Below are 57,671 nucleotides of genomic sequence, written 5' to 3'. Positions count from 1 at the left end.
GGCACCGGCAGCTGGGTCGGCGTCGCCACGGCGGCGGGCGACACGTCGATCGTCAAGCCCGCGATGAACTGCGCGCCGGCACTCTCGAACGATGGCGCCACCGTCTATATCGCGGTCAACCGAGGATCGACCACCGCGACCCAGACCGGCTTCCTGCTCGCGCTCGACAGCACCACGCTCGCCACCCGGGGCAAGGCCGCGCTGATCGATCCCAGCGCGCTCACGCCCGCGCGGATCAGCGATGACGGCACCGCTTCGCCCGTGGTCGGGCCGGACGGCCGGGTGTTCTACGGCGTGCTCGAGGCCCAGTTCGGCACGCACAATGCGCGCGGCTGGCTGCTCCAGTTCGACGCCTTGCTCAATCCGGTGGGCGTGCCGGGCAGTTTCGGCTGGGACGTGTCGCCCAGCGTGATTCCGGCGACGATGGTGCCGTCCTACACCGGGGTCTCCACCTATCTGCTCGTCCAGAAGTACAACAACTATGCCGGGGTAGGGACCGGCGACGGGCTCAACCGGATCGCCGTGCTCGATCCCAGGACAAGCCAGGCCGATACGATCCTGCCCGCGATCCAGGTGATGCGCGAGGTGATCACCATCGTCGGCCCGACGCGGGACGGCACCACGGCCAATTCGCGGCGCGAATGGTGCATCAACACGATGCTCGCCGATCCGCTGCGCGGCTCGATCCTCGCCAATAACGAGGACGGCATCCTCTATCGCTGGGACCTGGCGACCAACACGCTGTCGCAGAACATCCGCCTCAATACCGGGCTCGGTCAGGCCTATACGCCGACCCTGGCGGGCGCGGACGGCGCAGTCTACGCGATCAGCAACGCCACGCTATACGCGATCCGCGCCTAGGGCCGGATTTCCCGCTTCGAAGGGGATTGCTGCATCGCCCCACCTTCTTGTCCCCCGGCGAAGGCCGGGGCCCAGTTTCGGCGCAGCTGGTTGGGGTGGTCTAACCTCTCGGGCGACATTGCAACTGGGCCCCGGCCTTCGCCGGGGATCAGGGGGAAGGCGGCTATGCCCAGCGTTCCGCCCTCACCGCCGGAACGGATCGCTGAACTTCGGATCGGTCGTCAGCTTCGGGTCGCTCAGCGTCATCAGGAAGGCGACCAGCGCCGCGCGGTCCTGCGCGCTCAGGTTCAGCCGTTGCGGTGTCTTGCCCCGGCGCAGGCGAGGGTCGAGCGCGGGCCCGTCCTGTATGCCATGGTCGTAGAAGTCGATCACCTCCGCCAGCGTGGCGAAGCGGCCGTCATGCATATAGGGGCCGGCCAGGGCGACATTGCGCAGCGACGGCGCCTTGAACAGCCGCGTCTCGCCGGCGTCGAGCCCGTTGCTGTGCGCGTCCGCCGACAGCGCGAAGGTCGGCGGCAGATGGCAGGCGGAACAACCCGCGCCGCCCCGGCTCGCATCGGCCATGAACAGATGCCGCCCGCGATTCTCCTGTGGCGTGAAGCCCGGCAGGTCGACATCGAGCGCGCGATCGGGCGCAGCGGCCGAGAAGACCCGGGCATAGCCCGCGTCCCACCGGCTGCTGCTCGAGATCATCGCGCGGGTGAACCGGGCGAGCGCCAGCTGGATTCGCGCCTCGCTGATCGCGGGATCGCCGAATGCCCAGGCGAAAAGCTCGGGATAGTATCCGATCCCGGCCATCTTCCGGGTGAGTGCGCCGAAGCCGCCCATATTCTCGCCCCAGCCCATCTCGACCAGGCTGTGGAACGGGTGGCTGGCCTGTGCCTCCACGCTTGCCGCGCGACGGTCCCAGAAGGTGGTGCCGGGCTGCCAGTAGCGCAGATTGCCCAGCCGCATCGCGTGGAAATCGGTGGTGCCGGCGGTGCTGATCCCGTTGCTGAACCGCATCGCATCGGTGAAGCCGATCGCCTGCTGGTGGCAGGAAGCGCAGGAAGCGCGGTCGTTGGTGCTCAGCCGCAGGTCGTAGAACAGCACTCGGCCCAGCGCCGCCACCCGGTCGTCGTTCGCGTTGGCAGCCGGGCTGTTGTCCAGTGATCGCACCGTGCCATCGAAATAGGCGGGCAGCTTCGGCCTGGAGTAATTGGCGACCCTGGAGAAATCGATGGTGGTCCGCTCGGCAACGGCTTTCGGCGTGATGGCGTCCGGCGCCTTGCCGAGCCCCCCGCACGCCGCCAATGCCAGCGTCAACGCGCTCGCAACCAGTCCCGCAGTTCCCCAGCGCATCGCACCTCCTTCGCCCGACGCGACATCGTATCGCGCTTTTCCGAAGGGGGCGACGGCTTTCCCCGCCCGCGGAGCGTGTCGCTCACCGCACCGCCGCCGCGACCGGCGCCTTGCCCGTGGCGGCGGCCACTTCGCGCTCGGCCTGGGTGAAGCCATAGGCGGGAACGATCTCGCCGGTCCGGTCGGTCACCTCGGCCCAGCCGGCCGCCACCTGCTCGCCGGCATCGGCGGCGCGGCCCACCTGGATGCCGTCGGTCAGCGTTACATGCGCGGCGGCGAAATGCCCGGCGCCGGCGCACAGGATCGCGCGGGTGGGGGCGCCTTCGCCGACCAGCGCGAGCAGGCCGGGGCTGACCAGATCGGGCGCCAGCATCTCGAGGCTCTCCGCCGAGAGCACGCCCTCGGTCATGCCCGTCGCTGCGGTGGGGGCCAGGCTGTTGACCCGGATGCCGTATTTCTCGCCTTCGATCGCCAGCGTCTGCATCAGGCCCACAAGCGCGAGCTTGGCGGCGCCGTAATTCGCCTGGCCGAAATTGCCGTACAGGCCGGAGGAGGAAGTGGTCATCACGATCCGCCCGTAATTCTGCGCGCGCATCGTTTCCCAAACTGCCTTGCAGCAGATCGCCGCGCCGATCAGGTGGACGTCGACCACCAGGCGGAAATCGTCGACGCTCATCTTGGCGAAGCTCTTGTCGCGCAGGATGCCGGCATTGTTTACCAGGATGTCGACCCTGCCGAACCGCTCGACGGTCTCGGCGACCATCGTCGCGACGCGCAGCTCGTCGGTCACCGATGCTGCGAAGGCGATTGCCTCGCCCCCGGCGGCGCGAATCTCGGCGGCAACCGCGTCGGCGGCGGGCTGGGACAGGTCGTTGACGACCAGCTTCGCGCCCTTGCTCGCCAGGTACAGCGCATGCGCGCGCCCCAGTCCTCCGCCCGAACCCGTCACGATTGCTACACGACCCGCCAGCGACATCCCGCTCTCCCTTTGGTTTTTCGGAGGGCTTCGTAGCGTCGCAATCATTCACTCGCAAGAGAGCGAATTGTTCGGACTATTTCCCGCGCTTGCAGATCTCGAGGAAGCCGGCGGCCATGAACGATGCCATCCGCTCCTTCACCGCGGCGAAATCGTCCGAATGGCACAGGCCGTGGGAGAGCTTGTCGATGCGGCCGGTGCGGGCGAGGGTGAGCATCAGCGCGCCGGTGACGAAGTGATAGCCCCAGAAGATGTCCTCCTCGGCGCAGTCGGGCAGGGCCTGTTTGAGCAGCCCGATCAGGCGCAGCACCACCGGGTCGAAATGCGCGTCCATCAGGTCGGCGCCCCAGGCCGGGGTGTTGGCCACCTGCGCGCCGAGCTTGGCGTAGTTCTTCCAGCCCTCGCCGCCCTCGATATAGGTGTCGAGATCGGTATCGAGGAACGCCCGCAGCGCACCCTCGACGGTCGGCTTGCCCTTCACCTCGGCCTCATAGGCATCGAGTGCCTGCATCCGCCGCTCGCTGGTCACCACCGCGCGCCGGGCGAAGACGGCATCGAACAGCGCCTTCTTGTCGTCGAAATAGTAATTGAGCAGCGTGTGGTGGACGCCGACCTTCTTGGCGACGTCCTTCAGCGTGACGCCATAGAGCCCGTGCTGCGAGAACAGCTCCTCGGCAGCGTCGTAGATCTGCTCCATCGTCTCGGCGCGCTGCTCGGCCTTGCGCGAGCGGCGAACGGGCTTGGCTGTCTCGGTCACCTCCCGTCCATCCGGTCTGGCGCGGCCATCGTCAAGCCCATGCGCAGATATTCACACGCGTGATAGTGTGTGTTGACAGCGCCGCGGCCTTGCCCGCATGATGCGGGAAAGGCGGAGAAAACCGCCACGGGAGAGAGACGCGTGGAAACTCAGGCAGGTGGCAGCCGCCGCTGGATCGTGCTCGTCACGCTCACTTTCGTCTATGTCCTCAATTTCCTCGACCGCCAGCTGCTCGGCATCCTCGCCAAGCCGATCCAGGACTCGCTCCACTTGAGCGACCGCCAGCTCGGGCTGATCGGCGGGCTCTATTTCGCGATGTTCTACTGCTTCATCGCGATCCCCGTCGGCTGGCTCGCCGACCGCACCAGCCGCGTAACCATCCTTTCGCTCGCCTGCGCGATCTGGAGCGGCGCGACGATCGCCTGCGGGCTCGCCACCAGCTACACCCAGCTTGTCATCGCCCGGATGACCGTCGGCTTCGGCGAGGCGGGCGGGGTGCCCCCGTCCTACGCGATCATCACCGACACCTTCCGGCCCGGCGAGCGCGGCACCGCCTTCGGCATCTTCAACCTGGGCCCGCCGATCGGCGCGGCGCTCGGCATCGCGTTCGGCGCCTCGATCGCGGCTTTGCTCGACTGGCGGATCGCCTTCATCGCGATCGGCGCGGTCGGCGTGGTCACCGCGATCCTCGTGCCGCTCATCGTCCGAGAGCCGCGCCGCGGCGCCACCGACGTCAATCCCGTCGCCACGCCCACTGCCGCCAAGGCGCCCTTCTGGGGCACCTGCGCCATGTTCTTCACCCACCCGGTGCTCATGCTCGCCGCGCTCGGCAGCGGCGCCACCCAGTTCGTCACCTATGGCCTCGGCCAATTCGCGGTGCTGTTCCTGATCCGCGAAAAGGGCATGACCCTGCCCGAGATCGCGATCTGGTACGCGCTGGTCGTCGGTATCGGCATTAGCGCCGCGATGCTGATCTCGGGCCGCATCATCGACCGGCTGAGCCGCCGCGGCCGCACCGTCTATGCGCTCGGCCCGGCGATCTCGCTCGCCATCGCCATGCCCTTCTACGTGGCGTTCGTCTGGGCCCCCGCCTGGCCGCTCGCGCTGCTGCTGCTCACCGTCGTCAACTGCTTCAACTATTTCTACCTCTCCGCCTCGGTCGCGCTGGTGCAGGAGGAGGTCCGCCCCGACCAGCGCGTGCTCTCGGGCGCCTTGCTGCTGCTGGTGATGAACTTCATCGGCCTCGGCCTCGGCCCGACCTGGGTCGGCGCCGCCAGCGACTGGTTCAAGGCGCATGGCTGGGACCACGGCCTCCAGCTCGCCCTCTACACCCTCTCGCCCTTCTACCTGATCGCGATCGCGCTCTTCCTCACGCTCGCCCGCGTTCTCCGCGCCGAGCAAGCCGCAAAGGTGCCCGCATGAAGCCGTTCCGCCACGCCGCCATCGCCACCGCGCTGCTGCTCTCGGGCACCGCACGCGCGCAGGAGCCGGTCGTCAACGCGCCCTCGGGTTCGGTGAGCGGCACGCTCGAAGGCCAGATCCGCGCGTTCAAGGGCATTCCCTACGCCGTGCCCCCGGTCGGCGGCTTGCGCTGGCGCCCGCCCGCGCCGATGCAGCCCTGGGCCGGCACCCGCGCCGCGAAGGATTTCGGCCCCGCCTGCGTCCAGCCCCAGGCCAAGACACCGACCAACGTCTACGCCCCAGCCCAGCCGATGCCGGTCAGCGAGGATTGCCTGACGCTCAACATCTGGGCGCCCGCCAATGCGAAGAAGGCCCCGGTCTTCTTATGGATCCATGGCGGTGCGCTCTCGGGCGGGTCGAGCCGCGAGCCGATGTATGACGGTAGGAAGCTCGCCGAGCAGGGTGTCATCGTCGTCTCGATCAACTACCGTCTCGGCGTGCTCGGCTGGCTCGCCCATCCGGCGCTCTCGGCCGAATCCCCGCAAAAGGTGTCGGGCAATTACGGCCTGCTCGATCAGATGGCCGCGCTCGCCTGGGTGAAGCACAATATCGCCGCGTTCGGCGGCGACCCCGCCAGGGTGACGATCGCAGGCGAATCCGCCGGCGGCCTAAGCGTGATGTACCTGATGGAATCGCCGCTCGCTCGCGGCACCTTCTCCCAGGCCATCGCCCAGAGCGCCTATATGGTCGCGATGCCCGCGCTGAAGAAGCAGGCGTACGGCGCGCCCTCGGCCGAAGCAGTCGGCACGATGGTCGCGGCCGGCCTGCAGGCGCCCGACCTCGCGTCGCTGCGCGGCATGGACGCCCAGACGCTCACCGACAGCGCGGCGAAGCTCGGCTTCTTCCCGTTCGGCGTGGTCGACGGCCTCGTCCTGCCCAGCCAGATGGTCGACGCCTTCGACCAGGGCAAGCAGGCCCCGGTGCCGATCCTCACCGGCTTCAACCAGGGCGAGATCCGCTCGCTCCGCATGCTCGCCCCCAAGGCGCCGGCCACTGCGGAAGACTATGAGAAGGCCATCCGCGAGAAGTACGGCGAATTCGCCGACGCCTTCCTCAAGCTCTATCCGGCCGCGACCTACAAGGAGAGCATCCTCGCGACCACCCGCGACGCGCTCTATGGCTGGACCAGCGAGCGCCTCGCCCGCAAGCAGGCGGCGCTCGGCAAGCCGGCGTATGTCTATCTCTGGGATCACGGCTATCCGGCGATGGACGACAAGGACCTCCACGCCTTCCACGCCAGCGAGTTGCCCTATGTCTTCGGCAACCTGACCCCGCTGCCCCCGCTCTGGCCGACGATCCCCGCGAGCGACCGGCCCTTGTCCGACGCGATGCTCGGCTATTGGGCCAGCTTCGTGAAGACCGGCACCCCGGGTACCGCCTGGCCGGCGTTCGGCAAGGACCGCGCCTATCTCCACATTACCAACACGCCCAAGGCGGAGGCGGACCTGATGCCGGGCATGTACGACCAGTACGAAGCCGTGGTCTGCCGCCGCCGCGCCGCCGGGGTCGCGTGGAACTGGAACGCCGGCCTGGCCTCGCCCAAGCTGCCTGCGAAGGCAAAGGGCTGTCAGTAAAATTCCCCTCCCTGCAAGGGAGGGGCTAGGGGTGGGTTAGAAAAGGCCGGGCTCGATGCCCGGTCTTTTCTTTATCTCCGCCGTCTCGCTGGGCTCGCTGCGCTCGCAACCCATCCCCAACCCCTCCCTTGCAGGGAGGGGAGCAGAAACGGCGACGGTTACCGCCCAACCCTGGCCGCAGCGATCCGCCCCTCGGCATAGTCATCGCGCAGCCTTTTCTTGTCGATCTTCCCCGAGGCCGCCAGCGGCATCGCAGGCACCTCGGCGACCTCGCCCGGGATCCACCAGTCCGCAACCTTGCCGCGCAGCATCTCGAGCAGCGCGCGCGGGTCCTCGCCCTGGCTGTCGACGATCAGCACCGGCCGCTCGCCCCATTTCGCATCCGCCCGCGCGATCACCGCGACATGGCGCACCGCCGGGTGCGTGCCAATGATCGCTTCTATTTCGTTCGGGTTGATCCACTCGCCGCCCGACTTGATCAGGTCCTTGGCCCGCCCGCAGATCGTCAGATTGCCCTCGGTGTCGAGCATCGCCAGGTCGCCGGTGTCGAAATAGCCCTCTTCGTCCAGCGCGCTTTCCCGGCTGCGGAAATAGCGCTCGATCACGCTATGCCCCTTCACCTTGAGATGCCCGAGCACATTGCGCTGCGGCACCAGCGTGTTGCCGTCCGCATCGGTGAGCTTGAGGTCGAGCCCCATGACCGGCCGCCCCGAAGCCGGCGCCGCATCCCCGGGCAAGTCCCTCGGTGCGATCGCGCCGACCGGCGACAGCTCGGTCATCCCCCAGCTCGTCTGCACCCGCGCGCCGAGCTTCTCCTCCAGCCGCCGGAGCAGCGCGTCGGGGCAGCTCGATCCGCCGATCAGCACCCGCTCCAGCGTCGGGAAGGCTTCGCCGCTCGCCTCGGCCTGGTCGGCCAGCGTCAACCAGACGGTCTGTACGCCAACAGCCACAGTCACGCCTTCGTCGCGGATCAGCCGTGCCAGGCTCGCCCCGTCGAGCGTCCGCCCGGGCAGCACCAGCCTCGCGCCAACCGCCGGCGCTGCGAACGGCATGCCCCAGCCATTGGCGTGGAACATCGGCACGCCGAGCAGCAACGTGTCACGCGCGGTGATCGCCACCGCGTCCGCCTGCAGCGCGCGCAGCGTGTGGAGGTAGTTGGAGCGGTGGGTATAGACGACGCCCTTGGGGCTGCCCGTCGTCCCGCTGGTATAGCAGAGCCCGGCGGGGGCGTTCTCGTCGAACGCCCCCCAGGCCATCGGGGCGCCATGCGCCGCCAGCAAGGCGTCATGGCGCCAGACCTGCACCCGGTGCGACCCGAGGGTGCCAAGTTCCGCGTCCGAAGCGTCCAGAAGGATCACATGCTCGATGCTCGGGCAGTGCGGGATGAGCTCGGCGGCAAGCGGCACCAGGTCCGCCGCGACCGCGAGCACCCGGTTCTCCGCCTCGTTGATCATCGCGGCGAGGTGCGCCGCGGTCAGCCGCGGGTTGAGCGTATGGCACACCAGCCCCATGCCCATCGCTGCGTAATAGATCTCGAAATGGTGGATCGTGTTCCAGCCGAGCGTGCTGACCACCTCGCCCTGGCGCAGCCCGAGCGCGGCGAGCGCGCCCGACAGGCGGTTGCTGCGTTCGCGCAGTGCCGCATAGGTCGAGCGCTTGACGATCGTGCCCGCCTCGGCCTCGACCACCTCGCAGTCCTGGAACCACTTGGCGGCATGATCGAGGAATTTGTCGATGGTCAGACCGTAGGGCTGCATGAAACCTTGGCGCTTTGAGAAAGGAAAGGCCGCCGGAGAGGGAGCACCGGCGGCCAGGCAGGAAATCAGAACGTCTTCAGCAGCTTGATGCCGTACTGGCGGGGCGGGCCCGCGAAGTAGAGGCCCGAGTTCAGCGCTGCCGGGTAATGCTGGTCGGTCAGGTTGGTGCCGTACAAGGTCACCGTCCAGGTCTTGTGCTGGAAGGCGAGCTGCGCGTTCAGGATGTTGCGCGCCTCCAGGTGATCGCCGCGCGCCGGGTTCTCGAACAACGTCGCCCACTGGTCGCCGACATGGCCGAAATTCACCCGCGGGGTGATCTTGTCGCCGCTCTTCAGTTCCAGCTCATATTGCGCGCCCAGGTTGAAGGTCAGGTTGGGCGCATAGGTCTGGCGGCGGCCTTTCAGCGCGATGCAGCTGGTGCTGGCGGGACCCGTATTCGGGTTGCAGGCCACCGTGCTGGCGCCGCGCGGGTCGGTCGCGAAGAAGGTGCCCAGCTCGCTGTGCAGCACGTTGATGCCGGCATCCAGCGTCAGCCCGCCGCTGCGGAACTCCGCCTCGGCCTCGAACCCGTAGATCTTGGTCTTGTCGGGCACGTTCAGCTCGATCCCGAAGGTCGGGAAGGTCGGATAGCCGATGATGACCTGGAAGTTCTTGTAGTCGTTGTAGAAGCCGGTGATCGTCGTGCGCAGCTTGCCGCCGGCCCAATTGCCCTTCCAGCCTGCTTCGTACGAAGTCACTTCCTCGGGCTTGAACGGCGCGGGCAGGCCCAGGCCCACCGGCACGTTCAGCCCGCCCGGGCGGAAGCCGGTGGCAACGAAGCCATAGAGATACTGGTCCTTGCTCGCCTTCCAGCCCAGCGTGACCTTGTACGAGAAGTTCTTCGAGCTGGTTTCCTGGTCGGCGATGATCGGGGTGCCGTATTGCCGCACGTCGACATCGTTGATCGATCGGCTCTCGGTATAGCGGCCGCCCGCCTCGATCTTCAGGCTCGGGGTGATGTTGAAGCCGATCTGGCCGAACGCCGCGAGCGAGCGCGTCATGTTGTTGCCCTGCAGCTTGTACGTCGCCGCCGGCAGGTCGAGCGGATAGGCCACGTCGATGATGAACTGGTACGGCCGCTTGAAGTGGTAGTCGTTCCACACGCCGAACGCACCGAGCAGCCAGGTGAAGCGCTGGTTGTCGGCCGAGATCAGGTTGAACTCCTGAGTGACCTGCTGTTCGTCGACGCTGTCGTAGAAATAGCTGTTGCCGGTGGCGGTGCCGTCCAGGTCCGCCTTGTACATCGTGTTGGCCCATTGGTAGCTCGAGACCGAGCGGAACTTGGTGCCGCCGGCGAACTCATATTCGGCCTTCAGGATCGAGCGGACGAAATTGTCGCGCGCCGCCTGGGGCGCATTGTACTGCACGTCGAACAGGTCGCGGTGGTTCGGGTTGGGCGTGCTCGTGCCCGGCAGCGTCTTGAAATAATTGGCGAAGGGCGAGGCGGGATAGGCGCCGAAGTCGAGCCAGTCGAAATCGGTCTTCGACAGGATCGAGAAATTGTCGCTCGGCTTCCAGAGCAGGCTGATCCGTCCGGCCATCAGCCCCACCTTGCCCTTTTCATAGGGATAGGGTGCGCCGCCGGCGCCGGTGATGTTGTAGAAGCTGTCGCGGCGCTGGGTGAACAGCGCGACGCGGGCGGCAAAGGTGTCGCTCACCGGCAGGTTCACCGCGCCCTGGAAGCCGGCGTCGTTGTAGTTGCCGTAATGGACGTTGAAATAGCCATGGGTGCCGCCGCCGATGATCGGATCATTGGTGTTGACGAACACCGCGCCGCCGGTGGCGTTCTGGCCGACGATCGTGCCCTGCGGTCCCCTCAGGACCTGGATGTTGGCAACGTCGAAATACGGCTCGCCCTGCACATAGCCGGGGAAGCTCGGAACCCCGTCCCGGTACGTGATCACGCCGGTCGTGGTCTGGGTGTTGTGCTCGGCCTTGCCGATGCCGCGGACGTTGAAGTCGTTGCCCTGGCCGAAATTATTGACGACGATCGAGGGCATCGCGAACTGCAGCGCATCGACATTGGCGACGCCCTTGTTGTCCAGCTGGCTGCCCGAAAGCACCGAGGCAGAGACCGCGGTGGTCATCAGATTCTCGTTGCGGCGCTGCGCGGTGACGACGATCTCGTCCTCTTCCGCGTCTGAAGCGGATGCAGCCGCAACCGGCCTGGCCTGTGTCTCGGGGCTGGTGGTCTGCGCCGCGGCGGTGCCGCTCCAGGTCAGGGCAAGCGCAGACGCGCCGGCCAGCAACGGGCGATAGTTCATTCGGGTCCCTCCCACATCCATCTCCAGACGCGATCTTCGTCGCGATGGCGGGAAAGATGCCGCAAAGCCGATGGGCTTGCAACACTAATTCACTCATGAGTGAATGTTGTGGCCGGGAAAGGCCGACCCGCGCAACCTTTGGTCACTTCGGGGAATGGAAGGGGATGGGGAGGGGTAGCCTCTTCTACTCGTCACCCCGGGGCAAGCCCGGGGTGATGCAAGGCTAGAAAATCCGCCGCACCGACAGCAGCAGCGTCCGCCCCTCGGGATCGAGATAGGCCCCCTGATAGGCGAGCGGGGTCGCACCGCTGGCATCGGTCACTTTCTGCCGCGTGTTCAGCAGGTTGGCGATCGACAGGCTCACCCTTGTCCCGCGCGCCCAGTCCTTGCCGCGGAAGCGGTTGGCCAGGTTGGCGAAGACCCGAAGCTCGAAAGTCGCCAGCGCCCCGAAGCGCAAATCCCCGGCCGGTGACGTGCCGGTCACCTCGGCCGCGCTCTTCCAGCTCCCCGACAGGCGCACGCCCACGCCATTGTCGATCACACCGGTGTTGAGTTGCACATTGTGCCGCGCCCGCGGGGTGCCGCCCAGCGTCCCGCCGTCCATCAGGTCGATCGGCGCAAGCCCCTCGCGCAGCACGATTTCATCCTTCAGGATCACGCTGTGGTAGAGCGAGAATTGCAGCCGTGCGCCATTGTCGCTGCCTCCGCCGCCAGGCCCTCCCGGCCCACCGCGGAAACCGCCCGGCGGTGGCGGCCCGAACCCGCCCGGTCCGCCCGGGGGAGGCGGTCCGAAGCCTTCGGGCGGCGGACCTCCCGGGGGCGGACCGAATCCGTCCGGCGGCCCGTCGAACCCGCCCGGCCGGCCGGGCCCGCTGGGGTCGCGCAGTTCGCGGCCATTGACCACGATGTCGCCGTCCTCGCCGGGCGGCGGGCCATCGCGATGCTCGGGATCGGTGCCCTCGGGCGGACGGTCGTAGCGGGTTTCCCCGTTCGGCCGTCCGCCCTCGGGCCGGTCGCGCATCCATGGCGGCCGGAAGCCCGGAGGAGGCGTCGGTCGCTTGGGTGCGCGCAGCACCTGGGTGAAGTTGATGCCCCAGCGCAGCTGCTCGCGATCTTCGCGGGCGATGTTGACTGCGCGGGTGTCGATACTGGTCAGCTGGCCGGCGGCATCCCGTTCGAAATGCTCGGGAAATGCCTCTTCCAGCGCCGCCGAGCCGTCGGCGATGCTGAGGATAGCATTCTCGGTGCGGCTGTTGTTGTAGTTGGCGGTGAAGCTCAGATTGAGCTTGGTCCAGGGCTTGGCGGTCAGTCCCAGCTTGACCACGTGGCGGTCATCGGCCTTGAGCAGCGGGTTGCCGCCCGAGATCCGGCTGACCGTCACCGTCTGGCCGGTGGCATAGTCATAGGCGCGGACATTGTCGGTGATCACCACCGCGTCGCCGCGCTGGGCGAGGGTGGGGGCCACGCGGTCCTCGTTCACCGCCGCGATCAGGCTCAACCCCGTGACCGGGGTCCAGTTCAGCCCATAGCCGAAGGTGCCGAGCGTGCCGTAGTCGGAGACCTGCGTGACCCCGCCGTTGAGATTGGCGGTCAGCTTGCCGAGGAACGGCAGCACGCCTTTGGCGCGGCTGGCCAGCGGCAGGTCGAGGCTGATCTGCCCGCCCGCATTGGTCCGGCTGCTGTCGCCCGATGTGGCTGTGCCGCCCAGCGTGCTCCGGGTGCTCAGCGAACTGAAATCGCCCCCCAGTCGCACGCTCACCGCGGCATCGCCGGCGGGCAAAGCGAGCAGCTTGCCGTTGACCAGCAGGCTGGCATTGCCGGTATCGGTCAGCGAACTGGCCCGGTCGGTGCCGATCATGCCGCTGTCCGCGCGATCGGTATCCCGCCGCGTGTCGGCATGGCTGTAGCTCGCCACCGCCGACAGCCGCCAGCGCCTGCTCAGGTCGTGGTTGAGCGTCACCCCGCCACCCACCGTCGTAGTGCGGCTGTCCTGGCGCAGCGGATCGTCCGAGAGGAAGCTCGTGGTGCCGAGCGGCAGGCCGTTCAGCCCGTCGCTGCTCGTATAGTCCCCGCGCAGGTTGACCGAGAGATTGGTCTTCGCGCCCAGCTGGTGGGCGACATTGGCGTTCAGCCCATAGCTCCGCGTAGCGGGCTTGAGCGTGCGATAGCCCCGGTCGTCCGTGCCGTCGGCTGCTGTGCTCGCCGGCACCAGGTCGCGCTCGCTCTCGAGCAGCGAGGCGGTCGATTTGGCCCGCCCGGCGATGTTGACCCGGTCATTGTCGCGGATGCGGGTATAGGTGAAGTCGCCGCTCCCATTCTCGCCCTGGCCCTCGGTCGCGAGCCCGCCGGCCAGGTTGGCGACGCGCCCTTCGAAGCGCCGGCGAAGGATGATGTTCACCACCTTGCGCTGTGCGTCATAGCCATATTTGAGCGCGACTTCCTCGGGCAGGATATCGACGCGGACGATCGATTCCGTCGGCAGATCCGAGACTTCGTTGACGCCCGAGATACGCTTGCCGTTGACCAGCACCACTGGGCCCTCGTCGTCGCGGCCCTGCGCGCTCGCAGTCTGCTCGGCGATCGCGTCGAGCAACTCGCTCACCGTGCCCACGCCATAGGCGGCGATATCGGCTTGGCCGAGCCGGTTCTCCGGCGGAATGTCGCCGATCACCGATCCCGGCGGGGCCTTGCCGGTGACGACGATGTCGTCCTCGCCCTGCTTGGGAGCGGGGTTGTCCTGCCTGGGCGGTGCCTGGGTCTGGGCGTGCGCCGCCGGGGCGAGCACGGCCAGCGCCGCGCCCGCGAGCAGCTTCATCCTGGTCTGCGTCATGACGGGCTCATTCTTCTCCGCGCGGCGGACGGCCCATCGGGCCGCCAAAACCGCCGGGTCCACCCGGACCGCCCGGTCCGTCACGGTCGCGCGGCTCGAGGCTGCGCAGCTCCTCCATCGTCAGCGCGCCGTCATGATCGGCATCGGCCGCGTCGAACTTCTTGCGCTCATAGGCGAGAAGTTCGTCGAGCGAGACGCCATTGTCGTAATTGGTGTTGGCGTTGACGATCACCATTGCGTTGAGCGGCTCGACCAGCCGGCGCAGCGCCATGTCGTCCTCGTCCAGGTCCGGCATGATGCTTTCGGAGACCGGCCCGCCAATCTCGGCGACGGGCTGGTGCTCGGCGGAGGCGACCGAACCCATGTCGTGCTGCCAGGCGAAGAACTCGGCCGCGCTCAGCGATCCGTTATGATCGGTGTCGATCCGCTCGAACCGCGCCTTGATCCGCGCGTCGCGCCGCGCCTCGATCACGGTCTTGAGCTCTTCGAAGGTGACCAGCCCGTCGCCATTCTTGTCGGCGGTCCTGAACATTTCGGTGACGACCTTGTCGAGCTTCTCGCGCTTGACCGGCTTCATCATTTTGGGACGCCCGCCACCCGGACCACCGCCGGGAGGGCCGCCACGGCCGCCGGGTCCGCCCGGCCCGCCGCCGCCGCCGGGAAAGCCGCCACCGCCGCCGCCGGGGCCCATCTGGGCATAGGCCGGCGCCGCCACGGCCAGCGCCGCACCCAATAGGAGGGTGCGCACCACGCCTTGTTTAGATCCTTGCATCACGTCCCCCGTGCAAACCGTCTCGCAGCCGCTCTCGGCCGCCCGGTGCACGCGGGAATTTCGATTTGTTGCAACGCGGAGAAACTGGCGCTGCGTCAGCCCATGGAAGCTGAACGGATCAACTTCGCGGTGCCCTGTGAGCATGACGATGCCGCGCCAGGCCTGCTCCCGTCGCGGCCATATGGCGGCTTGGTCGCGTCCAAGCGGATGCCGGTCGCAGAATCGTTCCGCGCGGGGGAGGTGGCGCGCACCTCTGCCCGACGCGGCCCTGCGTGTCCTCCGTCTTCCCTGGTGGCTCCTCGCACGTCCGCCCTGTTCAAGGAGACGATGCGATGAGGAAGATGATGGCGGCCGCGTCCTGCGCGGCGATGCTGCTCGCGGTGCCGGCCCAGGCCGGTATCCAGGACGTGCCCCAGGCCCAGCAGGCAGCCCCGGCCGAAGCCGCGCCGGCGGTGCCCGAATGCAAGCCGAAGAAAAAGAAGAAGGGCCTTGGCCTTGGCGGACTGCTGCGCGCCGCCCGCAATTCGGGCCTGGTCGGCGGCCTGGCCGGCAAGGTGGGCGGCAATTCCTATATCGCCAATGCGGCGGCCAGCACGGCGATCGACGTTGCGGCCAGCCAGCCGAGCGGCTCGTCCGACGCGGTGGAGACGCCGCAGTGCTGAAGACGGGTTTCCTTCGGGTCGCGCTGGTGTTGCCGTGGCTGCTGGGCGCATGCGGCGGGCAGGGCGTCGCCAATACGGCTGCCGGCGCGGAGCAGCGGGGGCAGGGAGCGCCGGGCTCGCTGCGTTCGGGGCTCTACAAGATCGTCCAGACCGGCGATGGCGGGGGCGAGGAAGAACGCTGCATCACCAATGAGATCATCGCCGCGGGCCAGTATATCGCGGTCAAGGACCTGCAGCCGGGCTGGAAGATCGTGCGCAACCGCGCCTCGGGCGGTACGGTGGATCTCGAGGCGACGGGTCCGTCCAAGGGCAGGATGGTGTACAGCGGCAGCTACACCGCGACGAGCTTCACCGTCGATGCCGTGATGACCTTCGAGCACAATGGCGAGATGATGACGATGAAGAACCGCGAGACGGGCACGTTCGTGTCGGGCGATTGCGGGAAGGGCGAAGGGTGACTTGAGACTTGCCGATCCTCCCCTCCCGGGATGCGAAACAAAAAGAGCCGGCGACCCCTGGGGTTGCCGGCTCCTTTTTTCCGCTGACCGGATCGATCAGTCGATGTTCTTGGCGAGCTCGCGGTTGAACCAGAGCGCCACCAGGGTGCCGATCGCGCCCGAGAGGAGATAGGCTCCGGCGGCGAGCAGGCCGAACTCGGCGCCCAGCCACAGGGCGATCAGCGGCGCGAAGGCGGCGCCGAACAGCCAGGCGAGGTCCGAGGTGAGCGACGAGCCCGTGTAGCGGTGCGACTTGGTGAACATCGACGACAGCGCGCCCGACGACTGGCCGAACGAGATGCCGAGCAGCGCGAAGCCGAACAGCATGAACACGATCTCGCCCGCCTCGCCCGAGGAGAGGAGCTGCGGGGCGAAGCCGCTGAACACCGCGATCGCGACGGCCGAGCTGCCGAGCAGGGTACGGCGGCCGACACGATCGGCCAGGCTGCCCGAGATGACGATCGCGATGGTGCCGACGATCGCGGCGACCGCTTCGATCACCAGGAAGTCGACCGGGCTGTTCTCGGTGTAGAGGAACACCCAGGAGAGCGGGAACACGGTGACCATGTGGAACATGGCGAAGCTGGCGAGCGGGGCGAAGGCGCCCATCACGATGATCCGCCAGTCGGCGCTGACCGTCTCGGAGATCGGCGCGGGCTCGAGCTCGCGGTCTTCGAACAGGCGGGCATATTCCGGCGTCACCACGATGCGCAGGCGGGCGAACAGCGCAACCACGTTGATCGCGAAGGCGACGAAGAAGGGATAGCGCCAGCCCCAGGCGAGGAAGTCCTCGGCCGGCAGCGCAGCGATGAAGAAGGCGAAGAGCAGGCTGGCCACGAACAGGCCGAGCGGCGCGCCGAGCTGCGGGATCATCGCATACCAGCCGCGCTTGTCGCTCGGTGCGTTGATCGCGAGCAGCGAGGCGAGGCCATCCCAGGTGCCGCCCAGTGCCACGCCCTGGCCCATGCGGAACAGCGCGAGCAGGAGCGGCGCGGCGAGGCCGACCTCGGCATAGCCGGGCAGGAAGGCGATCGAGGCGGTCGAGCCGCCGAGCAGGAACAGCGCGATCGTCAGCTTGGCGCCGCGGCCATAGGCGCGGTCGACGGCGGTGAAGATCAGCGTACCGACCGGACGGGTGATGAAGGCGAGCGCGAAGATCGCGAACGACCAGAGCGTGCCCTGCAGCGGATCGAGGAACGGGAAGATCAGCTTCGGGAAGACCAGCACCGAGGCGATGGCGTAGACGAAGAAATCGAAGAACTCGGACGTGCGCCCGATGATCACGCCGATGGCGATCTCGCCGGGATGGATGGCATGGCCGTCGCTGTGCAGCGCGCGGGCATCCCGCTCGGCGGTAAGGGTGGGGACGGGTTCACCGCTCATCGAGTTCGAACTTTCCTGCAACACGCGCAGCGCAAGCGCGTTTCATAATGCCGTTAAGGGGGCTAAGATAGCCCCGGCGCGGCGCTCTTGCGCCATAGCAGACAACGCAGGGATTGGACAAAATGTCCTATGTGCGGTGCAACATCGGGGGCCTAGGCGCCCGCCATGCCTAGACCCCGTCCGCTCTCCGCACGCCTCCGTGCGCTGCTGACCCTGCCGGCTTTCGCGCTGTTGTGCGGATGCGACATGGTCGTGCTCAACCCCGCCGGCGATGTCGCCCGTCAACAGGGTGACCTGGTGATCGTGTCGACGCTGCTGATGCTGCTGATCATCATCCCGGTGATGGCGCTCGTCGTCCTGTTCGCCTGGCGCTATCGCGAGTCGAACAAGGAAGCGCATTACGAGCCGGACTGGGATCACTCGACCGGCCTGGAACTGGTGATCTGGTCGGCCCCGCTGCTCATCATCATCTGCCTTGGCGCGATCACCTGGGTGAGCACCCACCTGCTCGATCCGTACCGCCCGCTGGCGCGCACGGGCCCGAACCAGCCGGTGGCGGCCAATGTGAAGCCGCTTGAGGTCCAGGTCGTCGCACTCGACTGGAAGTGGCTGTTCATCTATCCCGAGCAGGGCATCGCCACGGTCAACGAGATGGCCGCTCCGGTGGGCCGCCCGATCCGCTTCCGGATCTCGGCCTCGTCGGTGATGAACTCCTTCTACATCCCCGCGCTGGCCGGCCAGATCTACGCGATGCCGGCGATGGAGACCCCGCTGAATGCCGTGTTTGACAAGACCGGCGTCTTCCAGGGCTTCTCGGCAAATTATAGCGGTCATGGCTTCTCGAAGATGCGCTTCAAGGCGCACAGCGTGGACCAGGCCGGGTTCGACGCCTGGGTGGCCGAAGCCAAGAAGGCCGGCGGCAACCTGGACCGCGCGGCCTATCTCCAGCTCGAGCGCCCGAGCGAGGGCGATCCGGTGCGCCGCTTCGCCGCGGTGGAGACCGGGCTGTTCGATCGGGTGACCAACCTGTGCGTGCAGCCGGGCAAGATGTGCATGCACCAGATGATGGCGCTCGATGCCGAGGGCGGCATGGGCAAGGCCGGGCTGCACAATGTCCGCCACGTCGAGGACAAGACCAGCGCCACCGGCACTCACATGCATGGCGGCAAGAGCTTCGTCGGCGAGATCTGCGCCGACAAGATGGACGTCGCCGTCCGCGCCCAGCCCAAGCCGATCAGGCAGGCACCGCTCGCCGGTGCCGGCCTGAGGCAGCCTTCGGCGGAGCCGACCCCGACCGCTCCCAGCGTTGCGTCCGAAACCCGGCCGCGTCCTCTTTCCTGATCGCGAAGCAGATTATGATCCCGCAACCCGCACCCGTTAGCCCTATCCTGGGCAAGCTGTCGCTCGACGCGCTGCCGCTGCACGAGCCGATCGTCGTGGCGACCTTCTGTGGCGTCGCCCTTGGCGGCATCGGCCTCGTCGCCGCGCTCACCTATTTCAAGCTCTGGGGCTATCTGTGGAAGAACTGGTTCACCAGTGTCGACCACAAGAAGATCGGGATCATGTACATGATCCTGGGCCTCGTGATGTTCCTGCGCGGCTTCGCCGACGCGCTGATGATGCGCCTCCAGCAGGCGCTCGCGTTCAACGGGTCCGAGGGATACCTGAACGCGCACCACTTCGACCAGGTGTTCACCGCCCACGGCGTGATCATGATCTTCTTCGTGGCGATGCCGTTCGTCACCGGCCTGATGAACTACATCGTGCCGCTGCAGATCGGCGCGCGCGACGTGTCGTTCCCGTTCCTGAACAATTTCAGCTTCTGGATGACGACCGGCGGCGCGGTGCTGGTGATGGCCTCGCTGTTCGTCGGCGAGTTCGCCCAGACCGGCTGGCTGGCCTATCCGCCGCTTTCGGGGATCCTCTACAGCCCCGGGGTCGGCGTCGACTATTATCTATGGGCGCTGCAGGTCGCGGGCGTGGGCACGACACTTTCGGGCATCAACCTGATCGTGACGATCCTCAAGCTCCGCGCGCCCGGCATGACCCTGATGAAGATGCCGGTGTTCACCTGGACCTCGCTCTGCACCAACGTGCTGATCGTCGCGTCCTTCCCGGTGCTGACCGCAGTGCTCGCGCTGCTCGGTCTTGACCGCTACGCCCACACCAACTTCTTCACGAACGACTTCGGCGGCAGCGCCATGATGTACGTGAACCTGATCTGGATCTGGGGTCACCCGGAGGTCTACATCCTGATCCTGCCGCTGTTCGGCGTGTTCTCGGAAGTCACCTCGACCTTCTCGGGCAAGAAGCTGTTCGGCTATTCGTCGATGGTCTATGCCACGATCGTCATCACGATCCTGTCGTATCTCGTCTGGCTGCACCACTTCTTCACCATGGGCTCGGGCGCCAGCGTCAACAGCTTCTTCGGCATCACGACGATGGTCATCTCGATCCCGACGGGCGCCAAGATCTTCAACTGGCTGTTCACCATGTATCGCGGCCGCATCCGCTTCGAGCTGCCGATGATGTGGACCGTCGCGTTCATGCTGACCTTCGTGATCGGCGGCATGACCGGCGTGATGCTCGCCGTGCCCCCGGCCGACTTCGTGCTGCACAACTCGCTGTTCCTGATCGCGCACTTCCACAATGTGATCATCGGCGGCGTGCTGTTCGGCCTGTTCGCGGCGATCAACTTCTGGTGGCCCAAGGCCTTCGGCTTCAAGCTCAACGTCTTCTGGGGCAAGGTGAGCTTCTGGTGCTGGGTGGTCGGCTTCTGGATGGCCTTCACGCCGCTCTACATCATGGGCCTGATGGGCGTGACCCGCCGCATGCGGGTGTTCGACGACCCCAGCCTGCAGATCTTCTTCGTCGTCGCGGCGCTCGGCGCTGCCCTGATCGCCGCCGGCATCGGCGCGATGCTGGTCCAGTTCGCGGTGAGCATCTGGAAGCGCGAGGAGCTGAAGGACGTGACCGGCGATCCGTGGAACGGCCGTACCCTGGAGTGGGCGACCTCATCGCCGCCGCCGGAGTACAACTTCGCGTTCACGCCCGTCATCCATGACCTGGATGCCTGGTACGACATGAAGAGCCGCGGCTGCGAGCGTCCGCTCACCGGCTTCAAGGACATCCACATGCCGAGCAACACCGGCGCGGGCGTGATCCTCGCCGGCATCAGCACCCTGATCGGCTTCGCGCTGATCTGGCACATCTGGTGGCTGGTCGGCGTGAGCTTCGTGGCGCTGATCGGCGGCGCGATCTTCCATACCTTCAACTACAAGCGCGATTTCGACATTCCCGCCGAAGTCGTTGCCGAGACCGAGGCTGCGCGCACGCGCCAGCTCGCCGGAGCCTGATCGATGAGCACCACGACGATTCCCGCCGCGGACGAACCGGTCCGCTTCTACGACCTGGACGAGCATCCGCACCCGGAAGGCTACAGCACGATGCTGGGCTTCTGGATCTACCTGATGAGCGACTGCCTCATCTTCGCGATCCTGTTCGCCTGCTACGCCGTGCTCGGCGGCAATTTCGCCGGCGGCCCGGGGCCGAAGGACCTGTTCGACCTGCCGCTGGTCGCGCTGAACACGGCGATGCTGCTGTTCTCGTCGATCACCTATGGCTTCGCGATGCTCGGCATGGCAAAGGGCAACAAGACGCAGGTACTCGTGTGGCTGGCGATCACCCTGGTGTTCGGCGGCTGCTTCCTCGGCATCGAGCTCTACGAGTTCAGCGAGCTGATCCATGAGGGCGCGGGCCCGTGGCGCAGCGCGTTCCTGTCGAGCTTCTTCACCCTGGTCGGCACGCACGGCCTGCACGTCACCTTCGGCTCGATCTGGCTGATCACGCTGATGGTGCAGGTGAGCCGCTTCGGCCTGACCGCCGCCAACCAGCGCCGCCTGGCCTGCCTGAGCCTGTTCTGGCACTTCCTCGACGTCATCTGGATCGGCGTCTTCACCTTTGTCTATCTGATGGGAATGCTGCGATGAGCCACGACACCCATGACCACGGGGATCACGGCCACGGCGTCGAGATTCCGCACGGTTCGATGCGCGACTATGTCATCGGCTTCGTGCTTTCGGTCATCCTGACCGCGATCCCGTTCTACCTCGTCATGGAACGCCCGTTCTCGAACGGCGTCACCGCCGCGGCGATCATGGCGTTCGCGATGGTCCAGATCGTGGTCCACATGGTCTATTTCCTCCACCTCAAGCCCAAGGCCGAGGGTGGCTGGACGATGACCGCGCTGCTGTTCACGATCATCGTCGTGGTGATCATGCTCTCGGGTTCGCTGTGGGTGATGTACCACCTCAACGCGAACATGATGCCGATGGTCGATCCGAGCCAGCTTCCGTGAACGATGAACCCCGGCCCCGCGTCAGATGGGGCATCGCGGTTGCGATGCTCGTCTGCGCGGGGCTGCTGGCGGGGCTGGGCATCTGGCAGCTCGAGCGCCGCGTCTGGAAACATGAGCTGATTGCCGCGGTCGAGAGCCGTGCGCACGGCACGCCCGCAGCGGCGCCCGGGCCCGGCGCCTGGAGCGCGATCACCGCCAGGACCGACGCCTATCGCCGCGTCACCGCCACCGGCACTCTCCTCAACGACCGCGCCACGCTGGTGAAGGCGGTGACCGAACGCGGTTCGGGCTATTGGGTGATGACCCCGCTCAAGACCCGCGATTTCACCCTGCTGGTCAATCGCGGCTTCATCCCCGACGCGATGCGCGACAAGGTTCCCGCCGGGCCCGGCTATCTGCAGGTGACCGGGCTGTTGCGTGTCACCGAGCCCGGCGGCGGGTTCCTCCGCGCAAACGAGCCCAGGGCCAATCGCTGGTATTCGCGCGACGTCGCGGCTATCGCCAGCGCCCATGGGCTCGGACAGGTCGCACCCTATTTCATCGACGCGGATGCCACGCCTAATCCGGGCGGCTGGCCGGTGGGTGGGCTGACCGTGGTCAAGTTCCCCGACAATCACCTGGTCTACGCCCTGACCTGGTTCGGGCTGTGCGCGATGGCGCTGTGGGGCGCCTGGTTCATCGGCTGGCGGCGGGGAAGCGCCCAGTGATCCACGCCCGGGGGCAGGAGGATACCGACCCCGGCCGGCGCAACATGTGGCTGCTCGTGCAGCTGCGCTGGATCGCTGTCGGTGGCCAGCTGGGCACGATCGGCTTTGTCCATTTCGTGATGGGCGTGAAGCTGCCGCTGGTCCCGCTGTTCATCGCCCCGCTGGTGCTGATCGGCATCAACCTGGCGACCTATCCGCTGCTGGACCGGCGCGCGGCGATCACCAACTGGGAGCTGACCCTGGCGATGCTGGCGGACGTCGCGGCGCTCGCCTGGCAGCTCCACTTCACCGGCGGCCTCGCCAACCCCTTCGCCTCGCTGTTCCTGCTCCAGGTCGTGACCGGGGCGATGCTGCTCCAGCCGGGATCGAGCTGGCTGATCGTCGGCGCGACCAGCCTGGCGGTGTTCGGCATCGCGATAAATCCGGTGCCGCTCGACCTGCCGACCGGCGTCAACGACCCCTTCCGGCTCTATCTGGCGGGCAGCCTGATCTGCTTCGCGTTGATCGCGGTGCTGCTGGTCTCGCTGATCACCCGCATCGCCCGGAATCTGCGCGACGGCGATGCCGAGCGCGCCGAGATCCGCCAGCGCGCCGCCGAGGAGGATCACATCGTCCGCATGGGCCTGCTCGCCACCGGGGCGGCGCACGAACTGGGCACGCCGCTCTCCTCGCTCTCGGTGATCTTGGGCGACTGGCAGCGCATGCCGCGCATCGCAGGCGACCGGGACCTGGCGCAGGACGTGGCCGACATGCAGGCCGAGGTGGCGCGCTGCAAGACGATCGTCAGCGGCATCCTGGCCTCGGCCGGCGAGGCGCGGGGGCTCTCCTCCGAATTCACCACGGTGCGGCAGTTCCTCGACTCGCTGGTCGCCGACTGGCGCGCGAGCCGGCTGACCGGCACGCTCGACTATGCCGATCATTTCGAGCCGGACGTGGCGATCGTCTCCGATCCGGGGCTTCGCCAAGTATTGAGCAACGTGATCGACAACGCGGCGGAGGTTTCCGACTGGATCGGCATCACCGCGCTGCGCGACCATGACGACCTGGTGATCGACATCGCCGACGAGGGACCGGGCTTCGCGCCCGAGATGCTCGCCGGCTTCGGCCAGCCCTATCGATCGAGTAAGGGCAAGCCGGGCGGCGGGCTGGGGCTGTTCCTGCTCGTCAACGTGCTGCGCAAGCTGGGGGGCACGGCAAGCGCGGAGAATCTTCCGGGCAGCGGGGCGGTGGTCCGCATCCGCCTGCCGCTTGACGCGATCGCCCGCCCCGGGGAGGAACAGGCATGAGCGCAATCCGCAAGCTGCTGATCGTCGAGGATGACGAGGCCTTTGCCCGGACGCTGCGACGCTCGTTCGAACGGCGCGGCTATATCGTCGAGGCTGCGGCGAGCCATGAGGACCTGACCGTGCTGCTGGAGAATTTCCACCCCGGCTATGCGGTGGTCGATCTCAAGCTAGGCGGGGCCTCGGGCCTGGCCTGCGTCCAGAGCCTGCGCGCCACCGATGCGGGGATGAAGATCGTCGTGCTGACCGGCTTCGCCAGCATCGCCACCGCGGTGGAGGCGATCAAGCTGGGCGCTTCCTATTATCTCGCCAAGCCCTCTAACACCGACGATATCGAGGCGGCGTTCGGCCGGGAGGAAGGCGATCCGGACGCGCAGATCGCCAGCCGGCCCTCGTCGATCAAGACGGTGGAATGGGAGCATATCCACCAGACTTTGGTGGAGACGGACTTCAACATCTCCGAGACCGCCCGGCGGCTGGGGATGCACCGGCGGACGCTGGCGCGGAAGCTGGAGAAAAGGCAGCTTCGCTAGGGTTTTGATGACGTGCAACCCAAGCAGTTCCCCGGCGAAGGTCGGGGACGAGGGTTTCTCTGCCGTGTCGCCTGTTACTCTGGGCCCCGGCTTTCGCCGGGGAACCGAAGGGGAATTCCGACGACCTCAAATATCTTCGTCATCCTGAACTTGCTTCAGGGTCTGGCGGTGTCGCTTATGGAGAGTTCGATGCTGAAACAGATTCAGCATGACGGAAGGAGAGAGGCGGGCGGCTTCCCATCCATCGCAAGCGGGCGCAGAGGTGGGGCTCCGGGAGGGGCCATTTGAAGATTCGTGCCGATATCGTCGCCGGCCTCGCGGTTGCCGGGCTGATGCTGCCCGAGGCGGTGGCCTATGCCGGGATCGCGGGCATGGCGCCGGGGCATGCGGTCCTGGCGGCGCTGGTCGGCACGCTCGTCTATGCGCTGGTCGGGCGGAGCCGGTTCGCGATCGTATCGGCGACGTCCTCCTCCGCGGCGATCCTCGCCGCTTCGCTGGCTGCGGTGCCGGGCGGCGAGGGAATGCGTGCGCTGTTCCTGATGATGGCGGTGGCGCTGGCCGGGCTGCTGTTCCTGCTGGCATGGGCGTTCCGGCTGGGCGGGCTGACCGGATTCATCTCGCATCCGGTGCTCCGCGGCTTCGCCTTCGGACTGGCGATCACGATCAGCGTCAAGCAGCTACCGGTGCTGGCGGGCGTGCACGCGCCGAGCGGGAGCCTGTTCGATACCGGCTTCGCCGTGCTGCGGGCCGTACCGCACTGGCATGTGCCGAGCCTGGCGGTGGGGCTGGCCGCGCTGGCGACGCTGCTGGTGCTGCGGCGCTGGCCCGGCGTACCGGCGGCGCTGATCGTGCTGGTCTCGGGCGTCGCGGCCTCCGGACTGCTCGAACTCCAGGCACATGGCGTGGCGACGGTGGGGCACATCGCGCTGATGCCGGAGAGGGCGACGATACCGGCCTACTCACCGGCGATGCTGCTGGAAGCGGCGCAGGTCGCGGTGCCGCTGGCGCTGATCCTGCTGGCCGAGAGCTGGGGGACGATGCGGACGCTGGCGCTGCGCCACGGCGACCTGCTCGATTCCGGCCGCGAGTTGCGCGCGCTGGGGCTGGCCAATCTCGCGTCGGCGCTGGTGCAGGGGATGCCGGTGGGGGCGGGACTCTCCGCCAGCGCGGCGAACGAGGCGTCGGGCGCACGCTCGCGACTGGCCGGCACGGCGGCGGCGCTGGCGCTGGGCGCGCTGGTGCTGTTCGCGATGCCGCTGGTCGCGCTGCTGCCCCAGCCGGTGCTGGCGGCAGTGGTGATCGCGGCGCTGACCCATTCGCTCGATCCGCGGCCGATCCTGCGGCTCTGGGGGCTCAACCGCGACCAGTATATCGCGCTCGCCGCCGCGCTGGGCGTGCTGGTGCTCGGCGTGCTCGACGGCATGCTCTGCGCGATCCTGCTCTCGCTCGCGGCGCTGGTGCAGCGCTTCGGCAATGCCCGCCTGGCGCGACTGGGGCGGCTGGGGGAGAGCCATGACTTTGTCGATGCCTACCGCCACCACGACGCGGTGATGCTCGCCGGAATCGCGATCTGGCGGCCGGCGGCCCCTTTGTTCTTCGCCAATGCCGAGCGGATGTTCGCCGAGATCGCGCGGCGGACCCTGGCCGAGCCGGACCTGCGCGCGGTGGTGATCAGCCTGGAGGAGAGCATCGATATCGACAGCACGGCGCTCGACGCGCTGCTCGAGTTCGATCGGGGGATGGGGGCGAAGGGGCTGCGGGTCCATTATGCGCGGGTGCACGACCGGGTGCGCGACCTGCTGCATGCAGCGGGCGCGCAAGGGGTGGTGGAGCGGAGCGATTACAGCGTCGCCGATGCGGTGCGGCGGCTGGAGCGATAATACCGATTGCGACACAAAATCGCCCGGCGAGCCGATGACCCGGATGCGGATCGTGCTTATATGCTCCGTCATCGGATCATGGGGGCTCGAAAGGACAGTGCCATGAACAGGATTTCGATCAAGCTTCTCGGCGCCGCCTTGCTGGCCGGGCTGGCCATGCCGGCCGCCGCGGCCGGGCAGAAGGACGGCGAGGCCGAGATCGCCAAGGCGGTCGCCGGGCGTACTGCCGGCAAGCCGGTGGATTGCATCAACCTGCGCGACATCCGCTCGTCGAAGATCATCGACGGGACCGCGATCATCTACGAGATGAACAACGGCGTGAAATATGTGAACCGCCCCCGGAGCGGTGCGCAGACGCTCGACTGGACCGACGTGCTCGTCACCGAGACGACGCTGAGCCAGCTCTGCCGGATCGACACGGTGCGGCTGTACGACACCGGCCTGCGCTCGGTTACCGGCTGGGTGGGTCTGGGCGATTTCGTGCCCTACCCGAAGCCGCCGCGCAGCTGAGGAGCTGATCGCCGATCGAACCGGCGCTCCATCGTTCAGGAGTGCCGTTTGGTCGCGATCGCCTTGCGGGATCGGCGCCGTAGCTCCGTCTCGACCTGAACCCAGTTTTCAGGTTGAGTATGCAGCACGTCCCAGCCCGCACCCTGCTCGACGCGCCCCGCCACCGGCCATTGCGGCTGGTCGAGCCCGGGCATCTGCCCTGGACGGCACGGGTGGCAGCGGCGACGCGGGTGTGGGCGAGCAACCCGGCCCTGCTGGCCGCGCTGCTGCTGGTCGTCGCGATCGTCGCGCGGGCTGCGCAGTTCGGCAATCCCGTCGTCCAGGTCGATGACGAATTCTACCTGCTGACCGGCGACCGGATGCTCCATGGGGCGCTGCCCTATGTCGACATTTGGGACCGCAAGCCAATCGGGCTGTTCCTGATCTATGCCGCGATCCGCCTGCTCGGCGGGGAAGGCGTGCTGGCATATCAGCTGGTGGCGACGCTGTTCGCGGTGGCCACGGCCTTCGTCATCGCGCGGATCGCCCGCAACCTGGCCGGGCCGCACGGCGCGGCGGCGGCGGGCGTGGTCTATATCCTCTATCTCGGCATATTCGGCGGCGAGGCCGGCCAGTCGCCGGTCTTCTACAATCTGTTCGTCGCGCTCGCGGCCTGGGCGATGACCGGTATCGTGCGTCGCCCAGGCTTCGACTGGCTGGGCTTCGCCGGCGGGCTGGTCGTGATGCTGCTGATCGGCGCGGCGATGCAGGTGAAATATACCGCGCTGTTCGAAGGCGTGTTCTTCGGGCTCGCGCTGCTGTGGTTCGCCGCGCAGCGCGGGGTCGGGAGAGGCCGGCTGTTCGCGATGGGCACGGCCTGGATCGCCGCGGCGCTGCTGCCGACGCTGGCTGCTTGGGGCTGGTATGCCGCGATCGGGCAGGGCGACGCGTTCGTGCAGGCGAATTTCCTGTCGATCCTCGAGCGCAGCTCGGACGGCACCGGCATCGTGCTCAAGCGGCTGGGCTGGATGGCGCTCTTGCTCGCGCCGCTCGGGATTGCGGCATGGCTGGGGCGCGGCATGGCGCGGCCGGTGAGCGAGGATGTGCGCAAGCTGCTCGACGGCTGGGCGATCGCGGCGATCGGCGGCGTGCTGCTCTTCGGCACCTTTTTCGACCATTATGCGCTGCCGCTGATCGCGCCGCTCTGCGTGCTGGCCGCCGCCTGGTTCGGCGACGGGGCGGCGGGGCTGGTGCTCGCATCGGGGCGGACGCGTTGGCGGATCCCGGCGGGCGTGGCGATGATGGCGCTGATCGCCACGATCTCGCTCAACATCGTCAACGACAATCGCCGTGACCGGGGCTGGGGCCCGCAGGTCGAGCGGATGGCGGACTATATCCGGCCGCAGCTGCGCGATTGCCTGTACGTGTTCGACGGGGAACCGGCGCTCTACCGGCTGACCGGCAGCTGCCTGCCGACGCGCTGGCCGTTCCCGAGCCATCTGAGCCTCACCCGCGAATCGCGCGCGATAGGCGCCGATCCGATGGCCGAGGTGAAGCGGATCATGGCGGCGCGGCCCGAATTCGTCGTCGCCAGCACCCGGCCCGACCGCGACCTGAGCCCCGAAGTGCTCGATTACATGACCGCGCTGCTGGCGCGCGACTATGCGCCGGCGCTGGAAGTGCCGGTGGGGAGCCGCAGCCGTATCGTCTATCGGCGGCGGGCGGGTGCCTGAGCTCCTCCTTTCCGCTGCCGCAATTGCGCCATCTCGCAGCCAAGGCTTGGCAAGAGAAGCGCGCAATGCTTTGGCTTCGGGCATGACTGCCACTTCGTCGATCAGCGGCTTGCAGCGCGTGCTCGAGGACGAGCGGCCGCGGCTGCTGCGCTTCCTCGCCGCGCGCGGGGCGGGCGACGATGCCGAGGATGTGCTGCAGGACCTGTGGCACAAGATCTCGGGCGCCGAGGCGCGCCCGGTCTCCGATCCGATCTCCTATCTGTTCCGCGCCGCCGAGAATGTGCTGCGCGATCGCCAGCGCGCCAACCTGAGTCGCGGGCGGCGCCAGCATGAATGGCAGGACCTTGCGGCCAGCGATCACGCGCCGCAGGGCGAGCGCGTGCTGATCGCGCGCGAGCGATTGCGCGAGGCGGAGACGACGCTGCTTGCACTTGGGCCGCGAGTCGATCAGGTTTTCCGTCGCTACCGGCTGGAGGGGCTCGGCCAGGCAGCGATCGCTCGGGAATTGGGGATAAGCTTGAGCTCGGTGGAAAAGGATCTGCAGAAAGCGTACCGCGCCCTCGCCCAGCTGAAGGACCGGTTCGATGCGGAATGATCGCATCGACTCCGTCCTCGGGTTGAGGTGGGCATGAACGGGCAGGTTTTGGAACTTCTTGCAGAGGACGCCCGGGGGTGGGTGATCCGGCTGCAGGACTCGGCTTTCGCCGATTGGGACGCTTTCGCCGATTGGCTGGAGCGCGATCCCGCGCACTTGCAGGCCTATAATCAGGCACTCGACGCCGATGAGGCGATGGCGGGGCTGTTCCAGCTCGCGCCGGCGCCGGTGGTGGTGCCCGAGGCCGAGCCGGTGGCGACGCGCGCGCCACGGCGGCTGTTCCTGATTTCGGGCGGCGCGGTCGCCGCCGCGTTGGCGGTGGTGGTCGGTTGGTCCAGCCTGGGCAGCGGCCCCGGCGGGCATGAATATGCCACGCGCGCCGGCGAGCGCCGCGAAGTCGCGCTGGCCGACGGATCGAGGATGGTGCTGAACGGCGCCACCCGCGTGGCGGTGCTCGACAAGCGCAGCGCCGAACTGATCGAGGGCGAGGCGCTGTTCGAAGTACGCCACGACGTCGCCAACCCGTTCATCGTCAAGACCGGCGGCGTCACGCTGCAGGATGCCGGCACCGTGTTCAATGTGGTGCGCGACGAGACAGGGTTGCGCGTCTCGGTGGCCGAGGGCGCGGTGATCTACCAGCCCCAGGCCGAAGCGGTGCGGCTGAGCCCAGGCGACTCGCTGAGCGTTGCCGGCAGCGGCCGCCCCGAAGTCAGCCGGACCATCGTCACCGATATCGGGGCGTGGCGCGGTGGGCAGCTCGTTTATCGCAATGCGACGCTCGAGCGCGTCGCCGCCGATCTCTCCCGCAACCTGGGCGTCAAGGTGCGGGTGGGGAAGGGAACGGAAGCCATTCCGTTCACGGGCACGATCTCTACCCAGGGCGGTCCGGGAGCCGTGGTCGAGCGCATCGCCGCGCTGACCGGTACCCGTGCGACCCGTGCGGGCAATGGATGGATGCTGGACGCGATCGACGGTGCACCGCACTAAGCTGATCCTTCCGATCGCTTTGCTGGCGGCTTCGCCTGCGCTTGCGCAGGAGAAGCGGCATAGCGTCTCCGTGCCTGCCGGACGGCTCGATGCCGCGGTGTTCACCCTCGGCAAGCAGACCGGCAGCAGCATCGGCCTGCGCGAGTCCGCATTGGGCGGCATCACGGTGCGGCCGATCAAGGGCAAGCACAGTGTCGATGGCGCGCTGGCCGAGATGCTGCGCGGCACCGGCGCGCGCGCGCGCCGCGTTGCCCCCGGCACCTGGCTGATCGAACGCGCCCCGCCGGTGCGGCATCGTCCGGTGCCGCCGCCACCGCCCCGCGAGGAGCCCGATGCGCCGCCGGCCGAGATCCTGGTCACCGGCAGCAAGCGCGATGTGCCGCTCAAGGCCTATCCGGGCGGCGTGCAGATCGTCGAGGGCGAGGATATTCCGGTCTCCGAAGGCGGCAAGGGCAGCGATGTCATCGCCAACCGCGTCGCCAGCCTCGCTTCCACCCATCTCGGGCCGGGGCGCAACAAGCTGTTCATCCGCGGCATCGCGGATTCGAGCTTTGTCGGGCCGACCCAGGCGACGGTTGGCCAATATTGGGGCAACAGCCGGATCACCTACAGTGCGCCCGATCCCGACCTGAAGCTGTACGACATCGGCCGGGTCGAAGTGCTCGAGGGGCCGCAGGGCACGCTCTATGGCGCGGGATCGCTGGGCGGCGTGGTCCGCGTGGTGCCGCGCGCGCCGGATTTCTGGGCAAGTGGCGGCCAGGTCTGGGGCGGCGGCTCGCTCACCCAGCATGGCGACCCGAGCTGGGACGTGGGTGGCATCGTCAACATGCCGATCAAGGAAGGCGAGCTGGCCTTCCGCGCGCTGGCATTCAGTTCGCGCGACGGCGGCTATATCGACGACCGCGAGCGCGGGCTGGCTGACGTCAACAGCGTGCGCACCACCGGTGGCCGCGCGGCCTTGCGCTGGGAAGTCGATGGCTGGACGATCGACGTGGGCGGCGTCGGCCAGAGCATCAAGGGCAATGACGCGCAATATTCGGACGGCAAGGGCGATGGCCTGAGCCGGAGGAGCCCGATCGCCCAGCCGTTCCAGAATGACTTCTGGCTGGCCGAGCTGGTCGCCCGCAAGCGCTGGGGCGATATCGAGCTGAGCACGGCCGGTGCCTATGCCCGGCAATATGTCTCCGAAGTCTTTGCCGGTGCCTCGGTCGACGACGTCAACCAGGGTTTCCCATTGCCCGCGCTGAACTCCCCGCTGATCGGCTATCAGCAAATCAACCGGGTGAGCATGATCACCTCGGAGACGCGGCTGTCACGGCGCGGTCCGCGCGGTACCGGATGGCTGATCGGGGTGAGCTTCCTGGAGAATCGCGGCCGGGTGAACCGCAGCTATGGGTCGATGCGCGCGGCGCTGACCGGCGTGCGCAACACCGTGGACGAGGCGACGCTCTACGGCGAGGGCACGGTGGAGCCGGTGCGCGGGGTGACGATCACCGCGGGCGGGCGACTGACGCGCTCGCACCTGACCGGCAATGCGCAGGACGCAGACCGTTTCTTCGCCTTCCGCGCCGATCCGCGTGCGCGGGCGGCGCGCACCGAGACACGGCTGCTGCCCTCGGCCGCGATCGCCTATCGCCCGTTCGACGGGCTCACTGTGTTCGGCCGCTTCGAGCAGGGCTTCCGCCCCGGCGGCCTGGCGGTACGGCGCGACCTGATCCAGCGTTTCCAGGGCGACCGGCTTTCCACGGTCGAGGCGGGCACGCGCTACACCGCCGATGGGCTGAGCGTATCGACCAGCGCATCGATGACCTGGTGGACCAGCATTCAGGCCGACCTGATCGACGGCTATGGTTTCCCAACCACGTCGAACATCGGCGACGGGCGGGTGCTGTCGCTGGGGATGGCGGTGCGCTGGCGGCCGCTGCCGGGGCTGGACCTGGACGGTTCGCTCTATCTGAACGCTTCGAAGGTGACCGACCCTTCCGCGGCGGTGTTCCCGCTCGCCGAGGGACCGTCCGACTTCAACCGGCTGCCCAATGTCGCCGATGCGAGCGGGCGGCTGGGCGCCGCCTATCGCACCGCGCTAGGCGGCGAGACCGAATTCTCGGCGAGCAGCTATCTGCGCTATGTCGGGCGCTCGACGCTGGGCATCGGGCCGGTGCTGGGCAAGCCGCAGGGCGACTATGTCGATACCGGCATGGAGCTGCGACTGGAGCGTGGCCGGCGGGCGATCACCCTGTCGGCGACCAATCTGCTCGATACCCGCGGCAACCGCTTTGCGCTGGGATCACCGCTGCTGATCCGCGACGAGAAGCAGATCACCCCGCTGCGCCCCCGCACCGTGCGGCTTGGGGTTGAGCTGGGGTTCTAGGCTTTACGACGGAGAAACCCTGGGCCCTGGCTTTCGCCGGAGAACGGAAAAAGCGAGTCCCGTAATCTTTGCCTAAATTTTTTTGAAAAGCGTTGCGGGATCGCCACAGGGGCTCCGTCTCAACCATGCCCCCGAGGCAGGAATGCTTAGTCGTCCCCCGGCACCGCATTCGCTGTCTCGAACCCCCGGGAGGGCGCGCCATTGCGTATCTGTGCCCCGGCGCGCCCCTCCCGGGGCCCAATTCAAGGGCCCAGAAAAGGGATCGCATGAAGCTCTTCCTCGACGGCGAGATTGCGCGTTTCGCGCGCATCGCACCCGGCGCCGATCTCGAACTTGCCGTGGTCATCCCCACCTTCAACGAGCGGGTCAATGTGCCGCTGCTGATCGACAAGCTCGACGCCGCGCTGAAAGGGCGGAGCTGGGAGGCGATCTTCGTCGACGACAACAGTCCGGACGGTACCGCCGATGCGGCACGTGCGCTCGGTCGCAAGGACATGCGGGTGCGGGTGATCCAGCGGATCGGCCGGCGCGGGCTCTCCTCGGCCTGTATCGAGGGCATGTGCGCCACTTCGGCGCCCTTCGTTGCGGTGATCGACGGCGACCTGCAGCATGACGAGACCCTGCTGCCCAAGATGCTCGATGCGCTGGAGCGTGACCAGAATCTCGACGTGGCGATCGGTTCGCGCTTCGTGGATGGCGGCGGTACCGGTGAGTGGGACGAGGATCGCGTGGCCAAATCGGCCTTCGCGACCAGGCTCTCGCGCAAGGTGCTCAAGGCCGATCTCTCGGATCCGATGAGCGGCTTCTTCATGATCCGCGCCGGCGTGGTGCGCGACCTGGTGCCCAGGCTCTCGGCAATCGGCTTCAAGATCCTGCTCGACATCATGACCGCCTCGCCGCGGCCGTTGAAGTTCGTCGAGCTGCCCTATGTGTTCCGCGCGCGCGCGCTTGGCGAGTCCAAGCTCGATCATGTTGTGGCGATGGAATATCTGATCGCGCTCTATGACCGGATGTTCGGCAAGGTCGTGCCGGTGCGCTTCGTGATGTTCTCCGGCATCGGTGCGTTGGGTGCGGCGGTGCATTTCGCGGTGCTCTCCGCCTTGTTCTGCGGGCTCGGATGGTCGTTCGTCGGCGCGACGATGTTCGCGGTGCTGGGCGCGATGACCTTCAACTTCTTCCTCAACAACGCGCTGACCTATCGCGAGCAAAGGCTGAAGGGCGCGGCCAGGCTGCTGCGCGGCTGGGCCAGCTTCTGCGTGGTGTGCGGCGCGGGCGCGGCGGCCAATGTCGGCGTCGCGGCGTTCCTCCACAATGTCCAGCATGGCGACTGGCGCCTGTCGGCGCTGGCCGGGATCGGCGTGGCGGCGGTTTGGAACTTCGCGCTGTCGTCGCGTTTCGTGTGGGGGCGGTACTGACCACCCACGTATCCGTTCCCCGGCTTGCGCTGGGGAAGCGGTAGTTTACGCCACCAGCCGCAGCCGCCGCTTCCTCGCCGCGCTGCGCGAGCTGCCGCCGATCAGCGTCTGCAGGTCGATCATCCCGCGCGGCAGACCCAGGCCCGGAGGCGCCGCGATGTAGCGGGCGGTCCAGACCGGCGAGAACTTGTCCTTGTAGGCGCGCAGACCCTCGAAGCCGTAGAATGCGTCGCCGTGCCGGTAGAGCAGCGCCCCGATCCGCGCCCACATCGGGGCGAGGCGGCGGGACTCGATGCCCGACAGCGGCGCCATGCCGAGATTGAACCAGCGATAGCCCTGGTCGCGGCCCCAGATCATCAGCTGGACGAACAGGAAGTCCATCGTGCCGTAGGGCATCTCGTCGAGATGGCGCATCAGGTCGATCGACAGCTCCTCGCGATTTTCGGTCGCCCAGACATTGGCGAAGGCGACGATCCTGCCGTTCTGGCGGACCAGCGCGCAATCGAAGCGGGCGATATAGGCGGGATCGAAGCGGCCGACCGAAAAGGCCTTCTCGCCATGCCCCTTGTCGGCGAGCCAGGCATCGGAGACGGCGCGGAGCTCGAGCATCAGGGCAGGGACCTGCGCCGAGGGCACGATCTCGAAGACCGCCCCTTCGCGGGCGGCGCGGCGATCGGAATGACGGAGCGAGCGCTTTTCCGAACCATCCATCGAGAAGCCTGGGAGCGGCACGCGAGCTTCCTCGCCATATTTCACCAGCTGAAGGCCGAGGTCGATCGCGATCGGCAGCGTGTCGGTCGAGATCTGGTAGAGGAGCAGGCGGCCCTGCGCGGCATCGGCCATCTCGCGGATCTGCCAGAGCAGGTCGCCCCATTCCTCCTTCGGGCCGACGGGGTCGCCCATCACGATCCAGCTCTGGCCCTGTACCTGGTACATCAGCAGCGTCTCGCCGCTTTCGGAGCGCAGGAAGCGCTTGTCGCCGGCATAGGCGAGCAGCGCGTCGGTGCGGTTGGCGTGAACCAGGGCGAGGCGGGGCAGCTCGGTGTCCGGCGCGTGCTCCTCGCGCCTGGGCTGGGCATAGCCGAACCACTGGGTGACGGCGACGCAGGTGAGCGCCACGGCAGTGGCGAAGCTGGCGCGCAGGAAGCGCGAGGCGTCGCCCTTCCAGGCGAATTCCCACCAGAGATTGTCCTGATAGGGCACGTGCTTGAAGGCGAAGAAGCCGATCCAGGTAGCAAGCGCGACGGCGACCGCGACGGACAGGAGCGCGCGGCCGGTGAGTGCGCTGGTGAGCGCTGTCTTGCGGTAGAAGGCGGTGCGCGACAGCTGGAGCAGGCCGGCGATGATCAGCAGGATCACAGCTTCCTCATAATCGACCCCCTTCATCAACGAGAACAGCGCGCCGGCGAGCAGTAGCGTGCGGCAGAGCAGGAAAGCGGCGTCGAGACGGCGATAGAGCGCGGGGGCGATCAGCAGCAGCGCGGTGCCGGCCAGGCTGGCGGCGATGTGCGAGGCCTCGACAAAGGGCAGGGGGACAAAGGCGTGGAGGTCGCGCAGGCGCGCGGGGATGGCGGGGAGCGAGCCCGAGACAAGCAGCACGATGCCGCCGACGAAAACCAGTGCCGCGAGGAAGGTGGGGGCGAGGCCATGCATCGCCAGACCGACCGCGCGGATCGCGGCGAGCGGCTTCTTCAGCTGGCGGCGCTCATGCACCGCGAGCAGCGCGGCGGCGACCAGCAGCGGCAGGACATAGTAGATCAGCCGGTAGAGGATCAACGCGGCGAGGATGCGCGACGGGTCGGCGCCCGGCAGCACCGCGAGCATTACCGCCTCGAACACGCCGACGCCGCCGGGGACATGGGTGACCAGTGCGGCGATGATCGCCAGCGCATAGCCGAGGAAGAAGGCCGGGAAGGCGTGGAGGCCGGCGCCGGGGACGAGGATCAGCAGCGCGGCGCTGGCGAGCGCGAGGTCGACCGCCGAGGTGGCGATCATACCGAGCGCCTGCGTCCGGCTGGGGAGCGGGGCGTGCCAGCGCCCGAGGCGCAGGTCGCGGGGCCTGGCGCGCAGCACGGCGAGTACGCCCAGGGTTGTCGCGAGGATCGCGATGCCGATCGCGCGCTGGACGCTGGCGGAGATGGTGACGCCGGCGAGCTCAAGCCCGCCGCCGTGCAGCGCGAGCGCGGCGCCGGCCATGACGACCACGCCCGACCAGAAGGTCAGGCTCGCGGTGGCGATCACCTTGACCACATCGGCGGTGTCGAGCCCGGCGGCATGGTAGACACGATAGCGTGCCGAACCGCCGGTAAGCAGCGCGAAGCCCAGGTTATGGCTCAGCGTGTAGCTGGTGAAGGAGGCGAGCGCGGCAGTGCGATAGGGGAGTGGACGGCCGATGATGCGCAGCGCCAGCACGTCGTACAGCGTCAGCATCAGGTAACTGCCGACGGTCAGCGCCAGCGCGCCGGCGACCTGCCAGGCACCGATCGCGTGGAAGGCGTGGCGCACGTCGCGCCAGCGGACCTCGTGGAGCAGCCCGTGCAGCGCCGCGAAGGCGAGCGCGACGATGCCGATGACGGCGCCGATCTGGAGCGCGGTTTTGTGGGCGGGGCGCATCGCGTCGGCCCTCAGCCGCGCTGCCAGACCTGCGACTTGCAGATCCAGCCGCCCAGGATGCATCCGCTGATCTTCAGGCTGTTCGGGCCCTGCTGTTCGATCTTCGAGTAGAAGGTCTGGCCCATGTCGGGGACATAGACCCGGCCCTGCCACTTGCCGTTGCCGGTGGGGTGATAGTCCTGGAGCAGTTCGGTGCCGATCAGCTTGGCGACGCCGCTGTCCTTCGCGTCCTTCTGCGCCTCGGCATTGGCCCAGACCACCCAGCCGCACAATTTGTCGCCGCACGCGCCGGTCTGCACCTTCACCGTGCCGCGCGGATTGACCCAGGTGCCCATCACGCCGGTCGCGGCGGCGACCGGAGCCTGGGCGGAGGCCTGCATGGTGCCGAGCACCGTGGCGGCGAGGCCGAGGCCGGCCAGGATCTTGCCGAAGCGCATGTCGAATGTCCCTCTGTTGGTCCGTTGTCGCGGCCCGCTCTAGGTAGGCGCGGCTGTCCGCCGCGTGATCCCAAACCTAAATATTGGTAATGTTGGCGATGCCGGTGTGGAGCGCCTTGAACAGCGCGTCCGGATCATGGTGGAGCATGTGCCCGCCCGGCAGCACGATGCGGCGGACATTGGTCTGGGTCAGCTTCGGGCAGAGGCTGTCGGTCTCTTCCACGCCCTGCACGCAGAGCGTCGGCACCCAGGTGAGCTGGCGGCCGGTAGGCAGCGCCATCGCATCGGGCTTGGCCCAGTTGAACAGCTCGTTGGGTGATGCGCGGAAGAAGACGGTGTCGGTGGGCACCACCAGCGCGACAGCCTTCACCCTGGCGCGCAGGTCGGCGGGCAGGCCGGTCAGGCCGACATGCATCATGTCCGCGCCGAAGGACTGGCCGATCATCACCAATCGGTCCGCGTGCCCGAAGGCGAGCGCGCGGCGCGCGGCGGCGGCGATCAGCGCCTGGACCTCGGCCGGGCTGCGCTGCTGGCGGAAATAGGCGAGCGAGCTGACACCCACCACGGGCACGCCCTCTGCGGCGAAGCGCCTGGCGATCTCCGGCCCCATGCCGATCTTGAAGCCCATATCGCCCGAGACCAGCACCACCGCCAGGCCGCGCGCATGCGGGGGCGTGGGTTTGGTGGGGGCGATGTCATAGAAGACCGGGCCGCCGAAATAGCCGATATAGGTCAGGAAGCCGGTGAATCCGGCGAGCACCAGCGCTAGGGCGACCAGGGCGATCTTCAACTTGCGGCGGCTACGGCGCATGCGCGAACTCCTTGAAACTGCTCGCCGTGTAGCCTGTCGCAGTTCGCGAAGGAGTGGCCGGATCATGACCAAAGCTTAACGTGACTTGCCGACCTATGGCGGGCATCCCGATGCTCGAAATGACCACCAATGAAATCCGGGAAGACGCCAGGACCGCCGGCCGCGCGATGCGCGGGACCGACGGGTTCGTGCTGATCCTCGTCCTCTCTTTCGCGCTCAGCGCCATGGTGATCCTGGGCTGGGCCTGGCGATCGGGAATCAACCACGTCTTCGCCGCACAGACCGGCGCCAACATGTTCCCCGGCTTCACCGCAGAGACCCCCAGCGGCGCTGCGCACGGGCTGGTCGTCACCAGCTTGCGCTCGGGCAGCGAGGCGGCGCAGGACGGGATGGAAGTGGGCGACGCGATCGTGGCGATCGATGGCCGCGGGATCGACACGCTCGACCAGGCGCGGCGTTACCTGCGTGACGACCGTCATCCAGAGGTATATCTCGACTTGGTCCACCAAAAGCAGCTACGCCATCTCAAGCTCTTGCGAAGTGCGAGTGGAGAGAATGGGGCACAAGCTGCTGCTGGTGGAGGATGACGAGGCCACCGCCGCGTACATCGTCAAAGGAATGACCGAAGAGGGGTTCACGGTAGACCGCGCCGACAATGGGCGCGACGGCCTGTTCCTCGCCAGTGACGGCAGTTACGACGCGATCGTGCTCGACCGCATGCTGCCGGGCATGGACGGAATGGCCGTGCTCGGTGCGCTGCGTGCCGCGAAGATCGAGACTCCGGTCATCATCCTCTCCGCGCTCGGCACCCCTGACGACCGGGTCGGCGGGCTCACCTCGGGCGCCGACGACTATCTCGTGAAGCCCTTCGCCTTTGCCGAACTCCTCGCCCGCGTGCGCTTGCTGCTGCGCAAGCGCGGGGCGGCCGAGGGCGCGGTGACCAAGCTCAACTCCGGCGACCTCGAGATGGACCTGCTGTCGCGGCGGGTGAAGCGGGGCGCCCGGGTGATCGACCTGCAGCCGCGCGAGTTTCGCCTGCTCGAATATTTCCTGCGCCACCCGGACCAGGTGATTACCCGCACCATGCTTCTCGAAGGCGTGTGGGACTATCATTTCGATCCGGGGACCAACGTGATCGACGTCCATATCAGCCGGCTGCGCAAGAAGCTGGACGATGGTGGCGAGCCGATCCTCCACACGATCCGCGGCGCCGGCTATCGGCTCGGCCCGGCAGCCTGAGATGACGCTCCGTCTGGGGCCGCTGGCGCGTTCGGTGACGGCGCGCTTCGTGATCGTCGCCTTCCTCGTTCAGCTCATCGTCACCGGCGGCATCCTGTTGTTCGTCCAGCAGGCGAGCGAACGCGCGTTGGCGGCCGAGCAGAAGACCCTGGTCGCCGAACTGCGCGACGACCTGGTCTCGGCCTGGCGCGCCGGCGGGGACGAGGGGTTGCGGCGGCTGATTGATGCCAGGCTAGAGCAGGCGCATGCCAGCCCGCCTGTGATCCTGCTCGCCACCGCCAGGCAGGACCCGATCCGCGGCAATCTGGGCGACTGGCCGACGGTGATCCCGGCCCGGACCGACTGGCAGGCAATCGAGCTCTACCGCACCGGCAGCGACCGGGCGGAGCTGATGGGGGTATCCTCCACCACCTTGCCCAATGGCGAGCTGCTGCTGGCGGGGCACGTCATCAGTTCCAGCGTGCGCCTGGCGCGGGTGAACGAGGAAGCGATCACCGCGGCTTTGGTGATCGGCGTGATCTTCGCGCTGCTCAGTGCGCTGCTGATCGGCAGGGTGCTCTCCAACCAGATCCAGGGCGTGGTGAGCACCGCGCGCGAAGTGGGCGAGGGCCGGCTAGGTCGGCGCGTGCCGATCGACGGCAGCGGCGACGCGTTCGATGCGCTGGGCCAGTCGGTCAATGCGATGCTCGACCGGATCGAGGCGCTGGTCTCGCAACTGCGGATGATGACCGACGGGCTGGCGCATGACCTGAAATCGCCGGTCACCCGGATCAAGGTGGCGCTGGAACGCGCGATCATCGAGACCGAGGACGAGACCGCGCTGGCGGCGCTGGAAAGGGTCTCGGGCGAGGCGGAGACGCTGCTCGGCATGCTCTCCACCGCGCTGCTGATCAGCCGCGCCGAAGCCGGGATCGGGCGCGACCGCTTCGTCGACACCGACATCGCGGCGCTGCTTGAGGATCTGGCCGAAGTCTATGGCCCGCTGGCCGAGGATCGGGGCTTCGAGATCGCGGTCGAGGCGGAGTCCGGCCTGCACATGGCGCTGCACCGCGAGCTGGTGGGGCAGGCGCTGGGCAACCTGATCGAGAACGCAACCAAATACGCCGAGGGCGGGCATCGGATAACGGTGAGAGCCGCGCGCGAAGGCGGCGGGGTTTCGCTGTCGGTGGCGGACGACGGGCCGGGCATTCCCGAGGCGCGCCGCGCTGAGGCACTGAGCCGCTTCGGGCGGCTCGATCCGGCGCGGCATATTGCCGGGTCCGGCCTGGGGCTGTCGCTGGTCGAGGCGGTGGCGCGGCTGCACCAGGGGAGCTTCGCGCTGGAGGATGCCGGTCCGGGGCTGCGGGCGGTGTTGCGGTTCTAAGCGCCAGTCCCTCTACCGCTTGCGGGAGAGAGAATAGGGTCACACCGCCAGCGCGTAGGTGATCACCAGTGCCGCCACCGTCATCAGCGACATGGCCGCGATGAAGGTCACGTCGGCGATCCGCTCCAGCTCGTGCAGGCGCTTGGTCGGCCCGTGGCGGATCGCGAAATAGCTGGTCAGCGTCGCGATCAGGAACAGCACCGAATCGAGCGCCAGCATGTCGTCGGCCAGCGTATTGGCCTTGCGCACCGCGATCACCACCCGGAGGATGCCGATCGCGGTGAGGCAGACGCCGACCATCGCGGCGGCGATCGGGCAGATCATCCGGCAGGCACGCTCGTCGAGCATGTACTGGCTGTGATGCTCCTGCGGCGGCCCCTTCACTCGGCGGCGACCGGGGTCCGGGTTTCCACCTTGGCTTCCGGCTCGGCCACGGCCTGGGCTTCCACCCGGCCGCTGCGCTCCAGCTTGCCCCAGCCGACCCAGGGTCCGCGCAGCGCGTTGGCGACGGCGCGGATCACCACCCAGTACATCAGCTGGCGATAGACGAATCGCTGGGCGAGTAGCAGCAGGCCCGGATAGCGCTTCTCGCGCTTCTCCATCCGGTACGCGATCCAGCCGCACAGATAGTCGATCGCCATGAACGACACCCAGTAGATCCCCATGCGGATCACGTCGCTCTCGGTCTGCGCCCAGCCATGCTGGTAGACACGCAGCGCGGTACCGAGGATCGAGACGAGAAGCGCGGCGTCGATCAGTGGGGAGATCAGCGCGAAGGCGATCTGGAACACCCATGCCTGGGGAATGCCGACCAGCGCGAGGCCGGCGGGCTTGCGGGTGCGCAGGATCGCGCGGTGCTTCCACAGACACTGGAGCGTGCCGAACGCCCAGCGGAAGCGCTGCTTGGCGAGCGCGCCGAAGCTCTCGGGCGCCTCGGTCCAGGCGACCGCGTCGATGTCATAGCCGACCCGCCAGCCCTTGCGCTGGATCGCGATGGTCAGGTCCTGGTCCTCGGCCAGCGTGTCGACCGGATAGCCGCCGACATCGTCCAGCGCCGCCTTGCGCCATGCGCCGACCGCGCCGGGGACGACCATGATCGCATCGAGGCTGGCCAGCGCGCGCCGCTCGAGATTCTGCGAGGTGACATATTCGACAGCCTGCCAGCGGGTGACCAGGTTGATCCGGTTGCCGACCTTGGCATTGCCGGCGATCGCGCCGATCTCGTCATCCTCGAACCAGCGGGCGAGGCGGGCGATGGTCAGCGGCTCGAACTGGGTATCGGCATCGAGCGCGATGACAATGTCGCCGCGGGCGATCTCCAGCCCCTTGTTGAGCGCGCGAGCCTTGCCGCCATTCTCCAGGGTGAGCAGCTTGACGCGCGGCTCGGCGGAGAAGGCGTTGCGGACCACGTCGCTGGTGCCGTCCTTCGAACCATCGTCGAGCACGATAACCTCGACATTGACCTGCTCGCTGGCGAGCACGCGGCGGATCGAGTTCTCGATCACCTTGGCCTCGTTATATGCCGGGATCAGCACCGAGACGAAGCGGCCGGGATCGATCGCGGGAGCGACCGGGCGGTTCTTCCTGCGGTTGCCGTTCACCGCCAGCGCGGCGAGGACCAGGGCGCGGGCGATGCCGAGCGCGATCGCGACGAAGAACAGCCACTTGAGCGCGAAGCCGATGATCGCGGCGACGAGGAAGATGCCGACATCGGTCCGCACCGCGGCAAGATCGGCGCCCTTCACTTCGGGCATTACCTGGTCGCGGGTGAGGCCGGCGAGCTGCGAGACGGGGACGAACTGATAGCCCTTCGCCCGGAGCGCATCGATGATGCGGGGCAGCGCGGCGATGGTCTGCGAGCGATCACCGCCGCCGTCATGCAGCAGGATGATCTGGCCGGACTGCTCGTAATTGCCGGCCTCCGCTTCGCGCAGCACGGTGTTGACGATCTCGTCGGTGCCCGGGCGCTGCCAGTCGTTCGGGTCCACGTGCAGGCCGACATTGGTGTAGCCGGCGCGCTGCGCGGTGAGCGCGGGGATCAGTTCGTCCGCGGTGGTCGGCTCAGCGTCACCGAAATAGGGCGCGCGGAACAGGCGGACCGAGCGGCCGGTATAGGCTTCGAGCAGGCGCTGGGTGGCGTTGAGCTCGATCCTTGTGCCGCGCGCCGAGGCGAGCGCCAGGTTCGGGTGGGTGAAGGTGTGGCTGCCGATCTCATTGCCTTCGTCGACGACGCGGCGGACGAGGAACGGCTCGGCCATCGCATTCTCGCCGATCATGAAGAAGGTGCCGGTGACCTGCTTGGCCTTCAGGATGTCGAGGATCTTGGGCGTCCAGTCCGGATCGGGGCCGTCGTCGAAGGTCAGCGCGACCTTGCCGGGCATATAGCCGGTGCGGGTGACGACATAGGGCGTGGGCAGCGACTGGAAGGTCTCGTCGACGATCAGGCCGTTCGGGTTCTGGACGATGGTGCGGGCACCCACGCTCGGCGTGCTGGTGATGCGCAGGATCTCGCCCGAGCCCTCGACGTCGACGTCGCCAACCGCCTCGATCCGGCGCAGATCGGGGATCTTGCCCGAATGCGCGGCGGCAAGGGCGGGCCAGAAGTTCGAGTCTTCCGAGCCCAGGCGCCACAGCGCGACACCGCCGACGCCCTTGATGTTGGCGGCGCGCAGCTGGTTCCAGGCGGTGGTGGCGTCGGCCATCCACACGGTGTGCTCGGTGCCGTTCTCCTCATAGGCGAAGCTCTGGTTACCGCTCGCCTTGTCGAAGGTGACGGTGGCGTCGCTGTCGTGCGCGATCAGCCAGGCCTCTTCGATCGAGATCGGATCGGCCTTGCCGGGGGCGGTCCAGTTATAGCCATAGTTGGCGATGCCGACGATCAGCTTGTCGGCCGGAACCTGGGTGAGCGCGGCGTTCATCTGGTTGACGAACCAGGCCTGGCTGGCGATCGGGCCGGGCGCGGTGACGGGCGCGTGCTCGTCATAATCCATCAGGATCAGCTTGTCCGTCGCGGCGGCATAGGCCTTCATGTTCCAGTCGTCGTCCTGGGCGGGGACGGTGACGGAGACGCTCATCTTCGCCGTGGCGAAGCGGGCATGCGCATCGCGCAGCAGCGCGAGATAGCCGGGCTGGGCGGCGGTGGGCAGCTCCTCGAAGTCGAACACGGCGCCGTCCGCCTTGCGGGCGACCAGGGTGCGCTGGAGACCGTCGAGGAAGGCGGCGCGCGCCTTGGGATCGCGCAGCAGCGCGGCGGCGCCGGCGCTGTCCCAATTGTCGCCGGTGGCGTTCTGCACCATCGGCAGCACCTTGGGGCGCCTGGTGGCGCCGGCGATGATCGTATCGAACTGGGGATCGGGGGTGACGGCGATTGCGTGCTGCGCGCCGGTGACGCTGTAGAGCGACGGCACGACCCAATCGAGGTCGTTCACGTGGCGGCGGAGGGAGGCGCGGCTGGCATCGTCCCAAGGCACGTAGAAGCCAACGGAGAGCGGCGCGCTCGACGCATGCGCCTTGCCGCGCGGCAGCCAGGAAGCGAAGCTGTGGCGCAAGTGATTGGCCTGCTGCTTCAGCGAACGGGGCTGGGGATGCTCCATCGCCATGGCAAGTGGGCCCGGGGTGGGCACGCGGACCACCGTCATCGCGAACGCACCGGCGGCCAGCACGATCACCAGCAGGAGCGCGAAGAAGGCGCGCATCGTCCAGCGGTTTCGCTTGCCGCTTGCGTCGAAGAAGATCGGACGTTCCATCGCCTCTGTGCCCTGATTGCAATGTCTGGTGGTGCGACGCCCGGCCCGAGGAGTGCAGGAGGACCGGGCGCCGCTGGTTTGCCGGCCATGAACGCGGATATGGCCAGCGCTGTCTGGTTAACCCCGCCAGTCCTTCCCGGACCTGCCCGCGGCATTAACTTCCTGTCATGTGGACGATTTCGGCAAAGCAAAACGGCCGGCGCGAAGGGGAGACGCGCCGGCCGTTCAGGGTTGCGGGTGCAGGCTGAAGAGGGTTGCCCGCACCCGCTGGCATCGTCCGGAACAGGGAGTGTCGGGCGATGCCGGAACTGGCTCAGTTCCTGGTTGCGACCCTCGGGGTGTGGTTCGACAGCCGTGCATCGGCGGTCGACCAGGCGGCGGAGCCGGAGACGAGCGTGGCCAGCGCCAGAAGTGCGATTGCGATGCGGGGATTGGACATCTTCAGGCCTCCTGTTTCACCGGCCGCTCGCCGACCGTGAGACAGGTTTTGCCGGAACGCACGTGTCCCGGCCGTGTCGGGAAGGTTACAATTTAGAGAGGCGGCGCAGGCCCAGCCAGCGGGCAGCCGGCGGAGCGAGTCGGCGCATGAGCTGGTCGAAGGCGGTAGCGAGGGCGAGGGTGATGCCGAACAGCGGCATCAGCACGCCGAGCAGGATCGTGAGTCCCACCAGCGCCCAGCTGTGCCGCAACGGATCCTTGGGAGTGGGCGCGCCCAGCACTCCCTGGGGGCGTCTGCGCCACCACAGCACGGCGCTCGACACTGCCAGCAGCACCAGCCCGACCAGCACAAGCAGGTTCACGAGCTGGTTGAGCAGCCCCAGCCAGGCGCCTTCGTGCACCGCGACGCCGAAGCCGACCGCGCGATCGATCCAGTGACGGTCGCCAAAGCCCTGCGATCCGATCACCGCGCCGTCGTCGCCGATCTCGACGGAGACGCGGCGGGTGCGATCTTCCGCCTGGGACTGGACCAGCCAGCGGCCTCCTGCCCTGGTGGGCGGGCTGACTTCGGCGGGGGCGGCGAGGCCGAGCGTCATGGCCTTGGCCACCACCCGGTCGAGCGCCGGGCCCTTGGGAGCGACATGCGCCGTGGTCATGCCGTGATGCTCGGCATGCTCGTCGAGCATCGCGCGGACGCCCTTGTCGAGATCGGCACGTGCCGCCGCATCGGCCTCGGATCCGGCGGACCAGTCCTGGCGGACGGCAGCGGTGCCGGTCGCGATGCGCACTTGCTTGAGATAGTCGCCCCAGTTCTCTGCCCAGGGCAGGCCGGAGACGATCAGGAAGATCGCGCCGATCGACACCCACAGCCCGATCACCGCGTGCAGGTCACGCCAGAAGATGCGCCTGCCGCCCCTGAGGCGCGGCCAGAGGATGCCGCCTAGCCCCTTGCCCTTGCGGCCGCGCGGCCACCAGAGGAACAGGCCGGTGAAGAGCATCACGATCGTCCAGCAGGCGGCGATCTCTACCAGGGCCGAGCCCCATTTGCCGGCGAGCAGCTCGCCATGCAGGCGGAAAACCACGCGCATGAAACGGTTTTCCTCGGGCACGGCCTTGAGCACCTGCCCGCTCTGGGGATGCACCCAGACACGCGTTTCTTCCGCGCCGGCGCCGACGAGCAGCTGGACGGCGTCGTCCGGCGCTTCGGGCAGGACATATTTGTGCAGCACCGCGCCGGGCACCGCCGCCGTGCCGGCCGCGACGATCTGCTCGGGGGCGAGTATCGAGCGGCCGGGCGTCGCGACATGGGTGTAGGGCGCATAGAGCCAGCCTTCGATCTGCGGCTTGAATAGATAGATGCCGCCGGTGACCGACAGCCACAGGATGAAGGGCAGGCAGAACAGCCCGGCATAGAAATGCCAGCGCCACACCGCGCGGAACCAGCGTTCGTGGCGGACGGTCCCGTCGCTCACAGCGTCCACCCCGCTTCGACCAGGACGCTGCGCTGGGGATAGGGGTGATACACCCACGCCTTGTTGTTGGTGATATTGTCCACGCCTGCGCTCAGCCGGAAATTGTCGGTCATCTTCCAGTTCACCTTGGCATCGAGCGCGAACAGCTCCGAGGTATAGCCGAACGTGTCGCCGCGCTGGGTGCCGAAAAGGTCGGTATTGGGCCGGGTAGCATAGCGCATGCCGAGCGAGGCCAGCACGCGCGGGGTCACCTGATAGCGGATGTTAGCGTTGAGCCGCCAGCGCGGGATGCGCGGGAACTGCACGCCCTCGGCCGCCGGCGCGCTGTCGTTGCGCACGGTCTTCGAGTCGATCCAGGCGGCATTGGCGTCGATATCCAGGCCGGCCACGCCGACATCGCGTGCCTCGGCGATCAGCTCGAGTCCGACTTGGCGGGTCGTGTCGATATTCTTGAAGCTCGAGGTGGTGATCCCGTTCTGGTTGAAGCCGGTGAACGCGAAGATCGTGTCCTCAACCCGCTGCCAGAAGGCCGAGCCGGTGAGCTTCAGCCCGCCGAAGTCATGCGCGACGAGCAGGTTGGCGTCGCGCGAGCGCTCGGGCTTGAGGTTCGGATCGAAGCTGTTCGGGTTGAAGCTGCCATCGCCATTGAGGCTGCCCTGGAACAGCTCGCCCACCGTCGGGAAGCGCGTCGCCTCGGCCAGGCTGAGCTGCACGCTGGTCGCCTGCCCATGCCATTCGACAGAGAATTTCGGATCGAACGCGGTGTCGCTGCGCGCGGCATAGCTATTGGTGACCGGGACCCCGCCAGTTCCGAGCCGCCCAAGCCCGCCGTCGAACGCCCGCCAGTTCTCCAGCCGCGCGCCGAGGGTGAAGACCAGCGCCTCAGCGCGTAGCCGCCCCTCGGCCCAGCCGGCGAGCAGCCGGGTCTTGCCATGGGTGCGGGTGGAGAAGGCGCGGCCGCCATCGCCGCGCCACACCGGCAATGTGTAGTTGGTCTGGTCGGTCTGGTAGAGATTGGCGCTGGCGCCGCCCGCAAGCTCGAACGCGCCGGTGCGGCCGTCGACCGAAAGCTCGGCGGTGTACCAGCCGGTCGGCCCCTGGCGCGCCAGCGTGCCCGCGCCATTGTTCGCACCCGCCGTCCAGCTTGCCGAAGTGAAGCCGTCCGAGCGGGCGATCTGGTAGGTCGAGACGTTGAGCTTCGCGGTCACGTCCGGCGCGATCGGGGCGGCGAGCTTGGCGCCGGCGAGGAACTCGTCGCGCACCGTGCGCGACCAGCGCGCGCCGGACGCCGTCCAGCTCTGGCCGAGCGTGGTCACCCTGCCTTCGCAAACCTTGTTGCCGGTGGAGTCGCGCAGATAGCAGTCGGGCGCATATTGCGCGTCGACATTGTGCCAATAGGCCAGCAGCGCTTCGCCGGTGATGCCCGAGGTGCCGTCATAGCCGATGCGCAGTTTGGCCTGGTCCTGCGTCGTCCGCGCCGGGCTCTGCGCCGCGAAGATCGGGCTGGTCGGCCGGCCGGGCGAATTGGGGATCGCCTGGCCCGTATCGACGATCGCGCCGGTCACCACGGTGCCGGGGGCGCCGGTTGCCGGGGTGAGACCATACCAGCTCATCGGCTGGCCATCGTTGCGGAAATGGCGCCCGGAGAGCCGTGCCGACCACGGCCCGTCCTTCTGCCGCCAGCCCAGGCCGGCCTCGCCCGACCAGCCCCAATAGGTCGCGTGGGTGCCGTACTGGTCATAGGGCTCGGTCAGCCCCTGTACGGTCGCGAAGGCTTCGGTTTTCTCCGGCGAGCGGGTGGTGATGTTGACGATGCCGCCCATCGAATTGCCCGAGTAGCGCGCCGAATAGGGGCCATACACCACGTCAAACTGGTCGACCTCGCCGGGGCCGACCACCCCCCATTTGGGCGAGAAGGCGAAGCTGTTGCCGAGGAAGTTCGACACCACGAACCCGTCGACCATCACCAGCGCGCGGGCGCTCTGCATCGAATGGGTGCCGCGAAAGCCCGGCACGCCGTTCGAGTCCCCGGCATAGCGTTTGCGCACGAAGAAATCGGGCGCGTATTTCATCAGGTCCTCGACATTCTGTGCGTTGACGCCGGCGAACTGCGCCTCGCCCATGCTCACCGAGAGCCCGCGCGGATCGATGCTGATCGGTGCGTCCTTCTGACCGACCACGAGGATGGAAGGTTCGTCCTGCGCCTCCTGGGCGAGGGCGGGACCGGCAATGCAGAACAGCGGCAGCGCGGCGATGCGCGTGCGACGACAAGAAGACATGAAAACTCACCTGAACGAGGAAGGACCAAGGGTTCAGGCGAGCGAGGGCGGTCCTTGTGAAGGCGGCTGGGCAAAAGCGCGGCGGCGTGGTGCGGGCGTGGCGACGGGTGCGAAGCCGAGCGCGAGCAGGAAGGCGAGCGCGGCGAGCAGCAGCACCGGATCGGCGCCGCCGAGCATGGCATGGCCGAGTCCCGACCAGGCGCAATCCTGCTTGCCGCCGTCACTGGGCTTGGCGTGATCGGGGTCCATCGGGATGTCGACGGTCATGGTCGCGGGCCCACTGCCGTCGCAGATCACCATGGTGAGCGTCTTGCCGCCGGTTTCACCGAGCATATAGCCGGCGGGCACGAGCGCCTTCGCCGCCAGCGCCGTGGCGATCAGCCACAATGCCAGCCAGCGATGCTCCTTCAGGAAGACGCGCCATGCCCCCATGGAGGACCGGGCTATTCGCTTCGCCGCCGCCTGTCACGTCCGGAATGCGTCGAAGGGGATGGGCATTTTGTCCAACCGTGCAGGTTTCCCCGAGAGGCGAACCGGCGTAAGGGGCCGCGCATGACCCAGCAGCCCATTCTCGTGCTCACCACCGGCGGCACCATCGACAAGCAGTATTTCGACGCCTCGAGCCAGTACACGATCGTCGGCACAATGGTGACGCGGCTGTTCGAGCTGGGCCGGGTGCTGCATCCCTTCGAGATCGACGAAGTGATGCGCAAGGACAGCCTGGAGATGGACGATGCCGACCGCGCGGCGATCGCTGCCCGTGTCGCCGCGTCGGATGCGGAGCGCATCGTCATCACGCACGGCACCGACACGATGACCGAGACGGCCAGGGCGCTGGCCGGCATTCCGGGCAAGACGATGGTGCTGGTCGGCGCGCTGGCGCCGGCGCGCTTCGCCGAGAGCGATGCCACCTTCAACCTGGGCATGGCCTTCGCCACCGTCCAGGTCGCGCAGCCCGGCGTCTACATCACGATGAATGGCACCGTGTTCGAAGCGGGCAAGGTGGTGAAGGACCGCGAAGCCGGGCGCTTCGTGGAAATTTGAGGGCTAACCTGGCCATTCCATCGTCACCCTGAACTTGTTTCAGGGTCAAATGCTCCCACTGGCGATATCCTTCGCGGTTCCTTGGATGCTGAAACAGGTTCAGCATGACGGGGTTGCCAGAGGCGGACCCTGGTTGCAGCACGGCCCGCCTCCAGTCTCTCCGTTTCCGGAAAGAAGGACTGCCTACAAGATACCGGGCAGTTTGAGCCTCTTCTCACGCGCACAGTCCAAAGCTTCGACGTAGCCGGCGTCAGCATGCCGCATCACGCCGGTCGCGGGGTCATTCCACAGCACGCGCTCGAGCCGGGCCGCGGCTTCCGGCGTTCCGTCCGCGACGATGACCATGCCGGCATGCTGCGAATAGCCCATGCCGACGCCGCCGCCGTGATGGAGCGACACCCAGGTCGCGCCTGATGCGGTGTTGAGCAGGGCGTTGAGCAGCGGCCAGTCCGAGACTGCGTCCGATCCGTCCTGCATCGCCTCGGTCTCGCGATTGGGGCTGGCGACCGATCCGCTGTCGAGATGGTCGCGGCCGATCACGATCGGGGCCTTGAGTTCGCCGCTGGCCACCATCTCGTTGAAGGCAAGGCCGAGCCGGTGGCGGTCGCCCAGGCCGACCCAGCAGATGCGGGCGGGCAGGCCCTGGAAGTGGATGCGCTCGGCGGCCATGTCGAGCCAGTTGTGGAGATGCGCGTTGTCAGGCAGCAGCTCCTTCACCTTCGCATCGGTCTTCGCGATGTCCTCGGGATCGCCCGAGAGCGCGGCCCAGCGGAAGGGACCGATCCCGCGGCAGAAGAGCGGGCGGATATAGGCGGGGACGAAGCCGGGGAAGTCGAAGGCATTGGTCACGCCCTCGTCCAGCGCGACCTGGCGGATGTTGTTGCCGTAATCGACCGTCGGCACTCCGGCGGCGTGGAAGTCGAGCATCGCCTTCACATGCTGCGCCATCGATGCCTTGGCGGCCTTGGCCACACCCTCGGGATCGCGCTCGCGCTTCTCGATCCATTCGGCGACGGTCCAGCCGACGGGCAGATAGCCGTTGATCGGATCATGCGCGCTGGTCTGGTCGGTGAGCAGGTCGGGGCGGATGCCGCGCGCGAACATCTCGGGCAGCAGCTCCGCCGCGTTGCCGAGCAGGCCGACCGAGACCGGCTTGTCGGCGTTGCGGATAATCTCCAGCGCTTCGTCGATGCTCTCGGCGGCGCGGTCGAGATAGCCGGTGCGCAGGCGCATCTCGATGCGGCTCGGCTGGCACTCGATCGCGAGGCAGGAGGCCCCGGCCATCACCGCCGCCAGCGGCTGCGCGCCGCCCATGCCGCCAAGGCCGGCCGTGAGCAGCCAGCGGCCCTTGAGGCTGCCGCCATAATGCTGGCGGGCCATCTCGGCGAAGGTCTCGTACGTACCCTGCACGATGCCCTGGGTGCCGATATAGATCCACGAGCCGGCTGTCATCTGGCCGTACATCGCCAGCCCCTTGCGATCGAGCTCGTTGAAATGCTCCCAAGTCGCCCAATGCGGCACGAGGTTGGAATTGGCGAGGAGAACGCGGGGGGCGTTCTCGTGGGTGCGGAACACGCCGACCGGCTTGCCCGACTGGATCAGCAACGTCTCGTCGGCCTCGAGATCGCGCAGCGCGGCGACGATCTTGTCATAGCTCTCCCAGTCGCGTGCTGCGCGGCCGATGCCGCCATAGACGACCAACTCCTCGGGCCGCTCGGCGACGTCGGGGTGGAGGTTGTTCATCAGCATGCGCAGCGGCGCTTCGGTGAGCCAGCTCTTGGCGCTGCGCTCCGTGCCGGTGGCGGGCTTGATGGTGCGGCTGTTGTCGAGGCGAGTCATTCCGGGGCTCCGGCAAATTCGAGGCAGGCGATGAGGATGCTGGTCAGCGCCGCGCGCATCGGCGCGGCGCGGGACTGGTCATAGGGCGTCGGCCAGTGCGATTCGTCGAAGCGGGCGGGCTCGTCGATATAGCCGCGGCAGGCCAGCTCCATCTGGATCGCGTGGACGCCCTGTTCGGGCCGGCCATAGTGGCGGGTGGTCCAGCCCCCGCGGAAGCGGCCGTCGGTCACCTGGCTCCACGGTGTTGCTGCGCACGCGGCTTCAACGGCTTCGCGCAGAGCCGGCGCGCAGGTGGTGCCGCCATTGGTGCCGATGTTGAACTGGGGCAGCTCGCCGTCGAACAGGCGCGGGACATGGCTGCGGATCGAATGGGCGTCGTAGAGGACGATCCCGGGGTGGGTTGCGCGTAGGCGAGCGATCTCCGCTTCGATCGCGGCATGATAGGGATCGAAATACGCAGCGCGGCGCCGGGCAATCTCGTCCGTGCCGGGATTGCCGTCCCGATAGAGCGGTTCGTTGTCGAAGGTCGTGGTGGGGCAAAGCTCGGTCGTCGCCATGCCCGGATAGAGCGAGGCGCCCGAGGGATCACGGTTCACGTCGATCACGCTGCGGGAGAGCGTGGTGCGGATTGTCGTCGCACCCAGTCCGGCGGCGAAGTCATAGAGCTGGTCGATCCACCAATCCGCGTCCTTGCGCGCCAGCCAGGGCGAGACGAACTGCGCCTCGACATCGGCAAGGTCGGTGCCGGTGTGCGGAAAGGCGACGATCAGCGGCGCCTTGCCGCGATGGACGTGCAGCCAACTCATGCGACCCCCGGCAGCGCGATCGCCGCTGCCTTGGCGACCGCGCCGGCGCGGACCAGTGCGGTGGCGGCTTCGATATCGGGGTGGAAATGCCGGTCATGGTCGAGCGTTGGCACCTCGCTGCGCAGCCGGGCGCGGACGCGTTCCAGCGCTTCCGAGGAGGTGAGGCCGGCATGGAAGTCGCAGCCCTGCGCGGCAGCGAGCAGCTCGATGCCGATCACCCCGGCACAGTTCGCCGCCATGTCGAGCAGGCGCCGGGCGCCGTGCGCGGCCATCGAGACATGGTCTTCCTGATTCGCCGATGTCGGGATCGAGTCGACACTGGCCGGAGTCGCGCGCTGCTTGTTCTCCGAGACGAGCGCCGCGGCGGTTACCTGGGGGATCATGAAGCCCGAGTTGAGTCCGGGCCGGGGGGTTAGGAAGGCGGGCAGGTTGGAGAGCGCGGGGTCGACCAGCATCGCGATGCGGCGCTCGGCGATCGAGCCGATCTCGCAGATCGCCAGCGCGATCATGTCCGCGGCGAAGGCGACGGGCTCGGCGTGGAAATTGCCGCCCGACAGCGCCTCGTCGGTCTCGGGGAAGATCAGCGGATTGTCGCTGACGCCGTTCGCCTCGGTCTCCAGCGTGGTGCCGGCCTGGCGGAGCAGATCGAGCACCGCGCCCATCACCTGGGGCTGGCAGCGCAGGCAATAGGGATCCTGCACGCGCGGATCGTCGTCGCGGTGCGAGGCGCGGATCGCGGAGCCGGCCATCAGCGTGCGCAGCGTCTCGCCCACGGCGATCTGGCCGGGATGGCGGCGCAGCTGGTGGATGCGTGGATCGAAGGGCGCATCGGTGCCCTTGGCCGCCTCAGTCGAGAGCGCGCCGGTGACCAGCGCCGCCTGGAACAGCGTCTCGGTCTCGAACAGGGCGGCAAGCGCATTGGCGGTGGAGAATTGGGTGCCGTTGAGAAGGGCCAGGCCCTCCTTGGGGCCGAGCGTCACCGGGGCGAGGCCTGCTTCGGCCAGCGCCTGTTCGGCGGGCAGCACGCGGCCTTCGATTTCGATCGAGCCGACGCCGATCATCGTCGCGGCCATATGCGAGAGCGGGGCAAGGTCGCCGCTGGCGCCGACCGATCCCTGGCTGGGTACGACCGGCGTGAGGCCCTTGGCGAGCATCGCCTCGAGCAGCGCGACGGTGGCGGGCTGCACGCCCGAGGCGCCCTGGGCGAGGCTGGCGAGCTTGAGTGCCATCATCAGCCGCACGATCGGGGCGGGGGAGGGCGCGCCGATGCCGGCGGCGTGGCTCAGCACGATGTTGCGCTGGAGCGTGGCGAGGTCCTCGGCTTCGATCTTGACGCTGGCGAGCTTCCCGAAGCCGGTGTTGATCCCATAGACCGGCGCGCCATGCGCGAGGATGCGGGCGACAGCGGCGGCGCTCTCGGCGATGCGCGGGGCGCTGGCGGGGTCGAGCCTCGGCACCGCGCCGCGCCAGATCGCGCCCCACTCGGCCAGCGGCACGTCGCCGGGGATCAGCAGGATTTCGGTCATACGCCCTTCCAGATACCTTTGAAGACTCGGGCATGGAGCGGGTTCAGCCCCATGCGATAGACAAGCTCGGCCGGCCGCTCGATGTCCCAGATCGCGAGGTCACAGGACTTGCCGGGTTCGATCGTGCCGATTTCGGTTTGCAGCCCCAGCGCCCGTGCCGCCTCGCGGGTAACACCGGCCAGGCATTCCTCGACGGTGAGGCGGAACAGCGTCGCGCCCATGTTCATGACGAGCAGCAGGCTGGTGAGCGGCGAGGTGCCCGGATTGCAGTCGGTCGCCAGTGCAATCGTCACGCCGGCGTCGCGCAGCGCCTGGATCGGCGGCAGCTTTGTCTCGCGGACGAAGTAATAGGCGCCGGGAAGCAATGTCGCGACCGTGCCGGACTTCGCCATCGCCGCGATACCGGCCTCATCGAGATATTCGAGATGATCGGCCGAAAGCGCGCCGTATGAAGCCGCCAGCGCCGCGCCATGCTGGTTGGAGAGCTGCTCGGCGTGGAGCTTCACGCGCAGGCCGTGCGCCTTTGCGGTCTCGAGCACGCGCCGGGTTTCGTCGGGGGTGAAGCCGATCCCCTCGCAGAACGCGTCCACCGCATCGGCCAGACTGCCCAGTGCCGGGATCATCTCTTCGCAGATGAGATCGATATAGCCGGCGCGGTCGTCGGCATATTCGGGCGGCAGGGCATGCGCGCCGAGGAAGGTCGTCGCGATCCGCACCGGGCGTTCGCGACCCAGTGCCCCGGCAGCGCGCAGCATCTTCAGCTCGTCGTCCAGCGACAGGCCATAGCCCGACTTCACCTCGACCGTGGTTGCGCCCTCGGCGATCAGCGCGTCGAGCCGTGGCAGGGCGCTGGCGACGAGTTCGGCCTCGCCGGCTTCGCGGGTGGCGCGCATCGTCGAGACGATCCCGCCGCCGGCGCGGGCGATCTCCTCATAGCTGGCGCCCTGCAGGCGCAGTTCGAACTCGTGCGCGCGGTCGCCGCCATGGATGAGGTGGGTGTGGCAATCGACCAAGCCCGGGGTGATCCAGCGGCCCTTGCAGTCGATCGTCTCGGCCGCGGCCGGCGCCTCGCCCACGGAGCCGACCCAGGCGATCCGCCCGCCCCGGGCCGCGACCGCGCCGTGCTCGATCATGCCGAGGCCAGGCCCCGCCATCGTCGCGATCCGTGCGTTGGTCCAGAGTCGATCCATGCGCGCATCCTTGCCTGTGGCTTGAGTTATGTCTAGACATAATACGCAGGAGGCCCTGGATGTATCTCTGGTTCGAAACCGCGTTGCTCCCCACCGGCTGGGCCGAGCGGGTCACGCTGCGCATCGCCGAAGGGCGGATCGCCGACGTCCTTGCCGGCAGCGATCCCGCGCCCGATGCCGAGCGCCACCGCGTCGCGATTCCCGGCCTCGGCAATGTCCACAGCCACGGCTTCCAGCGCGGTATGGCCGGGCTGAGCGAGCGTCGCGGCCGGCCCGACGATGATTTCTGGAGCTGGCGGGAGATCATGTACCGGTTCCTCGACCGGCTCACGCCCGACGACATCGCCGCGATCACGGCCCAGGCCTATGTCGAGATGCTCGAGACCGGCTATACTCGTGTCGGCGAGTTCCATTATCTCCACAACGACGTGGACGGTGGCCGCTATGCCGACCCGGCCGAGACGGCAGCGGCAATCATTAGCGCCGCCGAGCAGACCGGCATCGGCCTGACCCTGCTTCCCGTCTTCTACGCGCACAGCGATTTCGGCGGCCGCCTGCCCAAGCCCGGCCAGCGCCGCTTCCTCTCGGATATCGACAGCTTCGCCCGGCTGGTCGAGGCGAGCCGCGCAAAGCTCCCCGCCGATGCCGTGCTCGGCGTCGCACCGCATTCGCTGCGCGCGGTCACGCCCGAGGAACTGGCCGCGGTCACCGCGCTGACCGACGGCCCGATCCACATCCACGCCGCCGAGCAGGTCAAGGAAGTCGAGGCGTGCGAGCAGTGGAGCGGCGCGCGCCCCGTCGAGTGGTTGCTCCACAATGCCGGGGTCGATTCGCGCTGGACGCTGATCCACGCCACGCACCTCAATGACTCCGAGACCGATCGCCTCGCCGGCTCCGGCGCGGTCGCCGGCCTGTGCCCGGTCACCGAAGCCAACCTCGGCGACGGCATCTTCCCGGCCGAGCGCTATCTGGCCGCCGGCGGGCGCATCGCCACCGGCACCGATTCCAACATCCAGATCGACGCCGCGTACGAACTCCGCTCAATCGAATATTCGGAGCGCCTTTCACTGCGCCGCCGCGCGATCCTCTCGCCCGAAGGCGCTTCGGTCGGCGAAACCCTGTTCAACGCGGCGCTTGCCGGCGCCGGCCAGGCGCTGGGCGTCGCAACCGGGATTGCGCCCGGCGCGCCTGCCGATATCCTGAGCCTGAACATGGACCATCCGAGCTTCGCCGGCGCCACCGCCGGCACCTTCCTCGATCGCTGGATCTTCGCCGGCCGCGCCGGCGCGATCGACTGCGTCTGGCGTGCCGGCCAGCTGCAAGTCGTTCGCGGCAGGCATCGCGCGAGCGAGGTTATTGCTAATCATTATCATAAAACTCTGGAGCGCCTGCTCGGGTGACGCTCCAGGAACGCATCCGCTCGGACATCGAGGATCGCATCCGCTCGGGCGAGTTGCGTCCCGGCGATCGCATCCCGTTCGAGCATGAACTGGTCGCCCATTATGGCTGTGCCCGCGCCACGGTGAGCAAGGCGCTGGAGCGGCTCGCCCATGCCGGGCTGATCGAGCGCCGCCGCAAGGTCGGCTCGTTCGTCGCCCAGCCCAAGGTCCATGCCGCGGTGCTCGAGGTGCCCGATCTCGCCCAGCTGATCGAAGCGCGCGGCGAAGCCTATGGCTGGGAGCTCGACACCTGCCGTGTGGTCAATCGCGATCCCGACATCGAAGTCTCCGGCATCCCGGCACCGGCCCTGCTGATCGAGGGCGTGCATTTCGCTGGTGGCCAGCCCTTCGCGCTCGAACGCCGGCTGATCGCGCTCGACACGGTGCCGGTGCCGCGCGCCGATACCTTCGAAACCGAGGCGCCGGGCTCCTGGCTGCTCCACCACGTACCCTGGACCGACGCGCGCCACCGCATCCGCGCCGTCTCCGCGGGCGGCGCGCTGGCAAAGCGGCTCAAGCTCGATACGCATAGCGCCTGCCTGCAGGTGGAGCGCTGGACCTGGCGCACGGGCAGAGCGGTGACCTTCGTTCGCCAGACCTTCCCGGGCGATCGCTACGACCTGGTCGCGGAGTTCACGCCGGGGGGCTGAAATTCACCCTTCCAGGGAGGGGAGGCAGCGGGGCCTTTCCCTTTTCCCAAACCACTATAGTTTGCGCGCAATGAACTTGCGCCACATCGAGATCTTTCACGCGGTATATGTCAACGGCTCGGTGAGCGGGGCGGCGCGCGCGCTCAACGTCTCGCAGCCTTCGGTGTCGAAGATGCTGCGGCATGCCGAGAGTCTGCTCGGCTTCCAGCTCTTCCACCGCACCAATGGCCGGCTCGTCCCCACCGAGGACGCGCACACGCTGTTCACCGAAGTCTCGGAGATCCAGGACCGCGTCTATGCGCTGCGTGAAGCGGGGCGGAACCTGAAGCGTGGTGCGGGCGGCATGCTCAAGGTCTCGGCGCTGCCCAGCCTGGCGCTCAACGCGCTGCCCACCGCGGTGTCGCGCTTCATGCGCAACCATGAGGGCGTGCGCTTCGACCTGCAGACCGTCCATCACGACGACCTTCTCCGCAAGCTCTACGAGCGCGAGACCGATGTCGCGATCGCGTATGAAGTGCCGCACGCCGCGCCGATCGGCCATCGCTGGCTGGGCGAGGGTGAACTGGTGGTGCTCTACCGCGAGGAGGACATGCCCGACGCGCCGCCGCGCATCGAGCTGGAGCGGCTCCGTGGCCGCCCGTTCATCAGCCTCGCCAATTCGGGCCCGATCGGCCAGCTGTTCAGCCAGGAATGCGCGCGGCTCGAGCTTGATCTCGACGAGGTGATCTCGGCGCGAACCTTCTACATCGCCACCGCGCTGGTCGCGCAGGGTGTGGGCATGACGGTGGTCGACAGCTTCACCGCCCAGGCCTCGCTCGTCCCCGGTCTGTCGATGCGGCCGCTCAAGCCGCAGCTCACTTTCGACGTCCATGCGATGTTCCTGCTCAACCGCCCGCCGACGGCGCTGGCCACCGATTTCCTCAAGACGCTGGCCAAGGTGATCGACGCCTAAGGGCAAGCCCTTAGGCTGCCATAACGGCTGGCTATGCCGAGGCGCCGACTCGCTATGCGCGGTGCCGGATGCGGAGCGATAGCGTTATCACCCAATGATACCGGCACCTTACCTCCTTTACCTCGGTCACAGCACCGACTTCGTAGGCATCAAGACCTCGCGCGGCCTCGCCGAATTCCGGCGGCCGGATTGCGTGGGTGAGTTCCGCCACGACGATTCCACCCTCACGCTCGGCCTGCCGCGCATGACCATCGAAGAAGGCGCTGCGGCGGGGGCGAAGACGCTCGTGCTCGGCATCGCCAA

48 protein-coding genes (2 of these 48 running past the window's edge) are annotated in these 57,671 nt (G+C 67.8%); 27 read left to right on the top strand and 21 right to left on the bottom strand.

All coding sequences use genetic code 11. The annotated features are described in order from the left end of the window. On the top strand, positions 1–861 hold the 3' portion of the coding sequence (locus O3305_RS09895; protein WP_269576238.1) for a hypothetical protein. Its footprint begins 768 nt before the window's first position; only the last 861 of its 1,629 coding nucleotides appear in the window; the start codon falls outside the window, past its left edge; its stop codon occupies positions 859–861. Between the two features lie 183 nt (positions 862–1,044). Here the strand turns inward: O3305_RS09895 and O3305_RS09890 are convergent, their stop codons facing one another. The 3 genes from O3305_RS09890 to O3305_RS09880 all read right to left on the bottom strand — a co-directional run bounded on the left by O3305_RS09890 (position 1,045) and on the right by O3305_RS09880 (position 3,935). Next, complete coding sequence (locus O3305_RS09890; protein WP_269576237.1) at positions 1,045–2,202, bottom strand: cytochrome-c peroxidase; 1,158 nt, start codon at positions 2,200–2,202, stop codon at positions 1,045–1,047. Between the two features lie 82 nt (positions 2,203–2,284). Further along, positions 2,285–3,178: an SDR family NAD(P)-dependent oxidoreductase gene (locus O3305_RS09885; protein ID WP_269576236.1), complete on the bottom strand. Its 894-nt coding sequence runs from the start codon at positions 3,176–3,178 to the stop codon at positions 2,285–2,287. A 76-nt stretch (positions 3,179–3,254) separates the two neighbouring features. Continuing rightward, complete coding sequence (locus O3305_RS09880) at positions 3,255–3,935, bottom strand: TetR/AcrR family transcriptional regulator (RefSeq protein WP_269576235.1); 681 nt, start codon at positions 3,933–3,935, stop codon at positions 3,255–3,257. 141 nt (positions 3,936–4,076) lie between these two features. Between O3305_RS09880 and O3305_RS09875 the strand changes: the two genes are divergently transcribed. Next, positions 4,077–5,357, top strand: coding sequence for a spinster family MFS transporter (locus O3305_RS09875; protein WP_269576234.1), 1,281 nt, complete (start codon positions 4,077–4,079; stop codon positions 5,355–5,357). After that, positions 5,354–6,970 carry a carboxylesterase/lipase family protein gene (locus tag O3305_RS09870; RefSeq protein WP_269576233.1) on the top strand — a complete coding sequence of 539 codons (1,617 nt, stop codon included), beginning with the start codon at positions 5,354–5,356 and terminating at the stop codon, positions 6,968–6,970. The genes O3305_RS09875 and O3305_RS09870 overlap by 4 nt, the downstream gene beginning before the upstream one ends. A gap of 158 nt (positions 6,971–7,128) precedes the next feature. Here the strand turns inward: O3305_RS09870 and O3305_RS09865 are convergent, their stop codons facing one another. The 4 genes from O3305_RS09865 to O3305_RS09850 form a co-directional block, all read right to left on the bottom strand. Further along, complete coding sequence (locus O3305_RS09865) at positions 7,129–8,727, bottom strand: AMP-binding protein (RefSeq protein ID WP_269576232.1); 1,599 nt, start codon at positions 8,725–8,727, stop codon at positions 7,129–7,131. A gap of 65 nt (positions 8,728–8,792) precedes the next feature. Continuing rightward, positions 8,793–11,030 (bottom strand): TonB-dependent receptor, encoded by a 2,238-nt coding sequence (locus O3305_RS09860; protein WP_269576231.1) that lies wholly within the window; start codon positions 11,028–11,030, stop codon positions 8,793–8,795. A gap of 223 nt (positions 11,031–11,253) precedes the next feature. Next, positions 11,254–13,860, bottom strand: coding sequence for a TonB-dependent receptor plug domain-containing protein (locus tag O3305_RS09855; protein ID WP_269576230.1), 2,607 nt, complete (start codon positions 13,858–13,860; stop codon positions 11,254–11,256). A 7-nt stretch (positions 13,861–13,867) separates the two neighbouring features. Next, entirely contained in the window at positions 13,868–14,611 is a 744-nt protein-coding gene (locus tag O3305_RS09850; protein ID WP_353739233.1) for an EF-hand domain-containing protein, read from the bottom strand. Positions 14,612–14,964: 353 nt separating this feature from the next. Between O3305_RS09850 and O3305_RS09845 the strand changes: the two genes are divergently transcribed. Both O3305_RS09845 and O3305_RS09840 read left to right on the top strand, forming a co-directional pair. Further along, positions 14,965–15,294 (top strand): hypothetical protein, encoded by a 330-nt coding sequence (locus O3305_RS09845; RefSeq protein ID WP_269576229.1) that lies wholly within the window; start codon positions 14,965–14,967, stop codon positions 15,292–15,294. Further along, positions 15,288–15,752: a DUF3617 family protein gene (locus O3305_RS09840; protein ID WP_269576228.1), complete on the top strand. Its 465-nt coding sequence runs from the start codon at positions 15,288–15,290 to the stop codon at positions 15,750–15,752. Before O3305_RS09845 ends, O3305_RS09840 begins: the two co-directional genes overlap by 7 nt. Before the next feature lie 96 nt (positions 15,753–15,848). Here the strand turns inward: O3305_RS09840 and O3305_RS09835 are convergent, their stop codons facing one another. After that, entirely contained in the window at positions 15,849–17,174 is a 1,326-nt protein-coding gene (locus tag O3305_RS09835; RefSeq protein ID WP_269576227.1) for an MFS transporter, read from the bottom strand. A gap of 165 nt (positions 17,175–17,339) precedes the next feature. Here O3305_RS09835 and cyoA point away from each other — a divergent pair, with 165 nt between their 5' ends. From cyoA to O3305_RS09765, 14 genes are all read left to right on the top strand, one after another. Next, positions 17,340–18,515 carry a ubiquinol oxidase subunit II gene (gene cyoA, locus O3305_RS09830; RefSeq protein WP_342250755.1) on the top strand — a complete coding sequence of 392 codons (1,176 nt, stop codon included), beginning with the start codon at positions 17,340–17,342 and terminating at the stop codon, positions 18,513–18,515. A gap of 14 nt (positions 18,516–18,529) precedes the next feature. Next, positions 18,530–20,530, top strand: coding sequence for a cytochrome o ubiquinol oxidase subunit I (cyoB, locus tag O3305_RS09825; RefSeq protein ID WP_269576226.1), 2,001 nt, complete (start codon positions 18,530–18,532; stop codon positions 20,528–20,530). A gap of 3 nt (positions 20,531–20,533) precedes the next feature. Continuing rightward, complete coding sequence (gene cyoC, locus O3305_RS09820; RefSeq protein WP_269576225.1) at positions 20,534–21,163, top strand: cytochrome o ubiquinol oxidase subunit III; 630 nt, start codon at positions 20,534–20,536, stop codon at positions 21,161–21,163. Then, complete coding sequence (gene cyoD, locus O3305_RS09815; protein WP_269576224.1) at positions 21,160–21,531, top strand: cytochrome o ubiquinol oxidase subunit IV; 372 nt, start codon at positions 21,160–21,162, stop codon at positions 21,529–21,531. Before cyoC ends, cyoD begins: the two co-directional genes overlap by 4 nt. A gap of 44 nt (positions 21,532–21,575) precedes the next feature. Then, positions 21,576–22,238, top strand: a complete 663-nt coding sequence (locus O3305_RS09810; protein ID WP_269576492.1) for an SURF1 family protein — start codon at positions 21,576–21,578, stop codon at positions 22,236–22,238. After that, on the top strand, positions 22,235–23,524 hold the full coding sequence (locus O3305_RS09805; RefSeq protein WP_353739232.1) for an ATP-binding protein: 1,290 nt from the start codon (positions 22,235–22,237) through the stop codon (positions 23,522–23,524). The genes O3305_RS09810 and O3305_RS09805 overlap by 4 nt, the downstream gene beginning before the upstream one ends. Continuing rightward, positions 23,521–24,054, top strand: a complete 534-nt coding sequence (locus tag O3305_RS09800) for a response regulator transcription factor (RefSeq protein WP_269576223.1) — start codon at positions 23,521–23,523, stop codon at positions 24,052–24,054. Before O3305_RS09805 ends, O3305_RS09800 begins: the two co-directional genes overlap by 4 nt. Before the next feature lie 284 nt (positions 24,055–24,338). Further along, positions 24,339–25,934: a SulP family inorganic anion transporter gene (locus O3305_RS09795; RefSeq protein WP_269576222.1), complete on the top strand. Its 1,596-nt coding sequence runs from the start codon at positions 24,339–24,341 to the stop codon at positions 25,932–25,934. 102 nt (positions 25,935–26,036) lie between these two features. Next, positions 26,037–26,444: a hypothetical protein gene (locus O3305_RS09790; RefSeq protein ID WP_269576221.1), complete on the top strand. Its 408-nt coding sequence runs from the start codon at positions 26,037–26,039 to the stop codon at positions 26,442–26,444. 119 nt (positions 26,445–26,563) lie between these two features. Next, positions 26,564–28,156 carry an ArnT family glycosyltransferase gene (locus O3305_RS09785; RefSeq protein WP_269576220.1) on the top strand — a complete coding sequence of 531 codons (1,593 nt, stop codon included), beginning with the start codon at positions 26,564–26,566 and terminating at the stop codon, positions 28,154–28,156. 82 nt (positions 28,157–28,238) lie between these two features. Then, complete coding sequence (locus O3305_RS09780) at positions 28,239–28,751, top strand: RNA polymerase sigma factor (protein WP_269576219.1); 513 nt, start codon at positions 28,239–28,241, stop codon at positions 28,749–28,751. A gap of 48 nt (positions 28,752–28,799) precedes the next feature. Further along, a complete protein-coding gene (locus tag O3305_RS09775; RefSeq protein WP_269576218.1) occupies positions 28,800–29,738 on the top strand; it encodes a FecR family protein in 939 nt (312 codons plus the stop codon). Then, a complete protein-coding gene (locus O3305_RS09770) occupies positions 29,725–32,109 on the top strand; it encodes a TonB-dependent receptor (RefSeq protein ID WP_269576217.1) in 2,385 nt (794 codons plus the stop codon). The genes O3305_RS09775 and O3305_RS09770 overlap by 14 nt, the downstream gene beginning before the upstream one ends. Before the next feature lie 266 nt (positions 32,110–32,375). Then, positions 32,376–33,524: a glycosyltransferase family 2 protein gene (locus tag O3305_RS09765; RefSeq protein WP_269576216.1), complete on the top strand. Its 1,149-nt coding sequence runs from the start codon at positions 32,376–32,378 to the stop codon at positions 33,522–33,524. Positions 33,525–33,569: 45 nt separating this feature from the next. Here O3305_RS09765 and mprF read toward each other — a convergent pair whose 3' ends face one another. The 3 genes from mprF to O3305_RS09750 form a co-directional block, all read right to left on the bottom strand. Beyond that, positions 33,570–36,137: a bifunctional lysylphosphatidylglycerol flippase/synthetase MprF gene (gene mprF, locus O3305_RS09760; RefSeq protein ID WP_269576215.1), complete on the bottom strand. Its 2,568-nt coding sequence runs from the start codon at positions 36,135–36,137 to the stop codon at positions 33,570–33,572. An 11-nt stretch (positions 36,138–36,148) separates the two neighbouring features. After that, entirely contained in the window at positions 36,149–36,574 is a 426-nt protein-coding gene (locus O3305_RS09755; protein WP_446746000.1) for a DUF2147 domain-containing protein, read from the bottom strand. Between the two features lie 76 nt (positions 36,575–36,650). Next, positions 36,651–37,385: an AcvB/VirJ family lysyl-phosphatidylglycerol hydrolase gene (locus O3305_RS09750; RefSeq protein WP_269576214.1), complete on the bottom strand. Its 735-nt coding sequence runs from the start codon at positions 37,383–37,385 to the stop codon at positions 36,651–36,653. 110 nt (positions 37,386–37,495) lie between these two features. Here O3305_RS09750 and O3305_RS09745 point away from each other — a divergent pair, with 110 nt between their 5' ends. From O3305_RS09745 to O3305_RS09735, 3 genes are read left to right on the top strand one after another with little or no spacing between them, the layout of a single operon-like run. Next, positions 37,496–37,972 (top strand): PDZ domain-containing protein, encoded by a 477-nt coding sequence (locus O3305_RS09745; RefSeq protein WP_269576213.1) that lies wholly within the window; start codon positions 37,496–37,498, stop codon positions 37,970–37,972. Then, a complete protein-coding gene (locus O3305_RS09740; protein WP_184168711.1) occupies positions 37,941–38,624 on the top strand; it encodes a winged helix-turn-helix domain-containing protein in 684 nt (227 codons plus the stop codon). The genes O3305_RS09745 and O3305_RS09740 overlap by 32 nt, the downstream gene beginning before the upstream one ends. 1 nt (position 38,625) lies before the next feature. Further along, on the top strand, positions 38,626–39,987 hold the full coding sequence (locus O3305_RS09735; protein ID WP_269576212.1) for a sensor histidine kinase: 1,362 nt from the start codon (positions 38,626–38,628) through the stop codon (positions 39,985–39,987). 39 nt (positions 39,988–40,026) lie between these two features. Here O3305_RS09735 and O3305_RS09730 read toward each other — a convergent pair whose 3' ends face one another. The 6 genes from O3305_RS09730 to O3305_RS09705 all read right to left on the bottom strand — a co-directional run bounded on the left by O3305_RS09730 (position 40,027) and on the right by O3305_RS09705 (position 48,354). Then, positions 40,027–40,371: a hypothetical protein gene (locus O3305_RS09730; protein WP_269576211.1), complete on the bottom strand. Its 345-nt coding sequence runs from the start codon at positions 40,369–40,371 to the stop codon at positions 40,027–40,029. Continuing rightward, complete coding sequence (locus O3305_RS09725; RefSeq protein WP_269576210.1) at positions 40,368–43,733, bottom strand: glycosyltransferase; 3,366 nt, start codon at positions 43,731–43,733, stop codon at positions 40,368–40,370. The genes O3305_RS09730 and O3305_RS09725 overlap by 4 nt, the downstream gene beginning before the upstream one ends. A 313-nt stretch (positions 43,734–44,046) precedes the next feature. Next, positions 44,047–44,172 (bottom strand): hypothetical protein, encoded by a 126-nt coding sequence (locus O3305_RS09720; RefSeq protein WP_269576209.1) that lies wholly within the window; start codon positions 44,170–44,172, stop codon positions 44,047–44,049. Between the two features lie 85 nt (positions 44,173–44,257). Continuing rightward, the gene (locus O3305_RS09715) at positions 44,258–45,643 is read right to left on the bottom strand and encodes a PepSY-associated TM helix domain-containing protein (RefSeq protein ID WP_269576208.1); all 1,386 of its coding nucleotides are present in this window, start codon (positions 45,641–45,643) and stop codon (positions 44,258–44,260) included. After that, positions 45,640–47,922, bottom strand: coding sequence for a TonB-dependent receptor (locus O3305_RS09710; protein WP_269576207.1), 2,283 nt, complete (start codon positions 47,920–47,922; stop codon positions 45,640–45,642). Before O3305_RS09710 ends, O3305_RS09715 begins: the two co-directional genes overlap by 4 nt. A 33-nt stretch (positions 47,923–47,955) precedes the next feature. Continuing rightward, a complete protein-coding gene (locus O3305_RS09705) occupies positions 47,956–48,354 on the bottom strand; it encodes a DUF2946 family protein (RefSeq protein WP_269576206.1) in 399 nt (132 codons plus the stop codon). 120 nt (positions 48,355–48,474) lie between these two features. Here O3305_RS09705 and O3305_RS09700 point away from each other — a divergent pair, with 120 nt between their 5' ends. After that, positions 48,475–48,966 carry an asparaginase domain-containing protein gene (locus O3305_RS09700; RefSeq protein WP_269576205.1) on the top strand — a complete coding sequence of 164 codons (492 nt, stop codon included), beginning with the start codon at positions 48,475–48,477 and terminating at the stop codon, positions 48,964–48,966. A 183-nt stretch (positions 48,967–49,149) separates the two neighbouring features. On the opposite strand, the gene hutU is transcribed toward O3305_RS09700, so the two are convergent. Genes hutU through hutI form a run of 4 tightly spaced genes read right to left on the bottom strand, consistent with a single transcriptional unit; the run spans position 49,150 to position 54,327 of the window. Then, entirely contained in the window at positions 49,150–50,805 is a 1,656-nt protein-coding gene (hutU, locus tag O3305_RS09695) for a urocanate hydratase (protein WP_269576204.1), read from the bottom strand. Further along, positions 50,802–51,611, bottom strand: coding sequence for an N-formylglutamate deformylase (gene hutG / locus O3305_RS09690; protein WP_269576203.1), 810 nt, complete (start codon positions 51,609–51,611; stop codon positions 50,802–50,804). The genes hutU and hutG overlap by 4 nt, the downstream gene beginning before the upstream one ends. Further along, positions 51,608–53,137: a histidine ammonia-lyase gene (gene hutH, locus O3305_RS09685; protein ID WP_269576202.1), complete on the bottom strand. Its 1,530-nt coding sequence runs from the start codon at positions 53,135–53,137 to the stop codon at positions 51,608–51,610. The genes hutG and hutH overlap by 4 nt, the downstream gene beginning before the upstream one ends. Then, a complete protein-coding gene (gene hutI / locus O3305_RS09680) occupies positions 53,134–54,327 on the bottom strand; it encodes an imidazolonepropionase (RefSeq protein ID WP_269576201.1) in 1,194 nt (397 codons plus the stop codon). Before hutI ends, hutH begins: the two co-directional genes overlap by 4 nt. A 59-nt stretch (positions 54,328–54,386) precedes the next feature. On the opposite strand from hutI, the gene O3305_RS09675 reads away from it, so the two are divergent. The 4 genes from O3305_RS09675 to dgcN all read left to right on the top strand — a co-directional run. Next, on the top strand, positions 54,387–55,727 hold the full coding sequence (locus O3305_RS09675; RefSeq protein ID WP_269576200.1) for a formimidoylglutamate deiminase: 1,341 nt from the start codon (positions 54,387–54,389) through the stop codon (positions 55,725–55,727). Continuing rightward, the gene (gene hutC / locus O3305_RS09670) at positions 55,724–56,416 is read left to right on the top strand and encodes a histidine utilization transcriptional repressor HutC (RefSeq protein WP_269576199.1); all 693 of its coding nucleotides are present in this window, start codon (positions 55,724–55,726) and stop codon (positions 56,414–56,416) included. Before O3305_RS09675 ends, hutC begins: the two co-directional genes overlap by 4 nt. Positions 56,417–56,486: 70 nt before the next feature. Continuing rightward, positions 56,487–57,368 (top strand): LysR family transcriptional regulator, encoded by an 882-nt coding sequence (locus tag O3305_RS09665; RefSeq protein WP_269576198.1) that lies wholly within the window; start codon positions 56,487–56,489, stop codon positions 57,366–57,368. Positions 57,369–57,462: 94 nt separating this feature from the next. After that, positions 57,463–57,671, top strand: partial view of an N-acetyltransferase DgcN gene (dgcN, locus tag O3305_RS09660; RefSeq protein ID WP_269576197.1) — the beginning only. 826 nt of this gene lie beyond the right edge of the window; the window shows 209 of its 1,035 coding nt (coding positions 1–209); the start codon lies at positions 57,463–57,465; its stop codon lies off the right edge, out of view.

This window comes from Sphingomonas sp. NIBR02145 (assembly GCF_027359115.1).
GTDB classification, from domain to species: Bacteria; Pseudomonadota; Alphaproteobacteria; order Sphingomonadales; family Sphingomonadaceae; genus Sphingomonas; species Sphingomonas kyeonggiensis_A.
Note: the sequence above shows the minus strand (reverse complement) of the source record. Positions and strands in the feature narration are given on the sequence as shown.

Coding starts and splice junctions, on each gene's coding strand:
- O3305_RS09890 (WP_269576237.1), bottom strand. CDS start 2,202: ATGCGCTGGGGAACTGCGGGACTGGTTGCGAGCGCGTTGACGCTGGCA.
- O3305_RS09885 (WP_269576236.1), bottom strand. CDS start 3,178: ATGTCGCTGGCGGGTCGTGTAGCAATCGTGACGGGTTCGGGCGGAGGA.
- O3305_RS09870 (WP_269576233.1), top strand. CDS start 5,354: ATGAAGCCGTTCCGCCACGCCGCCATCGCCACCGCGCTGCTGCTCTCG.
- O3305_RS09865 (WP_269576232.1), bottom strand. CDS start 8,727: ATGCAGCCCTACGGTCTGACCATCGACAAATTCCTCGATCATGCCGCC.
- O3305_RS09860 (WP_269576231.1), bottom strand. CDS start 11,030: ATGAACTATCGCCCGTTGCTGGCCGGCGCGTCTGCGCTTGCCCTGACC.
- O3305_RS09855 (WP_269576230.1), bottom strand. CDS start 13,860: ATGACGCAGACCAGGATGAAGCTGCTCGCGGGCGCGGCGCTGGCCGTG.
- O3305_RS09845 (WP_269576229.1), top strand. CDS start 14,965: ATGAGGAAGATGATGGCGGCCGCGTCCTGCGCGGCGATGCTGCTCGCG.
- O3305_RS09835 (WP_269576227.1), bottom strand. CDS start 17,174: ATGAGCGGTGAACCCGTCCCCACCCTTACCGCCGAGCGGGATGCCCGC.
- cyoA (WP_342250755.1), top strand. CDS start 17,340: ATGCCTAGACCCCGTCCGCTCTCCGCACGCCTCCGTGCGCTGCTGACC.
- cyoB (WP_269576226.1), top strand. CDS start 18,530: ATGATCCCGCAACCCGCACCCGTTAGCCCTATCCTGGGCAAGCTGTCG.
- cyoC (WP_269576225.1), top strand. CDS start 20,534: ATGAGCACCACGACGATTCCCGCCGCGGACGAACCGGTCCGCTTCTAC.
- cyoD (WP_269576224.1), top strand. CDS start 21,160: ATGAGCCACGACACCCATGACCACGGGGATCACGGCCACGGCGTCGAG.
- O3305_RS09810 (WP_269576492.1), top strand. CDS start 21,576: ATGCTCGTCTGCGCGGGGCTGCTGGCGGGGCTGGGCATCTGGCAGCTC.
- O3305_RS09800 (WP_269576223.1), top strand. CDS start 23,521: ATGAGCGCAATCCGCAAGCTGCTGATCGTCGAGGATGACGAGGCCTTT.
- O3305_RS09790 (WP_269576221.1), top strand. CDS start 26,037: ATGAACAGGATTTCGATCAAGCTTCTCGGCGCCGCCTTGCTGGCCGGG.
- O3305_RS09785 (WP_269576220.1), top strand. CDS start 26,564: ATGCAGCACGTCCCAGCCCGCACCCTGCTCGACGCGCCCCGCCACCGG.
- O3305_RS09780 (WP_269576219.1), top strand. CDS start 28,239: ATGACTGCCACTTCGTCGATCAGCGGCTTGCAGCGCGTGCTCGAGGAC.
- O3305_RS09765 (WP_269576216.1), top strand. CDS start 32,376: ATGAAGCTCTTCCTCGACGGCGAGATTGCGCGTTTCGCGCGCATCGCA.
- mprF (WP_269576215.1), bottom strand. CDS start 36,137: ATGCGCCCCGCCCACAAAACCGCGCTCCAGATCGGCGCCGTCATCGGC.
- O3305_RS09755 (WP_446746000.1), bottom strand. CDS start 36,574: ATGCGCTTCGGCAAGATCCTGGCCGGCCTCGGCCTCGCCGCCACGGTG.
- O3305_RS09750 (WP_269576214.1), bottom strand. CDS start 37,385: ATGCGCCGTAGCCGCCGCAAGTTGAAGATCGCCCTGGTCGCCCTAGCG.
- O3305_RS09745 (WP_269576213.1), top strand. CDS start 37,496: ATGCTCGAAATGACCACCAATGAAATCCGGGAAGACGCCAGGACCGCC.
- O3305_RS09740 (WP_184168711.1), top strand. CDS start 37,941: ATGGGGCACAAGCTGCTGCTGGTGGAGGATGACGAGGCCACCGCCGCG.
- O3305_RS09735 (WP_269576212.1), top strand. CDS start 38,626: ATGACGCTCCGTCTGGGGCCGCTGGCGCGTTCGGTGACGGCGCGCTTC.
- O3305_RS09725 (WP_269576210.1), bottom strand. CDS start 43,733: ATGGAACGTCCGATCTTCTTCGACGCAAGCGGCAAGCGAAACCGCTGG.
- O3305_RS09720 (WP_269576209.1), bottom strand. CDS start 44,172: ATGTCCAATCCCCGCATCGCAATCGCACTTCTGGCGCTGGCCACGCTC.
- O3305_RS09710 (WP_269576207.1), bottom strand. CDS start 47,922: ATGTCTTCTTGTCGTCGCACGCGCATCGCCGCGCTGCCGCTGTTCTGC.
- O3305_RS09705 (WP_269576206.1), bottom strand. CDS start 48,354: ATGGGGGCATGGCGCGTCTTCCTGAAGGAGCATCGCTGGCTGGCATTG.
- O3305_RS09700 (WP_269576205.1), top strand. CDS start 48,475: ATGACCCAGCAGCCCATTCTCGTGCTCACCACCGGCGGCACCATCGAC.
- hutU (WP_269576204.1), bottom strand. CDS start 50,805: ATGACTCGCCTCGACAACAGCCGCACCATCAAGCCCGCCACCGGCACG.
- hutG (WP_269576203.1), bottom strand. CDS start 51,611: ATGAGTTGGCTGCACGTCCATCGCGGCAAGGCGCCGCTGATCGTCGCC.
- hutH (WP_269576202.1), bottom strand. CDS start 53,137: ATGACCGAAATCCTGCTGATCCCCGGCGACGTGCCGCTGGCCGAGTGG.
- hutI (WP_269576201.1), bottom strand. CDS start 54,327: ATGGATCGACTCTGGACCAACGCACGGATCGCGACGATGGCGGGGCCT.
- O3305_RS09675 (WP_269576200.1), top strand. CDS start 54,387: ATGTATCTCTGGTTCGAAACCGCGTTGCTCCCCACCGGCTGGGCCGAG.
- O3305_RS09665 (WP_269576198.1), top strand. CDS start 56,487: ATGAACTTGCGCCACATCGAGATCTTTCACGCGGTATATGTCAACGGC.